Raw genomic sequence first — 55936 nt, 5'->3', positions numbered from 1 at the left:
ATCTCGACGGCGTCACCGGACCCGACGAGTACAGCGCCCTGGTACGGGACAACGTCTTCACCAACCTGATGGCGATGCACAATCTGCGGACCGCCGCTGACGCGTGCGAGCGGCATCCCGATTCCGCTGGCGCGCTGCGGGTCACCACCGAGGAGATGGCCGGGTGGCGGGACGCGGCCAACGCCGCCAACATCCCCTACGACGAGGATCTGGGCGTCCACGAACAGAGCGACGGCTTCACCACCCTTCGGGAATGGAACTTCACCGGCAACACCACATATCCGCTGTTGCTCCACGAGCCCTACGTGCGGCTGTACCCGTCGCAGGTGATCAAGCAGGCCGACCTGGTGTTGGCGATGCACTGGCGCAGCCATGCGTTCACACCGGAGCAGATGGCGCGCAACCTCGACTACTACGAGCGGCGCACCACCCGAGACTCGTCGCTGTCGGCGTGCACCCAGGCGGTGATGTGCGCGGCCGTGGGTCACCTCGAGCTGGCACACGATTACACATACGAAGCCGCCCTGATCGACCTGCGCGACCTTCACAACAACACCGAGGACGGCCTGCACATGGCGTCGCTCGCCGGGGCGTGGACCGCGTTGGTCGCGGGATTCGGCGGCCTGCGCGACGACGAAGGGATCCTGGCACTCGATCCGCAGCTGCCCGGCGGCATCGACCGGTTACGGTTCCGCCTGCGCTGGCGAGACTTCCGGGTCACCGTCGATGCCGGCCACGGCGAGGTCACCTACACCCTTCGCGACGGGCCCCACTCGACGCTGACCATCCGTCACGCGGGTGAGCCTCTCGAGCTGAGCACGGATTCGCCGTCGACGGTGGCTGTCCGGCGCCGCAAGGCGCTGCTGCCCCCGCCGCCCCAGCCCCCTGGTCGCGAACCGGTCCGGCGGTCCGCGGACCGGTGATGTCGCGTCGGGCTCACGGGAGCGCATTGCGATTTGCAGGCACGCACAGCCGTCGGTGGCGATACCGTTGCAAACGGAGTCACCAAGGAGAGGATCCGGCATGACGGTTCGAATCGGGATGTTCGGTGGCCTTGTGGGCGCCACGCTCGCGGCGGGCACGCTGCTGCCGACGTCGATCCTGTTCGCCGCCAACGCATCTGCGGACTGGTGCTACTCGGCTGATTGTGTGCCGAACGTGGCCAGGAACGTCACCGCGGGTACGCCGTGCGTCCCCCAACCGCGCCGCGCCTTCGCATACGGGCTGGAACCCGCCGGGGGGACGGTCGTGTGCAACGCCGCAGGCGCCTGGGTTTCCGCAGGCCCGCTCATCGGGGTTTACAACGTGACGATGCCGTGCCCGGCGCTCAACCTGTCGGCACAGGGCTCAGATGGGATCGCCCTCCAGTGTCTGGACTTGGCGTACGGCTCCCTGCAGTGGGCCCACCGCGCGGACTAGACGCGAAACCCGCCGCCACAGCGTCGGCTGCAGCGGCGGGTTCTGTCGTAACGCGGTGAACTAGCCGGCCATGAACTCGTCGTAGGCCGACTGCAGGTCTGCGGGCAGCACGGTCACATTGCATTGGCGCTGCTTCTCACCGATCGGCGACAGGATGCCCTTCAGGTCGTAGTACTCGCCCGGGTTGGCGGTGAAGTAGTTCCTGAGGTCGGTCGCGGCCTGTCCACGCGGCTGGTTGAAAGCAGCCGTCACGACCTGGTTGGCAGCCGGGTGGTCGTTCAAATAACCACGAGCCGCACCGAGCGTCGAGCTGGTGGTGCCTGCGACATCGGCTGCGCTGCAGCCCTGCGGCGCAGCGGCGGCGGACGGCGCTGCGATGGTGGCTGCGGCGACCCCGCCGAGCAGCGAACCGACGATCGCGCCGGCCATTTTCCGGCGTACAGTTATGCCACTGAAATTCATGATCAATTGTTCCTTCGAATTGCGATTGCTTTTGTATCCCCGCCCAAATACACGGTAGCCGCATTCGAAAGTGGTCAAACCTGAGCTGCGAACCGGCTGATGACGTCACTAAATGCGTTACAGCCCGTGGGCGTGATGTTCGCCTCAATATCGGCGAATAAGCTAGAGTCCCGGGGGCGAATGCCCGTGCTTTCTCAGAATTCGACGCCGATTCTTAAATGATCGTGATCGCGATAGTGACCGAAACGTTATTCACATCGGTCTTTCAGGACGGCATCTCATACCTGTCGAGTAGACGCTCGACGAACTCTTCCGCCTCGGCGTGGCCGCGGGTGACGCCGAGGCTGCGCTCCAGCACCAGGATCCGGGCGAGGCTGGTCACGATCATCGACATCACGACCGGTGGAAACTGGGCCCTATCGACGCCGTGTGCCCGCAGCGCCAAGGTGACCGCGCTCTCCTCCAGGTCACCGAACCGCGTCGCATAGTCGACGATCTCGCTGCGGATCTCCTTGCGATGGTTGGCCAGCGCCATGAACTCCATCAGCAGCCGCGCGCCGTGCGCGTTGTTGAGCTGCCACAACGCATGCAGTGGTTCGTCGGCCGCCAAGGCTTCACGCTGGCGGACAAGGTTGGCCTCGGCGCCTTCCCGCAACACGGCCAGAAACAGGTCGTCCATGCTCGGGAAGTAGTAGTGCACCAGCGCCGGCTTCACCCCCGCCTTCGCCGCGACCCGCCTCGAGGTCGCGGCGGCATAGCCTTCCTCGAGCATGATTTGGGCAGTTGCTCGGATCAACGCCTGCCGGGTCGCAGAGTCACGCCGTGTCGATTTTGCGGCCGTCATCTGGGTCTTGACCAAGCGCTTCGCCGACTGCTAGACATGGCGTCAGCTTAAATGTTGGGCAGTCGCCCAACAAGAGCCGAAGAACTCGAGGTGTCATGGCCGGACGGGTGCACGGCAAGGTCGCATTCATCACCGGGGCCGCGCGCGGCCAGGGTCGCAGCCACGCGGTACGGCTCGCCGAGGAAGGCGCCGACATCATCGCGGTCGACATCTGCCGCGGGTTCGAAGACTCGACCGCACCTGCGGCCACCCCGGAGGACCTCGCCGAGACCGCGGATCTGGTCAAGAACCTGGATCGCCGGATCGTCACGGCCCAAGTCGACGTACGCGACTTCGCGGCGCTGGCGTCCGCCGTCGACTGCGGCGTCGAGCAGCTCGGGCGGCTCGACATCGTCGTCGCCAACGCAGGCATCGGCACCACGGGCGTGAAGCTGCACAAGATGGCTGAGGACATCTTCGACGAGACCATCGACGTCAACCTCGGCGGTGTGTGGAAGACGGTGAAGGCCGCGGTGCCGCACCTGCTGGCGGGCGGTCGCGGCGGCTCGGTCATCATCACCAGCTCGGTCGGCGGTACTAAGGCCTACCCGCAGGTCGGCCACTACATCGCGGCCAAGCACGGTGTCGTCGGGCTGATGCGCACCTTCGCCGTCGAGCTGGGGCACCGTTCGATCCGGGTCAACACCGTTCATCCCACCCACGTCTGTACTCCGCTGCTGATGAACGAGGCGACCTATCGGTTGTTCCGTCCCGACCTAGAGAACCCCGGACCCGACGACCTCGCGCCGATCTGCCAGTCGTTCCACTTCCTTCCGATTCCTTGGGTGGAGCCGGTCGACATCAGCAACGCGGTGTTGTTCCTGGCCTCCGACGAGGCGCGCTACGTCACCGGTGTCACGCTGCCCGTTGACGCGGGCAGCCTGCTGAAATAGAGGGACCACAATGACGATCACCGACGACGCAGTCGTTTACTACGACCCGTACGACCTCGACATCGCCGCGGACCCGTGGCCGACCTTCGCCAGGTTGCGCGAGGAAGCGCCGCTCTACCACAACGAGCGATACCGGTTCTGGGCGATCTCGCGGCACACCGACGTCGAGAAGGCGATCGCGAACTGGCAGACCTTCTCCAACTCTCGCAGCGACATCCTCGAGCTCGTCAACTCCGACTTCGACATGCCCAAGGGCGTGATGATGTTCGAGGATCCGCCGGTGCACACCATGTTGCGGGGGCTGATGAGCCGGGTGTTCACGCCGCGGCGGATGGCCGAGATCGAGGACCAGATCCGGCGGTTCTGCGTCAATTGCCTTGACCCGCATGTCGGTTCGGACGGCTTCGATATCGTCGCCGAACTCGCGTCGATGATGCCGATGCGGGTGATCGGCATGCTGCTCGGGATTCCGGAATCCGACCAGATCGCGGTCCGCGACGCCAACGACGCCAACCTGCGCACCAAGCCCGGCGCCCCGATGAAGGTGGCCAAGGCCGACAGGATCGCCGACGGCAGCATCTACGCCGACTACGTCGAGTGGCGTTCGCGCAACCCGTCAGACGACCTGATGACGGCGCTGCTGACCATGGAGTTCGACGACGAGAACGGCGTCACCCGCAAGCTGGACCGCAAGGAGATCCTGCACTACACGCAGGTCGTCGCTGGCGCGGGCAACGAGACCACCGGCAGGCTCATCGGCTGGCTCGCCAAGGTGCTCGCCGAGCACCCCGACCAGCGCCGCCAGGTGTACCAGGATCGCTCACTGCTGACCCGCACCGTCGATGAGACCCTTCGCTTCGAGCCGACCGGCCCGCACCTGGCCCGGTATGCCGTCAAGGATTTCCAGATGTACGGCACGACCGTGCCCGCGGGCAGCGCGATCCTGCTTCTCGTCGGTGCCGCCAACCGCGACCCGCGGCGCTACACCGATCCGGAGCTCTTCGACATCCACCGCGACAGCATCAGCCATCTCGCGTTCGGCAAGGGTGTGCACTACTGCCTAGGGGCCAACCTCGCCCGACTGGAGGGCCGGGTGGCCCTCGACGAGTTGTTGAACCGGTGGCCGGAGTGGGGGATCGATTACGACAGCGCCGTGCCCGCGCCGACGTCGACCGTAAGGGGCTGGGAACGACTGCGCATCGTGCTGCCGTGACGCGCCGTCAACGGTAGGGAAACACCCGATATCTCGCACACGCCCACCGCGATAGCGTCTGGACACGGCTCAACCATCTCCGAGAGGCGCTGAGCGCTGCATGAAATCGCACCTTAACTCCGCGCGACTCGTCGCCTTCGCCGTCATCTGTATCACCGCCACGGCGTGCGTGGCGTGCGGGTCCCACACAGTGTCGAGCCAAGGCCCGAGTTCGAGTGCACCCGAATCGCAGACCGGCAGTGCAAGCGCGGCCCCCGCGACGGTGGGCGTTGCGTCGGGATCCGATCAGCCATGGACGACCGACGTGTCGGGGGCCGCGAAGTCCGACCGCAGTGATGCGATTCTGGCGGCCCTCACCGACGCGGGCGGCTGGGGCAATGACAACGTCCTGCAGACCGACTTCTCGATCTCGATCTTCAACGCGGACAGCAGCACCCCGCGGATGGATGTGGTCGGTATCGAGGACTACTGCGGCGGCGGTCCGGACTGTGACAGCGTTCCGACGCAGATGCCGGTGCCGTCAGACGCCAATATCGAAGGCTCGCAGGACCTTTCCTGCGACATCTCAGGCAACACCGAGGGGCAGGGCGATTGCCACCTGCTGGTTGCCGATCGCGACGAGCAGAAGCTCTACGAGCTCTACCAGGCCAACCAGTCCGGTGACAGCATCACCACACAGTCGATGTTCATCTGGGACCTGAACAAGTCATACCCGGAAAACCTGCGCGGCGACCAGTGCACCAGTGCCGACGCCGCCGGCTTCCCGATCACCGCCATGACACCGACCGCCGACGAAGTCGCTTCCGGCGCAGTCAATCACGCGCTGCGGTTCATTCTTCCCAACGACCGGATGAAGGCCGACGTGTACGTGCACCCGGCGACCCACGCCGGCGGCCCGGAGAGCACTGAGCCGGACGCACCGCCCTACGGGGTTCGGTTCCGGCTGAAGCCCGACTTCGACGAATCCGGCTACTCCGATTCAGAGAAGGTGATCCTCACAGCGCTCAAGACGCACGGCATGCTGCTGGCCGATGGCGGCGAGATCGCACTCACCTTCGCCGACGACCGCAACAACAAGGCCAAGTGGGCCGACCTCGGCATCGATTCACAGTCGTTCAGTGACATCGGCGTCGATCAGTTCGAGGTCGTCGAGCTGGGCGAGGAGATTCCGCTCACCTACGACTGCGTGCGCAACCCCTGACCGGTGCTACTGGCCGGAATGACCCATGTGCCTTCCGAGTTCGGCGCGTGAGTGGATGTCCAGCTTGCGGTAGATCCTGGCCAGGTTGGACTCCACCGTCTTGGGGCTGATGAACAGTGCGGCGGCGACGTCGCGGTTGGTCATACCCGTGGCGGCGAGTTCGGCCACCCGCTGCTCGGACGGGCTGAGGTTGGACATCCGGCGGGTGCCGACGTCGGCGCGGGCGAGTTCGGCGCGGGCCCGGTCCGCCCACAGCCGGGTGTTGAGATCCTCGAATGTCTTCAGCGCCTCACGCAGAGTCGTTGCGGCTTGGTCCTTTTGGCGTTGCCTGCGCTGAAGCTGGCCGGCCAGCAGCTGGGTGCGTGCCCGTTCGAACGGCATGGGCAACCGTCCGTGCTCGGCGAGCGCCAGTTCGACGGCACGGTTTGCCGCATGGATGTCGCCCTGCGCCGCGAGCAGCATGGCCCGGCACCGTGCGCCGACTGCCTTCATCCACGCCCGGTCAAGCCGCTGCCCGTTGCGTTCGAGCGCCGCGATCAGCGGTTCGGCTTCGGCGAGCCTGCCCAGTTGGATCAGGGCCTCTGCGGCATCGGGGACATAGGACGCGTTGATGATCTCCGTTGAATCCGGCACCGCCTCGAGCATCCCCATCAGCGGTTTGAGCGTTTCGATCGCGGCCTCGTAGTTGCCGAGCGAGACATCGAGGAATCCGAGCATCGTCACCGGCCACTCACCGAGCCTGCGCGATCCGCAGCGCTCGCTTGCCGCCATCGCCTCGGCGACATCGCGACGGACCGACCCCTCGTCTCCCGCATACGCGGCCACGGCGGCACGCACTGTCAGCGCCACAGACAACGGCAGATCGCCGTTGAGTTGAAGCGCCCGCTCCACCGCGTCCTCGGCGATCAGCGTGGCCTCGGCCATGGATCCGCGCCAGAGTTGGATCAACACCGTGTGGAAATCGATGAACGAGAGCTCACCCTCCTCGCCGGTGTCGATGCAGCGGCGCCGGATCGCAAGCAACTCCATGTTGGCTCGGTCGAGCGCGCCGATCCAGGCCAGCACCAAGGCCCGCTGGACGCGTGGACTGAAGGCCGACGAGACGTCGGCGTCGCTGTCTTCGAGCTCGACCGCATGGTGCAGGCTGCGTTCGTCGACGCCTTCGCCGCGCATGAAGTGGAGCATCACCCGCATTCCCAGTGCCTGGCTGAGAGCATGTGGCTCACCGAGCTCAGCGGCTTTGGCGACTGCCTCTTCGATGCGCGCAACGGCGGATTCCATCCGCCCGGCGTTGACGGAGGCAAACGACAGTGACACCAGGATGGCCACGCGCTGGGCAAGCTCGTCGCCGACGTCGTCGAGTGCCGTTTCGAGTAGGTCGGCGGCTTCATCGAAGCTGTCGTTGAGCGACGCGACGAGGGCGAGCAGCGTCAACGCCTCCGCCCGCCTCGGACCGGGCTCGAGCCGTTCGATCGTGTCCTGCAGCAGCGTCCTTGCCTGCGCGGGCTCGCCGGCGTCGAAGTGGTGTGCGGCGGAAAGAATTCGACGTTCAGGAGTGCCGCCGCCCAGCCCGATGGCCAGATCGAGCAGTTCGGCCGCCGCAGCCGGTGCGCCTCGGCTTCGTGCCATGTCGGCGGCGTCGTCAAGGGCGAGCAGCGTCAGCTCGTCACCGTGCGTGGCGGCCATCGCCAGATGTCTGGCCTTCAGCTCGGGTTCGTCGACGATCTCCGCCAGTCGACGATGCATCGATCGACGCCGGGCAGGCGTCACGTCGTTATAGAAACCCCTGGCCAACAAGGGGTGTGCGAACTGCAGGCGATGACCGTCGATTCCGACGAGCCCTTTGCTCTCGATGTCCTCGAGTTGCGCAACCACATCCTCTGCGGGGATCCCGGTCGCCCGGGACACCAGCTCGACGGTCGGCGCGGCGTGACAGGCCATCGCCAGCAGCACGTCGCGGGCCGACTCGTCGAGGCTGCCGATCCGGGCGCGCACCAGCTCGGTGAGCGTCATCGGCATGGCCATGTCGGCGCTTCTGACGCCACCGTCCATCGCCCGAGCCAATTCGAGGGCGTAGAACGGGTTGCCTCCCGAAACCTCTTGTATCCGAACGATTGCCGGCCGCGATAGCGAGCGCCCGAGTCGCTGGGTGATGACGGCGTTCAAGCCACCAAGGCTCAGCGGCCGCATCTGCACCCGCTGCACGCCGTCTGGCTGCGGCAACTGCAGCCAGGATGCCGCACTGCCGTGTTCGTCTGGATCCGTTCGGACAGTGCCGAACACGCCGACCCGGGCCGACAGCCGTCGAGCGGCGAACGCGATCACGTTGCGGCTCGACGGGTCGAGCCATTGCAGGTCGTCGATCGCCATCAGCACGGGAGCCTTCTCCGCGAGCAGCTCGACCACCGATACGAAGCCGGCCCCCACCGCGCGCTGATCAGTGGACAGATCCTCGGCATCCGCGCGCAACAGGACCCGGTCGATCGCGAGCCGCTGCGGGGTGGGCAGGTCCGCCAGCACCGACGAGTCGACGCCCGACAGCAGATCAGCGAGGGAGGCGTACGCGAGCACCGACTCCGCCTCGGCGGGCCGGGCCGACAACACCAGGAACCCGCGTTCTTGCGCGAGATCGATGGCGGAGAGGCAGAGGGTGGTCTTGCCGATGCCCGGCTCCCCTTCGGCGACCAAGGCGGCAGGCCCCGATGCCGCGGCAGCGAGGAATGTCGTAACCGCTCGACCCTCTTCTGGTCGACTGACCACGCGGCTCGGCACCCGGCCAGTATCTCAACACTTTTGCTGTATGCGCATCAGACGCGCATATTTAGCACCGCTATCCAGATAACGAAGCCACCGAGCGATGTTGCCGAGCAGCAGGTTTCATACCCCGCTGATCCGCGTCGCCCGGAGTTGGCCCGCTGCTCACGCTTTGGATACCTGTCCATGGCACCGTAGCCATGTGCGGGTCGAATCGCTGCCGCCGAGCCGAGAAAGCCGAGCGGACCGCTTTCATCGGTTCTGCATCGCGGCCGTCGCGCGTTTACCCCTGCGGCTCAACGCCATTGTCGCCCCGACGTTTCTGGGATTCGCGGTGATCAACGGGTTCACGTTCGGTGTCGACCTGCTGCTGCTTTCGGTTCTGCATGCAGGGCTGGGCCTGCCGATACCGGTCGCCGTCACCGTGGCCTACGCGTGTGCGTTCACCCTGAGCTATGGCCTGAACCGCACCATGAACTTCGTGTCGCATGCGCCCGTCGGGCCCCAGTTCGCGGTCTACGTCGTCGTGGTCCTTGTGAACTATCTGGCGTTCATCCTCGGGGTGTCCAGCGCCTTGACGGCCGTCGGCATCGACTTCCGGCTGGCGCGAATCCTGGCAGGTTGCTGTGAGGCGGCCTTCATGTACAGCGCATTGCGCTGGGTGGTTTTCCGCCGTTAACAAACGCCTCAGCAATCGGCCAGCCAACTTTCAGCACTTGTCCCGCGGCAGGCCAGGCTACTGCCAGACCCGAAATTTACGGTTTGTCCAACCTATGAGGAGGTTGGACGCGATGAGGTTCAAGGCCGTTGCAGCTGGAGTACTCGCCATGGCGGCGTCGTCGACGATGGTGCTGACGCCCGGTATCGCCGCCGCAGACGACTACGCCGGACAGAAGTATTCCGATGTCCAGTCCAAGCTCGGCGATGCCGACCTGACCGGCGTGATCGCGACCCGCGTCGGCGACATCGCCAACGACGACGACTGCGTCGTGGAAAGTTCCCAGAAGGCGCCGTGGATCAAGGGCGACGACTTCGCCCCGGTCACCGACACGGTGCTGCTGAACTTGAACTGCAATTTGCCTGTGGCGACGTCGCAGCTGGCCGGAAACTCGGCGGCCAGCCCCGAGGGCCGGGCTGCGATCGCGGCCGCGGCGCAAAAGGCTCAGCAGGATCAGGAGCAGGCGGCCGCGGACCAGGCCAAGGCCAAGCACTAGGCGGTCAGCCAGGACTGCGCGAGGGAAACGGATCGGCGGCGAAGTCGATCTGCGCCGCCGGATTGGCGACCGCGGTCACCAGCGCCGAGCCAAATGCACCGATGCGGTCGAACATCGTCGCCGTACCGACCGAAATTCCGTCCGCCGCCCAGTGCGAGTCGGCCTGCACGCCCATCCACTCGTCGACCGGCAACCGGGCCAGCGCGACGGTGAGGTCGCCGTTGATGTAACCAACCCCGGCCGAGCCGAGGTTGGTGACCAGGCTGGCGCCTTCGGCCACCATCGCGCCGCGCACGAAGGGTGTGTTGTCGTGGCCCTCGACGACATCGATCATCCGGTTGATGAACCGCTTGCGCGCGGTGTGCTGGTGTTCGGCGATGCCCTTCGTCCAGCCGACACCGTCGCTGCCCATATAGGACATGCCGACTCCGCCCAGCTCCGGCGGCCAGGCGAAGTCGTTGGCCGACGCCCACTGCTCGCCCCGCGGCGCCTCCGAGCGGCGGTAGGCCACCATCGTTGCACGCACCACGGTGACACCGTCCTGCATGATCTCGCACTCGGAGTTGCGCACCCTGCGCCCATCCCTGACCAGCGTGACCTTCGTGGTCGTCGGTACTCCGCGCGCGGCCTTGAAAAGGTCCACGGTGAGCCGAGTCGGCATGAACTCCGGCGACCCGAACTCCGTCTCCAAGGCGCGGGCGGCAAGGCCGACCAGCGCGGGACCGTTGAGGTGATCGGGTCCCCAGTGGCTCTGCGCGTACTTGGTCGGCAGGTAGCGATCGTCGCCCGCCGGGGTGAAATGTGCTGGACGCGCCGTCATCGGGGCATCGTCGCACAGCCCCGAAGACGACCACGAGTGAGGATCGCAGCGAGGTACGAGCGAGGACCGGAGCGAGTGCGAGTCGAGGCAGACAGCACCGGGTGGGCATATCCCACAGGTATCTGACAGACTGAAGGCGAGGGGAGTATTCCTTAGCCGCGGAGTCGTCATCACGTCGCCTGTCATCAGACGACCGGCCCGCGGGCCGAGCGGTTGGCGGAAGAGACCTCGGCCGTTTTGGCGACCGGAGGCACCGTAGATGCAAGTAACCCAACTCGAGTGGATCATCACCCTGGCCGTGACGATCGCTGTCCTGCTGTTCGACGTCGTGGTCATCGGCCGACGGCCGCATGAACCATCGAAGCGCGAACTGGTGACAGCGCTTTCGGTCTACATTGGGCTCGCGATCGCGTTCGGCATCTGGGTGTACTTCTTCCACGGCAGCCAATTCGGCGTCGAGTTCTTCGCCGGCTGGCTCACCGAGTACAGCCTGTCCGTCGACAACCTGTTCATCTTCTTGATCATCATGGCCAGCTTCAACGTGCCCAAGAAGTATCAGCAGCAGGCGCTTCTGGTCGGCATCATCCTGGCGCTGATCTTCCGTGGCATCTTCATCGCGCTCGGCGCCGTCGCGATCAACCAGTTCTCCTGGGTGTTCTACATTTTCGGCGCGTTCTTGCTCTACACGGCGGTCACGCTGGCGCGCGACACCGAACACGACGACGACGCGGACAACTTCGTGGTGCGATTCGCCCGCAGCCACCTGCAGATGACCGACAAGTGGCACGGGCTGAAGCTCTGGATCAAGGAGAACGGCAAGCGGCTGATGACGCCGATGTTCCTCGTCATCGTCGCCCTTGGTACCACCGACCTGATCTTCGCGCTCGACTCCATCCCGGCGATCTACGGGCTGACCCAGGAGCCCTACCTGGTGTTCACCGCCAATGTGTTCGCCTTGATGGGCCTGCGCCAGCTCTACTTCCTGCTCGGCGATCTGCTCAAGAGGCTGGTCTACCTGTCTCAGGGGCTCGCGATCATTCTGGCTTTCATCGGCGTGAAGCTGATCCTGCACGCGCTGCACGAGAACGAGCTGCCGTTCATCAACGGCGGCGAGCACGTCCCGGTGCCGGAGATTCCGACGCTACTGTCCCTTGGCGTCATCATCGTGGTCCTCGTCATCACCACCGCCGCGAGCCTGTACAAGACCCGCGTCAAGGACAAGACGCGGGAACCGGCCGAGGACGAGGCGCAGGACAAGTCGGAGGACGTCGCGCAGTAATCACCTGGCGTAACGCAGAACGCGACTCATGTAGGGGCGGCCGTGACGCATTCCGACCGTGCTGTGCCGCAAAGGAACTCGGCGTGCAGCCGGGACGGCCACAATCACTCCCGCCACCCATACACTTCGGTGCAGGCGACCACGAGACGAAAGGCATACGTTGACGGCGACCATCGACGCCAGATTCGGCGGAGTCCATCATGTGTCGTTGACGGTCACCGACCTCGAGGCCAGCATCGCGTGGTATCAACGGGTGCTGCGCACCGAGCGGATGGGCGTCACGATCCCGCATTACGGGCGCGAGGAAACGGGTTACAGCGTTCTGCTCCTCGAGCCGCGGTCTGGTTTGATCTTCGGGCTGCACAGGAATGCAGGCAATCGCGGCGAACGGTTCGACGAGGCGCGCACCGGTCTGGATCATGTGTCGTTCGGAGTCGCTGGTCGCCAGGCACTCGAGGTCTGGACGGCGTGGCTGGATGCACTGGGGATCAGCCACACCGGCATCGTCGACGAAACCGAACCGATCACGTACTCGACGGTGGTGTTCCGCGACCCGGACAACATTCAGCTCGAGCTCATCGCGGTGGACTGAAAAGATCTTCATTAAGTCAGTCGATTGATTTAGCGTGGTCGGGGTGAGCGGTGCCTCTCCTCTACGTCGGGTCATCAGCGGTGCTTCGATCGGCAACGCCGTCGAGTGGTACGACTTCGCGATCTATGGCTTCCTTGCCACCTTCATCGCGGCGAACTTCTTCCCCGCCGGAAACGACACGGCGGCGCTGCTCAACACATTCGCGATCTTCGCCGCCGCGTTCGTGATGCGGCCACTCGGTGGGCTGGTCTTCGGTCCGCTCGGCGACCGGATCGGCCGACAGCGGGTGCTCGCGATCGTCATCCTGCTGATGGCAGGCTCGACGCTGGCGATGGGTCTGCTGCCGACATATGACGCCATCGGAGTCGGGGCCCCGCTGCTGCTGCTGTTTCTGCGTTGCCTGCAAGGCTTTTCCGCTGGCGGGGAGTACGGCGGCGGGGCGTGCTATCTCGCCGAGTTCGCATCCGATGCGCGACGGGGTCTGACGGTCACCTTCATCGCGTGGTCCGGTGTCGTCGGCTTCCTGCTGGGGTCGGTGACGGTGACGCTGCTGCAGACGCTGCTGGGCGATGCGGCCATGGACTCCTACGGTTGGCGCATCCCGTTCCTGATCGCCGGACCGTTGGGCCTCGTCGGCCTGTACATCCGGCTGAAGCTGACCGACACCCCGGCATTCGAGCAGTTGGCCGCCTCGGACGACGTCGCCGCATCACCGCTGCGTGAGGCGGTGAGGACCGCATGGCGGGCGATCCTTGCGGTGATCGGGATCATGATCATGTTCAATGTTGGCTACTACGTCGTCTTCACCTATCTGCCAACGTATTTCATCAAGACGCTGCACTTCTCCAAGACCACCGCCTTCGTCTCCATCACCGTGGCGTGCGTGGTGGCGATCGTGGCTATCCTGCCTCTTGCGGCGCTTTCGGACCGGATCGGCCGCAGGCCGCTGCTCATCGCGGGCACATTGGCTTTCGCGGTGCTGGCGTATCCACTGTTCCTGCTGCTGAACTCGGGTTCGGTCGCTGCGGCGATCACCGCGCACGCGTTGCTGGCCGCGATCGAATCGACCTACATCTCCGTCGCCGTTGCCACCGGTGTCGAGCTGTTCGCCACCAGGGTGCGATACAGCGGCTTCTCGATCGGCTACAACGTCTGCGTCGCGCTGTTCGGTGGCACCACCCCGTACATGGTCGCCTGGCTCACCGCTAGCACCGGCAACAACCTGGCACCTGCGTTCTATGTCATTGCCGCGGCGGTGGTTTCGCTGGTGACCGTGCTCACGCTGCGGGAGACCGCTCGCCGCCCGCTTCCTGGCACCGCGAGAGCTGAGGTGGCGGCCCGCTGACGCACCGCGAGTTCACGGCTTACGGCCCGTCGCACTGGGCCGTGCTCGCGGTGTTCGCGATCGGTGCGGTGCTGCTGGTCTGGATCGGACGCAGGCAGACCGAGGCTGCGGCCCGCACGCTCGGCCGGATCCTCGGGGCGCTGACCGGACTGATCTATGCGGCCGTGCTGATCTACTCGCTCATCCCGCCCTCGATAACGTGGTCGGTGCCGCTGCAGCTGACCGACCTCGCCACGGCCGCGGGTGCCTATGCGTTGTGGTCGCAACGGCATTGGGCCGTTACGCTGACCTATTACTGGGGGTTGACGCTCAGCGTGCAGGCGTTGATCTCACCTGTGCTGCGCGGGCCGGACTTCCCGAACTATCGATTCCTGGCCTTCTGGGCTATTCACCTGCTCGTGGTTTGGGCCGCGATCTACCTGACCTGGGGCCGGGGCTATCGACCGACGTGGCGCGACTACCGCTTCGCCATCTGCGTCACGCTGGCGTGGGCGGTGACCGCCTTGACGTTCAACAGCATTGCCGGCTCCAACTACGGATTCCTCAACAGGAAGCCGAGCACTCCGTCGCTGCTCGACCTGTTCGGGCCGTGGCCGTCATATGTATTCGTGGCGGCCGTGCTGATCCTGATCGTGTGGGCGCTGATTACGTGGCCGTGGCAACGGATTTCCAGGCGGATACCCTCGTGATGTGGTCTCCCGCCCCCTTAAGACCTACCGGAGTGAACGCAACGATGCCCATTGGACTCAGTTTTCAGGACACGATAGCCGTGCTGCATCTCGGCGACGACGAAAACCGGTTCTCGCCAGAGTTTCTCGATGAATTCGATGCCCAGCTCGACGATGCGACATCTCTTGGCGCGCACGCGCTGGTCACGGTGGCGACCGGGAAGTTCTACTCAAACGGTCTTGATCTCGACTGGCTTGCCGCCCACGGCGACCAGACCCAGTGGTACGTCGGGCGTGTACAGGCGCTACTGGCCCGCATGCTGACGCTGCCGATGCCCACGGCGGCAGCGATCGGCGGTCACAGCTTCGGTGCGGCCGCAATGCTGGCCCTGGCCCACGACTTTCGGGTGATGCGGGTCGACCGCGGCTATTTCTGCTTCCCGGAAGTCGATATCCGCATCCCGTTCACGCCAGGTATGGCGGCTTTGATTCAGGCGAAGTTGACGCCTCAGGCGGCCGTTGCCGCCATGACCACCGGCCGCCGATTCGGCGGGCCGCAGGCCGCCGCGATCGGGATTGTCGATGCGACCGCCGAGGAGGACGCCGTTACGGGCACGGCCCTCAACATTCTTGCGCCACTTGGCGCCAAGGACCCAGGCACGATCGGCGCGATCAAGAACACCATGTTCGCGACCGCGGCGGCCGCGCTGAAGGCCGTCTCCTAGGCTCCGCGCACCTAAGGAGCAATCATGCTCCGGCCTTCACCTTGGCGGCCGCTGACTCCGGCATGGGTTCGTAGCGGGCGAAGGTGCGGGTGAATGAGCCCGCGCCGTGCGAGAGCGAGCGCAGGTCGATGGCGTAGCGAGTCAACTCCGCCTGGGGCACTTCGGCTTTCACCTGTGTGCGGTCTTCGCCGACGTTCTCGGTGCCGAGAACCCTCGCGCGACGGCTGGACAGGTCGCCCATCACCGTGCCGACCAGGTCGTCGGGTATCAGCACCGACACCTCGTCGACCGGTTCGAGCAGAGTGACCCTCGCCGCACCCGCCGCCTCGCGGAGCGCGAGCCCGCCCGCCATCTGGAATGCGAAGTCGGACGAGTCGACGCTGTGTGCCTTGCCGTCGTAAAGCGTGACGCGGATGTCGACCATCGGATAACCCGCGCCGACGCCCTTCTCCATCTGTGCCCGCACGCCCTTTTCCACGCTCGGGATGAACTGCCGCGGCACTGAACCGCCGACCACCTTGTCGACGAACTCGAAGCCCGACCCTTCCGGCAACGGCTCCACCTCGATGTCGCAGACGGCGAACTGGCCGTGCCCGCCGGACTGTTTGACGTGTCTGCCGTGTCCCTTCGCCGAACCGCCGAAGGTCTCGCGCAGCGGCACGCGCAGGTCGATCTTGTCGACGCTGACCCCGAACCGGTTGGCCAACCCGTCCAGCACAACGCCTGCGTGCGCCTCGCCCATGCACCACAGCACGATCTGGTGGGTCTCGGGGTTCTGGTCGACGCGCAGTGTCGGGTCTTCGGCCGCCAATCGCTGCAGGCCGACGGACAGCTTGTCGTCGTCGGTCTTGGCGTGCGGCTGCACCGCGATCGGCAGCAGTGGCTCGGGCATGTCCCACGGTTTGAGCACGAGTGGTTCGGCCTTGTCGGACAACGTGTCGCCGGTTTCGGCTTTGGACAGCCGCCCGATCGCACAGATGTCGCCCGCCACCACCGTGCCCGCCGGTCGCTGCTGCTTGCCGAGCGGGAATGACAGCGTGCCGATCCGTTCGTCCTCGTCGTGGTCCTCGTGGCCGACCGAACTCCCGTTGGTTGCCGAGGAACCGAAGAAGGACGAAAAATGGCCCGACACGTGAACCGTCGCGTCGGGCCTTATGGTGCCGGAGAAGACCCGGACCAGGCTGACCCTGCCGACATATGGGTCCGACGTCGTCTTGACCACCTCGGCGAGAAGCGGTCCCTGTGGATCGCAGCGCAGGCCGGCGTGGTCCTTGCCCTGCGGGGTGAACACGTCGGGTAGCGGGTGCTCGAGAGGAGACGGGAACCCGCTCGTGGCGATCTCGAGCAGTTCGAGCGTTCCGACTCCGGTGCTGCTGCACACGGGAATCACCGGGAAGAAGGAGCCGCGGGCGACCGCCTTCTCCAGATCCTCGATCAGCACTTTCTCGTCGATCTCTTCACCGCCGAGGTAACGCTCCATCAGCGTCTCGTCCTCGGACTCCTCGATGATCCCCTCGATCAGCGTGCCGCGCTGTTCGGAGAGCCGGTCGGCGTAGGACGAGTCGGGCTCTTTGGTGGTCCGCTTGCCGCCGCTGTACTCGTAGTGCGTCTGAGACAGCAAGCCGATCAGGCCCGTGCACGGGGAGTTGGCGGGCAGGTACAGCGGAAGCACCTTGTCGCCGAACGCCGTCTGCGCAGCGAGCAGCGCGTTGTCGTAGTTCGCCCTGGCGTGGTCGAGCTTGGTGACGACGACGGCGCGTGGCATCCCGACCTGCTGGCACTCCAACCACAGCGACTTGGTGAGTTCGTCGACACCTTCGTTGGCGGCGATCACGAACAGCGCGCAGTCCGCGGCCCTCAAGCCGGCCCGAAGTTCGCCGACGAAGTCGGCGTAGCCGGGGGTGTCGATCAGGTTCACCTTGACGCCGTTGTGCGAAAGCGGCGCAAGAGCCAACCCCACCGATCGCTGCTGGGCGATCTCGGCTTCGTCAAAATCGCACACGGTCGAGCCGTCCACGACGGATCCGGATCGCGACAGCACCCCGGTGGCGGTCAACAGCGCCTCGACGAGTGTGGTCTTGCCGCCACCCGATGGGCCTATGAGCACCACATTTCGGATGGCGGCCGGACTGTCCGCGGTTGGGGCGGCTCCGGCGCCCGCAGAAGTATTCGCCTTGTCCGCCATGACGGCCCCTTCCGGCCCGGGTCGCTTCGTCGGGCCCGGGTGTCAATCCAACAATTCCGCTTATCCCGACGGTGTGCAAGACCCGTTCCGACGTGGAGTTACGGCTTGTCGGCGGCCCCGCACAGTTTGGGTCACTAGAATGGACTTTGCTGGTCGGGAAGTCAGTGAAGGGATAGAAGCGTTGCGCAGAGCTGTTCGGTACGTACTCGTCGTGGTTGGGGCTACGGCTGTCGCCATGGTGGGTCCGGCCCCCGCAGGCTTGGCCGCGGTGCCGGGACCCAGGTCGGACCTCGCCGTCACCGCCATCACGCCTGCGTCAGGAGACGTGGTCGGTGTCGCCGCACCGGTGGAGGTGACCTTCGCCGAGCCGGTCACCAACCTCGCTCGCGCCGAGCAGTCGATCCACATCGCCTCGGACAAGACGCCGACCGGGCAGTTCACCTGGCTGAGCAATCAAGTCGTGCAATGGGTTCCGGATCAGTTCTGGCCCGCCCACTCGCCGATCTCGGTGACTGCGGGCGGCTTCAGTACGAGCTTCGAGACCGGGTCGGCCGTCGTCGGTGTCGCTGATATCGATGCCCACACCTTCACCGTGAGCATCGATGACCAGGTGATCCGGCAGATGCCCGCGTCGATGGGTAAGTCCAAGTTCCCGACGCCGGTCGGCAAGTTCACCGCGCTGGAGAAGCAGCAGGTGGTGGTCATGGATTCCCGCACCATCGGCATCCCGCTGAGCGACCCGGAGGGCTACAAGCTCACCGTCAACGACGCCGTTCGGGTCACCTGGGGCGGCGTCTATGTGCACGGCGCGCCGTGGTCGGTCGGTTCTCAGGGCAACTCGAATGTCAGCCACGGCTGCATCAACCTCAGCCCTGACAATGCCGACTGGTACTACAACACCGTCCGGATCGGTGACCCGATCATCGTCCAGGCGTAGCCTGCGCTAGCCCGAAAGTTCTTGCAGCCGTTGCCGGGTGGCGTCGTCGGCCGGGAAGAATGACTCGACGGTCAGCTCAGAGAGGGTGACGTCGTGCGGGCTGCCGAAGCTCGTCAGGGTGCTGTGCAGCCGGAGGTCACCTGCGGGGTGGGTCAGCTGCAACGTCAGCAACAAGTCTGATGTTGCCGGCTCACCGAAGTCGTCGAGTGCGTCGGCGACACCCGGATAGCTGCGGATCTCGGTGAGAAGCTCCGCAAGCCGCGGGTCACCGGTGAGCCGCGCCAGCCGGGCCAGCCGGTGGCCGAGATGGGCGGTCCACTCGGCCCTGTTGCGGATACGCGAAGCCATTCCTTTCGGGTGCAGGCTGAGCCGGTAGGCGTTGATCGGGGGGGTCAGCAGTTCGGCGTCGGCGCCCTCCAGCAGCGGACCCACCGCGCGGTTGGTCAGCACGACGTCGCCCCACCGATCGAGTACCACCGCGGGGTAGGGCTCATGGCCTGCCAGCAGACGCTCGAGCGCGTCGCGCGCCTCCTGACTCTCCGCACCGTTGAGATCCGACTCGGCGTAGGTCGGCGCGTATCCCGCTGCGAGCATCAGCGCATTGCGTTCACGCAGGGGCACGTCGAGCTGTTCGGCGAGCGCGAGAAGCAGCCCACGGCTAGGCCGGGACCGTCCGGTTTCGACGAAGCTGAGGTGGCGGGCGGAGATACCGGTGTCCAGTGCGAGGTCCAACTGGCTGCGCCTGCGCCGCTGGCGCCATTGCCGCAGCAGCTCACCGCCGCCCACGCCGTTATGCACAATTGCGACGTTAGACCCGCACCGTCGACGCGACCACTACCTGACAGGTAATCGAGGCGCCTACGTCGACAGCACCTTGCGGAGCGCATCGGGTATCTGTCGCTTGGTCCAGTCCTCTGTGGACACGACGACGTAGACGTTGCGCCCATGCACCGCGAGCGACTCCTCGGACCCGTCGCGCCTGCGAAGGACGGAGAAGGCGAGCGTGAAACTCGTCGTGCCCACCCGTTCGCACACCACCGCTACGCGCACGCTGTCGCGCCACCGAACCGGTGCGGCGTAGTCGATTTCGGTGTGCACCACCTGCATATCGAGGTCGGCCGACATCAGGTCCGGATAGCTCGCGCCGAGGTGGTCGAAGAATCCGGTGACTGCCTCGTCGAACCAGGTGAGGTAGTGGCCGTTGAACACCACGGCCTGCTGGTCTATCTCCGCGTAGCGCGGCACGATCGGCAGCGAGTACTCCGTCACGCGGTACATGATGGGCCCACGCAGAAGGGGCACCCCCGATGGGGTGCCCCTTGAATGCTTACGAGCCGATTACTTGACGTCGACGTAGACGGTCTTGCTGGTGACCGTGGTGGCCAGGCTATCGCCCGGATTTCCCGAGTCAGTCCGCGAGAACGTCTGACCGGGTCGCACGGCGACGACGGTCGCCTGCTCGAGTGGCGTTCCGCCGACGCGGTTCACGATGACGTTGTAACCATCGGCCTTGAGGTCGTTGATGGTGTCCTGGGCGTTGCCAGGGCCGGTCGGTGCGGCGATGGCGGGCGCGGCCAGTCCCAGGGTCGCCGCGGTCAGTCCGCCTGCGACGATGGTGGCTAATCCGATCTTCTTCATCTTTGGTGCCTTCTTCTCTTCTGTTGTATGCGGTTCGACCCATGGACCTGGCCGCGATTGGCGCCGGGCTACAAAGCTTTTCAATCCGGCTGAACGAATAAACCGACAGGTCAGCCCATTAATTCCGATGGCAGTAATTGACTGCCGGTTGGCAGGATCGCCAGTGGTTCGCCGGTACCAAAACCGACGGGAAGATGGCCAGAAAGCTCGCTCGCTAAACGCCGGACAGCAAAGATCTATTCCCGACCGGTCGACATCGACGCCGGCAAAAATGCACTGCGGTGGTCAGGCCTGCCACCCTGACCAGCGCGACACGGTGACGGCGATTACCGGCCCGTCGAGCGCTATGCGTTCATATTGGACGTACTTGCGCCGCAGCTCGAAATAGCCGGTGGCCATTTGCTCGCCGCTGTAATGGATTTCGGCGGTCCCATCGGCACGCACCCACCACAGCTGCGACCAGTCTTCGTCGTAGTGGTCGACGAGGAGGCTGACCGTGGGGTTGGCTTCGATGTTGGCCAACCTGCGCAGCCTCTGCGTGGACTTTCGCTTGGCGTCCACCGCGGTATAGATGACGTCATGGCTGACCGCGAACACCACCGGGACAAGGTGGGGGACGCTGTCGGCATCCGCCGTCGCAAGCTGCGCGACGGGCGAAGAGGCGAACCTCTCTCTCGCGTCGAACTCAGCCATGGCGCCCTTCTCGAGTTGCGGTACCGCCGGAATAGTCAATAGTAAAGATTGTGAACGTCTCGTTCATTATCGAGGAAGGCTCGGCGAATGACGGGTAGTCGCGTTTTCGAGGCGCGGCCGCGCCCCCGGCCTGGGCGCCCCCGCAGCGAGGAGTCCAGGACCGCGGTGTTGCGTGCCACCTCGGAGCTGCTGCGCGAGGTCGGCCTGCGGGCGATGACCACCGAGGAGATCGCCAATCGCAGCGGCGCGAGCAAGGCGACGATCTACAAGTGGTGGCCCAATAAATACGCGGTGGCCATCGACGCGTTCCTGTCCGAGATGATGGCGGAGTCGCGCGATCCAGACACCGGTTCGGCTCGTGACGATCTGACCGCGGTCATGCGCGGGCTGATGCGCTTCTATACCGGGCCAAGCGGCCGCGTATTCGCGCAGCTCGTCGGCGAGGCTCAGGCCGATCCGTCGGTCCAGCAGGAGCTCCGCACGAATTTGGTCGACTCACGCCGCGAATTGTTTCGGACGATCTGGGACCGCGGTGTCGAGCGGGGCGAGCTGCGCCCCGACGTGGATCCGGATGCGGCGCTCGACCTGGTGATCGGGCCTGCGCTGTATCGCCTGATGATCGGCCACGCACCCTTGAGTGACGAGGCGGCCGACCTGATCGTCGACGCCGCCATCCGCGGCCTCGCCCTCAGTGACTGACGTCACCCCCCGTCGACGGCATGGGTGAGGCACAATCATCGTTGAAACTGAACGTACAGTTTCGAAAATGCTATTGACAGGGGTTCACAATGAAGCTGCTTCACATCTCCGCACTGGTCGCCGCGGGCGCCGCATCGGCCGCCATTGGGCTCGCATCGCCGGCAGCTGCCGCACAAACGGGACAGACCTGCACCTACGTGGGTGCACAGACCACCCAGTGTCAGTCCCCCGGCAATGTCCAGATCAACAGCGACCAGCCGGTCACGTATCCGTACCAGTTCCCGTACCTCTACGGCAACGCCCTGCTGTTCCATCACGGCGGACACCACCGCTGATCCGCAGGCGGCCTACCTGGGTCCCCGCTGCTGCGGCGCAACGCTTATCGGCAGCCTGGTTGCCGGCGTGCGCGTCACCCCGATCTCGGGCTGCTTCGTGGGCCTCGGCCGCACCGTCGGCCTGACCACCGCCGGCGCCTCGTTCATCGTGGACGCCGGCGGTGGCGGCGGCGGCGGCGCTGGTGGTGGCGGCGGGGGCTGTTTACTCGTCGCCGTTGCCAGCGGCGTGGTTGTCGGTGGTGTGCTCTCCGACGGCGCCCGCTCCTCGGGCGCGGGGGAGCCCCGCAACACCAGCAGAACCACCGACACCACGATCGCGGCCAGTGCCACCGCGCTCGCGATCATCAAGCTGCGCGCCTGGGAGGACCGGTGCCACGTCGTCGTCGACACCGGGGTGAAGTCCTCGTCCCACGTGTTCTCGTCGAACGCGTCGAACCCGTCGTTGGCCTTCGGGTCCGCGTCGGCCAACAGGTAATCGAGGTCGGCCTCGGACGCGCGGGAATTTCCCTCGTCAACGACGTCGACGCCGTCGCTCCCGTCGGTTTCTTCCCGCAGGTAGTCGAAGTCGCCCGAGGCCCCCTTCTCCGCCACCATCTGATGCTAGCGCCACTACCAGGGGAAACGCTCGTCCACCGTCGATAAAGATCGACTCGCCGCAACCGCATGCCAAGGACGCGCAGCCACGATAGGGTTCCAACGCCGCGGTGAACCATTCATCGCGACGACCCGGCGTCGTCATCGCCGCGCCACCACTGGTCTGCCTGCCCGTCGGAAGGTTCGCCCATGAAGAAAACACGCCTACTCGGCATCACCGCCGCCGCCCTCCTCGTCGCCGGAATCGCGGCCTGTGCTCCGCCCGAGAAGAAAAGCGATGGCGAACAGACCGAGTCGGGCGTGAAGGCCTCGGAGGCGACTTCCGCCGAGGACTTCGGTGGCATGGATGCACTCGTCGAGGCGGCAAAGAACGAGGGCCAGCTCAATGTGATCGCCCTGCCGCCGGACTGGGCCAACTACGGAGCGATCATCAAGGCGTTCTCCGACAAGTACGGCATCAAGGTGAACTCCGCACAGCCCGATGCGGCCAGCCAGGACGAGATCAATGCCGCGACCCAACAGAAGGGCAAGAGCACCGCGCCCGACGTCTTCGACCTCGGGCAGTCCGTCGCGCTTGCCAACACCGCGATGTTCGCGCCGTACAAGGTCGCGACGTTCGATGACATCCCTGCGGCGTACAAGGACGCCGACGGCACGTGGGTCAACGACTACGGCGGCTATATGTCGATCGGCTTCGACTCCGCCAAGGTGCCGCCAGTTGCCGACGTCAACGATCTGCTCAAGGGTGAGTACAACGGCAAGGTGGCGCTCAACGGCGACCCGACCCAGGCCGGCGCGGCGTTCTCCGGCGTCCTGATGGTCGCGCTGTCCCAAGGCGGCTCGGTCGACGACATCGCGCCCGGCGTCGAGTTCTTCCGAAAGCTGAAGGCCGCGGGCAACTTCCTGCCCGTCGACCCGACGCCCGCGACCATCGAGTCCGGCCAGACACCGGTCGTCATCGACTGGAACTACCTCAACGCTGCCGAAACCGCCAAGCTGCCCACCTGGCAGGTCTTCGTGCCGTCGAACGCGGTGGTGGCCGGCTACTACTACCAGGCGATCAACAAAGACGCGCCGCACCCGGCCGCCGCGCGGCTGTGGCAGGAGTTCCTCTACAGCGACGCGGGGCAGAATCTCTACGCCGCCGGTGGGGTGCGTCCGGTGCGGGCCGACAAGATGATGCAGACAGGTTCCATCGACAAGGGCGCGGTCGACAAGATCCCGGTGATCGACGGGCCCGTCACGGTACCGACGCCCGACCAGACCGAGAAGGCGACCAAGTACCTCGCGGACAACTGGGCCAAGGCCATCGGCTGACGTGTCACAAGGGATCCCGCGCACGCGAGGAGCGAAACGGGTAAGAGAGTCGCTGCCGCTGCTGCCGTTCTTCGCGCTGCTCACGATCTTCCTTATCGTCCCGACCGCGACGGTGATCGTCAGCGCGTTCTTCGTCGACGGCGCCTTTTCCTTTGCCCGCATCGCGGCATTGTTCTCCGACACCGCGCTGTCGGCGCTGTGGAAGAGCGTGCTGCTTTCGGCGAGCACGGCGATCATCGGCGCGGTGCTCGGCGCGGTGCTGGCCTGGCTGATCGTGAGCAGCCCGCCCACCTCGGTGCTCCGTAGAGCTGTCATCTCGCTGTGCAGCGTGCTGGCCCAGTTCGGCGGCGTCGCACTGGCTTTCGCGTTTCTCGCGACAATCGGGCTGAACGGAGTGCTTACGCTCTGGGTCCAGGAACACTTCGGCTGGAATCTTGCGGGCTCGGGCTGGCTGTACAGCCTGACGGGTTTGATCCTGGTCTACACGTACTTCCAGATCCCGCTGATGGTGATCGTGTTCGTGCCCGCACTGGAGGGACTTCGTGAGCAATGGCGTGAGGCCGCCGTAAGCCTCGGCGCGTCGACGTTTCAGTACTGGCGTCAGGTGGCGGTGCCACTGCTGACTCCGGCATTCCTCGGTTCGTTTCTGCTGCTGTTCGCCAACGCCTTTGCCGCCTACGCCACCGCCGCGGCACTGGTCAGTCAGGGCAGCCCGATTCTGCCGCTGCTGATCCGCGCGGCGTTGACGAGCGAGGTGGTGCTTGGCCAGTCCGGGTTCGCTTATGCGCTGGCGTTGGAGATGATCGTCATCGTTGCGGTGGTGATGATCGCCTACAACGCGCTCGTGCGACGTACCGCGAGGTGGCTGCAATGAGAAGAACTACATTGGGCGGCAAGATCTTTCGCGGTGTACTGTTCATCGCGTTCGGGTTGTTCTTCCTGTTTCCGCTGTATGCGATGGCAGACTTCTCCACCCGCAACCTGATCGCCGGTGGTCGCACCATGGCCGCGTGGAAGAACTTGGTCGCCGACGACGCGCTGTATTCGGCCATCGTGATCTCGTTGCTTCTCGCCGTTTTCACCGTGCTGCTGATGCTGGTGATTCTGGTGCCGACAATGATCTGGGTCCGGCTGCGGGCGCCGTGGGCCAAGGGCATCGTCGAATTCCTCTGCCTGCTGCCGCTGACGATCCCGGCCCTTGTCATCGTGGTCGGGTTGCGCAACGTCTACCTGTGGGTGACCTACTTCCTCGGCGAGTCGGCGCTGACGCTGACATTCGTGTACGTGGTGCTTGTGCTGCCGTTCGCGTATCGCGCGATCGACGCCGCGCTGTCGGCCATCGACCTGAAAACCCTTTCGGAGGCGGCGCGCTCGCTGGGTGCTGGCTGGCTCACCACGATCGCTCGCGTCGTGGTGCCCAACATCTGGTCCGGAATCCTGTCGGCGGCGTTCATCTCGATCGCAGTCGTGCTGGGGGAGTACACGATCGCCTCCCTTTCCGGATTTCAGACGCTGCAGGTTCAGATCGTGCAGATCGGCAAGACCGACGGCCCGACGTCGGTGGCCGCATCGCTGGCGGTGCTGGTGTTCGGCTTCGTGCTGCTGCTCATTCTCGCGCTGATAACCCGTGGCCGACGCCGTACCGCGGCGGATCCGGCCGTCGCCGCCCCGACGCCCGCCGGATCTTCTTCGCTCCTCACGCCCGCGACCAAACCTGGAGTTCCGACATGACGAATGGTGTTTCCGTTGAGCTCAACGACCTGACCCGGGTCTACGGGTCGGTCAAGGCACTCGACGGGCTTACCCTGCATATCGAGCCCGGCGAGTTGGTCGCGCTGCTCGGCCCGTCCGGATGCGGAAAGACAACGGCGCTGCGCATTCTTGCCGGATTGGACGAGGCGACATCGGGAAGCGTGTCGGTGGACGGTCGCGACCTGACCAATGTGCCCGCGAACAAGCGTGACATGGGCATGGTGTTCCAGGCCTACAGCCTGTTCCCGCATCTGACCGTCGTCGACAACGTTGCATTCGGGCTCAAGATGCGCGGAAAAGACAAGGGGCAGAGGGTGTCCCGCGCCGACGAGATGCTCGAGCTGGTCGGGCTGACGGCACACCGGAACAAGTACGCCAGCGAGCTGTCCGGTGGCCAGCAGCAGCGGGTCGCGCTTGCGCGGGCGTTGGCGATTCGGCCGCGGGTGCTGCTGCTCGACGAGCCGTTGTCGGCGCTCGACGCCAAGGTGCGGGTGCAATTGCGCGACGAGATCCGCCGGGTCCAGCTGGAAGTCGGAACGACAACGCTTTTCGTCACCCACGACCAGGAGGAGGCGCTCGCCGTCGCGGACCGGGTCGGGGTGATGAGCCAGGGCAAGCTCGAACAGCTCGCCGCGCCCGCCGAGCTCTATGCCAACCCGGCGACTCCGTTCGTCGCGGAATTCGTCGGCCTGAACAACAAGGTGCGCGCAGAGGTTTCGGACGGACAGGTCAAGCTGCTCGGCGCATCCGTTCCCGCGTTGCCGGGTTCGGTGACCGCCGGTGCCGGGCTGGCGATGGTGCGACCGGAGTCGGTGACGGTCAGCGCGGACCCGGCGGGGACCGCGTCGGTGACGTCGGTCGCGTTTCTCGGACCGATCTCCCGGGTGTACTGCACGCTGGCCGACGGAACGGTCGTCAGCGCACAGATGGCCAGCTCTGCGGCGCGGGTGTTCGGGCCGGGTGAGCGCGTGACGGTCGGCGTCGAACCGACGGGCGTGCTCGTCGTCGCGGCGGCGTAGTCAGACCGGCTTGATCGGTTCGATGCCGAGGTCTCGATAGGTGACCAGGGCGACGAACGGCACGTCGCGATCCGCGAACAGCTTGGCGGCCACGTCGCCGCGGTCGACCATCGGGATCACGCCGGTGACAACGACGCCGAGCGGGGCGATCCGGTCCAGCGCCAGTGCCGTCGAGCCACCGGTGCTGATGACGTCGTCGACAAGGAGCACGCGGGTGCCCTCCTGCAGCCGGGTGCCTTCGACCCATTGCTCGCGGCCGCGCTGCTTCTGTTCCTTGCGAACGGAAAACCAGGCCTTGCCGGTGACCATCGCGACGCCGTGCGCCAACGGGTCGGCACCCATGGTGAGCCCGCCAACCGCGTCGAACTCGATGTCGTTGGCGGCCGCCAGCTCAGCGACCGCGCGGCTGACGATGGCCAACCGCTCGCCGGTGTCGACCGCGTACTTGCCGTCGATGTAATCGTGGCTGAGCTGGCCACTCGCCAACTTGAACGGTTCGTCGCGGCGCTCGTGGCCTCGGGAGCGGATCAGCTCGAAAGCGGCTTGCCAAAGCTCGGAGCGTTCGGTCACGAGCTGATCCTAAGCCGGGGCCGCGGCCGCGTAGGCCTCGCCTGTCGCGACGTCCATCCGGCCGTAACCGCCGTACCAGCGCACCCGCCCCACCCGCAGTACCCACACCGCGAAGTCGCCGAAGTCGATGTAGTTCTTCGCATCGGGAACCGCGGCCAGGTGCGCGTCCCTCGCGGCGACGAGTTCGTCGCCGACGGGTCGTTCGACCACACCGGCAAGCGTCACCCGGCCCCACGACTGCGGGTCGGGGTCGCGGGTGGGTGACACGATCGCGATGCTGGCCCTTGGGTCGGCGGCCAGGTTGCGGCCGTGCTCGGCGAGGGTCGAGACGCACAGCACGGGCGCGCCACCGAGCAGTCCGTAGGTGACGAACGAGGCCCACGGGTCGCCGGTCGCGCTCAGAGTCGCCAACGTGCCGGTGTTGGTCGACGCCACGATCGCGCGTGCTTCCTCGGCGGCTGACGGGCGGACGGGCTCCACGTCGGCACGATACGTCACCGCCGCCGATCGCGTTAGAGCGTCTCCTCAGCAAGCAAGGATTCCATCGGCCGATGGCAGGAAGTGTGCGACAATTCCCTCACGATAAACGCCTGGTCAGCAACTTTATCGGAGATGGGGAGTCGATGGAGGTGCCGGGTCTGCGCGTCGCCGCGTGTGCAGGCGTGCTCGTTGGCGGCCTCATATTGGGCGGCAGCACGGCCGGGATCGCGGTTGCCGAACCGAGCGGTGCCCCCGGCGACGAGCAATCCAGCAAAGACATCGAAAACGAGCACCCGAGCCTCTCGCATCTAATTCAGCGGATCTTCAGTGAACATCGAAAGCGGCCAGCCAGTGCGGCGCGGAGCGCACCGCGGGCGAAGATCGGCTCAGCACCTGACAGCGGTTTCATACCCAGCGAATCGAGCATGGCGACGGCATTCGCCGACGTCGCGGAGGTGACCGACCCTCCCGACCCGGTACCGGCTCCCGACGACGACCGCGAGGCAGACCCCGACGGAACACCCTCGGGCACGAACGAAGGTACCGACCCTGGCGGCGGTGCCGAACCGCTCAACGACGCGGCCGCCGTGGGCGGCGGGAGTGACTACACCGACGAAACCGTCGTCACCGACAACGCCGTTGTCGTGTCCGACCCCGCGCCGGTGGCGCAGCAGGTCGACGTCGTCGAGTATCCGTTCCTCTACTACGTCCTCGAGGTACGCCGCGGCGGCAGCGGCTGGTGGAACGCCACCGTGATCATTTCGCGGCGCCAGCAAGAGGCCGGTGAGCCGACGCCCGAACCCGAGCCCCAGGTGGTGGCTGGACCGGCGTTCCGCGGCCCCGCACCCGAGGCCCCCGCGCCCGATCCGGTTCTCGATGCGTCCGGCGGTGTCGCGGGCGGAAGCGACTATCAGGCCACCGGTTTCGGCGGCGCACCCGTGCTGTCGGCACCCATCGTCGCGGCGCCGGTACTGCCGCCGGCTGCGGTCCGGTTCCCGGCGTTGGCGCCCGCGGCGACATTCCCCCCTGGTCTCGGCTCGGCAGCGCCGCGCGGCGCGAACGGCGCCGAATGGTCAACCCAGGGAGGCGGCAGGCAGGCAGGTCCGCTGGAACAGGCGCCGCCGGGCTCCGTCAAGGCGATGTCGGGCCAGCCGCCGCGACAGGGACATGCCGACTACCTGCGCAGCCCCGGCCTTCCTCAGTTGGCCGGAGCCGCGCTGCCGGGCGTCGCGGTCATCCTGCTGATGACCCTCGGCGGCGGCGTCGTCGGCTACCGCCAGGCCAACGCGGGCCGGATGATCCGGGCCAGCGGCGCCGCGCGCTATCTGCCTTAGGGCGTCAGCCGCCGAGGGCGGCGATCAGATCCTTGATCCTCGACGCCTCGTCCTCGAGTACCGGCTCTTCGGCTTCGACGGCCTCGATCAAGTCTTTGCGCAGACCCACACCGTTGGCCGCTTCCTTGGTGGACAGCTTCGCCCGACCGCGCGCGATGTAGAGGCGCTGACCCAACGTGGCGCCCGGCCCGTTGGCCGCGGTGGCCATCAGATCGTCGTAGCGACTACGCACCCCGCTGAGCGCGACGATGACCGAAGGGGTCACCCGGCTGCGGCTGGCGGCGTCGGCCAGCGAGTCCTGAAGTTTGCGCAACCCGGAAAGGATCACGCCTGCGCGGTCCGGGAATTCGGGGTCGCTCGGATCGGGAAGGGCGTCAATCGCCGCGGCATACATGTGCATGGCCGCATCGGACAAACCAACGATTACAGGAGCTTCACCATCATTAGGCTCAACCACGGCCACTCGATTCGTCGAAGAATTGATTTAGGGCCTTTGCCCACCGGTGATGGGAACAAAGGTCGCGCAAACGGTATCCCGGTTCGGCGCGGGTTTCAACCGCTCCTTTACACCATCGGAGCCCGCTCTTTGCTCACTGCCGTCGCGACACGCGCAGCAGATTCAAATCCGTCGCGGGTGGGTAGGTTTGAAGTTCATATGGATGCTCCCCTAGATGCGCGAAACCGAGTCGACGAATTGATCGACCACGACCCGACAGAGGGCAGCCACGTCGAAGGCGGCGTGGTGGAACACCCAACCGCCGACGACTTCGACCATGCGGCCGTGCTTCCCGAAGACCGCACCTGGTTCAAGCGTGCAGTGTTCTACGAGGTGCTTGTGCGGGCGTTCTACGACGGCAGCGCCGACGGCTCTGGCGACCTGCGCGGTTTGATCGAGAAACTCGACTATCTGAAATGGCTTGGCGTCGACTGCCTCTGGCTGCCGCCGTTCTACGACTCGCCGTTGCGTGACGGTGGCTACGACATCCGCGACTTCTACAAGGTGCTGCCGGAGTTCGGTACCGTCGACGATTTCGTGGCGCTGCTCGACGCCGCCCACCGCCGCGGCATCCGGGTCATCACCGACCTCGTGATGAACCACACGTCGGATTCCCACGAGTGGTTCCAGGAGTCGCGTCGCAACCCCGACGGCCCCTACGGCGACTACTTCGTGTGGAGCGACACCAGCCAGAAGTATGCCGACGCCAGGATCATCTTCGTCGACACCGAGGAGTCGAACTGGACCTTCGATCCGGTGCGAAAGCAGTTCTACTGGCACCGGTTCTTCTCCCACCAACCCGACCTCAACTACGACAACCCGGCCGTCCAGGAAGCGATGATCGACGTGCTGCGGTTCTGGCTCGATCTCGGTATCGACGGGTTCCGGCTGGACGCCGTGCCGTATCTGTTCGAACGTGAGGGCACCAACTGCGAGAACCTTCCTGAGACGCACGCCTTCCTCAAGCACTGTCGCAAGGTGATCGACGACGAGTTCCCCGGCAGGGTGCTGCTTGCAGAGGCGAATCAGTGGCCCGCCGACGTCGTCGAGTACTTCGGCGACCCCGACACCGGCGGCGACGAATGCCACATGGCGTTCCACTTCCCGCTGATGCCGCGCATATTCATGGCGGTGCGACGGGAGTCGCGTTTCCCGATCTCGGAGATCCTGGCGCAGACGCCGCCGATCCCGGATATGGCGCACTGGGGAATCTTCCTGCGCAACCACGACGAATTGACATTGGAGATGGTCACCGACGACGAGCGTGACTACATGTACGCCGAATACGCCAAGGATCCGCGAATGAAGGCGAATGTCGGCATTCGGCGTCGGCTCGCTCCGTTGCTGGAGAATGACAGAAATCAAATAGAGCTGTTCACCGCCCTTTTACTTTCGCTGCCCGGTTCGCCAGTTTTGTATTACGGTGACGAGATCGGCATGGGCGACATCATCTGGCTTGGCGACCGAGACGGTGTGCGCACCCCGATGCAGTGGACCCCGGACCGCAACGCCGGCTTCTCGAAGGCCAACCCGGGACAGCTTTACCTGCCGCCGAACCAGGACCCGATCTACGGCTACCAGTCGGTGAATGTCGAGGCGCAGGTGGACAGCTCGTCGTCGCTGCTCAATTGGACCCGCACCATGCTGGCGGTGCGCCGCCGCCATGAGGCGTTCGCTACCGGGTCGTTTCGCGAACTCGGCGGGTCCAACCCCTCGGTCCTGACCTACGTGCGCGAACTCGAAGAGGACGGCGAGAAAGACACCGTCTTGTGCGTGAACAACCTGTCCCGCTTTCCGCAGCCGATCGAGCTGAACCTGCAGCACTGGACCGGTTACACGCCGGTCGAGATGACCGGGCACGTCGAGTTCCCCTCGATCGGCCAGTTGCCGTATCTGCTGACCCTGCCCGGCCACGGTTTCTACTGGTTCGAGCTGCGGCCATCGGAGGAGCGACGATGAGCGGCGCTGCGAAACTGCCGTGGTCGGCGTGGCTGCCGGAGCAGCGCTGGTATGCCGGCCGCACGCGCGAAATGGCCTCCGCCGAGCCCGCGCAGGTTGTCACGCTCCGCCAAGACCTCGACTTGGTGCTGCTCGACGTCGCCTATAGCGACGGATCGACTGAGCGGTATCAGGTGATCGTGCGGTGGGACTCCGGAGCCGCCGAGACGGCGACATCAAGCTCGGGACCCATCGACGAATATCTTGACCTGGCGACTATCGGGGCGGCCGGTGAGCGCACCGCCTACGATGCGCTCTACAACCCGGCCGACGCGAAATACCTTCTGTCGCTGGCCGATTCGGAAGCAACCATCGGTGATTTGCGGTTCGGCAAAGAGCCGGACGTCACCTTGCCTCTCGACGCGGCGCCCAGGGTGGCGAGCGCCGAGCAGAGCAACACCAGCGTGGTGTTCGAGGAAAGTGCCGTCTTCAAGGTCTTCCGCCGAATCACGCCGGGCATCAACCCCGACATCGAACTGAACCGGGTGTTGGCGCGGGCGGGCAACCCGCATGTGGCACGGCTGCTCGGCTCGTATGAAACGACGCTCGACGAAGAGCCGTACGCGCTGGGAATGGTCACCGAATTCGCCGCCAACTCCGCCGAGGGCTGGGACATGGCCACCGCGAGCACGCGCGACCTGTTCGCCGAGGGCGACCTGTACGCCGACGAGGTGGGCGGAGACTTCGCGGGTGAGTCATACCGGCTCGGTGAGGCGGTCGCCTCGGTACACGCCACCCTCGCCGAGGAACTCGGCACCGCGATGACCCAGTTCCCGACCGACGCCGTGCTGGAGCGGTTGGCGACAGCGGCCGCGGCGGTACCCGATCTGGCCGAGTACGTACCGCTCATCGAGGAGCGCTATCGCAAGCTGAGCGAGGACACCATCACCGTCCAGCGTGTGCACGGCGACCTACACCTGGGGCAGGTGTTGCGCACCCCGGAGCGGTGGCTGCTGATCGACTTCGAGGGCGAGCCGGGGCAGCCGCTCGACGACCGCAGACGGCCCGATTCGACGGCAAGGGACGTGGCGGGCGTGCTGCGCTCGCTCGAGTACGCCGCCTATCAACGGCTGATGGAACAGTCCTCCGACGACGACCGCACCCGGCAGTTGGCCGCACGGGCCCGCGAGTGGGTGAAACGCAACAGCGCTGCGTTCTGCGACGGCTACGCCGCGCAGGCCGGCGCCGATCCGCGGGACTCCGCCGCCCTGCTGGCCGCCTACGAACTGGACAAGGCGGTGTACGAGGCCGCCTACGAGGCGCGGCACCGGCCGACGTGGCTGCCGATCCCGTTGCGTTCCATCGCCCGCATCGTCGGTTGATTCTGAAGACAACCACGTAAAAATTTGCCAAACGGCTCCGCCCTGCTCTCCCCGGGTGGACCATCCGATCATGGCTGACGTGGACTTTTGTGTAGTAGGGGCGGGTTTTGCCGGCCTCACCGCCGCGTTGCGGCTGAAGCAGGCGGGGCGGTCGGTGGTGGTGCTGGAAGCCCGCGACAGGGTCGGCGGGCGCACGTTCACCGAACTGCGTGCCGACGGGACGTGGATCGATCGCGGCGGCGCGTGGGTGGGGCCGGGACAGGACCGCATCTATGCGTTGATGGCCGAGTTCGACGTGCCGAGCTACAAGCAGTACGGGCGCGGCGAGTCGATGATGGTCATTGGCGGCAAGCAGTTCCGCTACACGGGCACTGTGCCAAGGACGCTGAACCCGTTCGCGACCGTCAATCTCGGCACGGCGATGCTCGAGCTGGCCCAGATGTGCAAGACGATTCCGCTCGAGGAGCCGTGGAACGCCAAGAAGGCCGACAAATGGGACACCATCTCCGTCGCCCAGTGGCTGGACCACCATGTCCGGTCGCTGGCGGCGCGCGATCTGCTCGAGACCGCCATCGGCGGCACCTACACCAGTGACACGTCAGAGGTCTCGTTGTTGTTCGCGTTGCATCAGATGGCGTCGGGCGGCGGACCTCAATTCGTGTTCGGCGTCGAGGGCGGCTCTCAGGATTCGCGCATCGTCGGCGGGATGGGTGCGGTGTACGGCCCGATGGCCGCGGAGATGGGCGATGCGTTGCACCTGTCTGCGCCGGTGCGCCGCATCGAGCAGGGCGACGACCAGGTGACCGTGCGCTGCGACGACATGACGGTGACGACGCGGCGGGTGATCGTCGCGGTGCCGATCGCCATCGCCAGCCAAATCCTTTATGAGCCAGGGCTTCCCGTGGACAGGTCGTTGCTGCACCAGCGCATGCCCAGCGGTGCCGTCTACAAGATCAACATCGTCTACGACGAGCCGTTCTGGCGATCCGACGGCCTGACCGGCCAGTCGGCGGCGCCGGGGACGCCTGCGCCGGTGACCATCGATGCGTGCACCGACGCCGGCACACCGGGCGTGCTGTGCGTGATCGTCGAAGGGCCGACCGCACGCGACATGTGCGCACTCGACGACGAGACGCGCCGCGGGCTGATCCTTGCCGAGCTGGCCAACCGCTTCGGCCCCAAGGCTGGTTCGCCGATCGACTTCATCGAGCAGAACTGGACGACGGAACGCTATTCGGGCGGCGGGATGATCAGCCACGCGCCGCCGGGCGTGCTCACCGAGTTCGGGCCTGCGCTGCGTGAACCGTGTGGGCGCATCCACTGGGCGGGCACCGAGAGTTCGGCCGTCATGTGCGGCTGGGTGGACGGGGCGGTGCGCTCAGGGGAACGGGCGGCGGCCGAGGTGATGGCGGCCGAGCGGGTAGCGGTGGCATAACGGGTAACCGGTTAGGCATGGCGTCCTACGCGGTGAACAAGTCAGCGGTGGCCAAGGCGCGCAAGCTGATCGATGCGAAGCAGTACGTCCTCGACAGCGACTGGGGAGAAGTGCAGCCCACCGCGGACGCGCAGAACGCTTTCCTGGAGAACCACACCTGGGATGAGTACGCGCAGTGGCACCTCGGGCTCACCGAAGGGGCCAACGACCACACCAAGGCCCGCTATGCGTTTGTCTACGGCGACCTGCGGCGGGTTCACCGCACGGGCCTGATCGCATGCGTGTACCGCGCCTCGGAGTGGCGTCACAAGGACGTCGAACTGGCCGCCCACGATCTGCTGCAGTACCTCGATGCCAAGGTTGGCCTGAAGCCGTCCGGCTAGGCCCGAAACATGAAGTCCAGAAAGCGTTCCTGCATTTCGACCGGTGCGTCTTCGGGAGTCGCGCCGTGCAGCACCCCCATCCCCGCCCCGAAGAAGACGGCGGCTCGGACACCGGCATCCTCGGGGTCGAAGCCGGCTTCGACGAAGGCCTGATAGACCGCCCGAAACACACGCCCGTCGCTTCTCCGCACGTTGGCGGCCACGTCGGCGTCGGTCAAAGCCCATACGCGCATGGCCCGCTCGAGCGCCCACTGCGCAGGCCCGGCGACGGCACTCATCATGTATCTCAAGCGTTGGCGGGGCTCGACGGCTGCCGAGTCCTCGAACCGCTGGCGGTCCTGGTCCTTCAGGCTTCCCCAGGCATCGAGGAGTGCGGTGCGGTAGGCGTGCAGATCGGCGAAGTGCCAATAGAAACTTCCTTTGGTGACACCGAGCCGCTCGCAGAGCCGGTCGACGCGCAGCGCATGCGGGCCCCCTTCGGCGACCAAGGCGAAACCGGCCTGGATCCAGTCGTCGATAGAAAGCCGGCGTCCGGTGCCGCGCGGCGGGGTCATGCACGGCAGCTTACGTCTACCAGCATCTTGACAGCCGGGAAAGATTAGCGGCGGTAATGAATTCCGCCGAGAGGTGCTGTTGCAACCGTGGCCGCCGGTAGTCACCGCCGCTCTTCGGCTTCTACTTCCAGCCCGCCCGGCCGGCGGCACCCCTCGGTGCCGAATTCGCGGCCACGGCTGCTACAGCTGCCAAACGTTACCATACTGCCTGGTATGGGAGGGGCCTTCGGCTGATTCCGGTCAGTGAGAAGCGGGCCGCCGTTTAGCCGCGGCACGGGTCGGGCACCATGGGACCCATGGCACGCGACGTTTCCGATGATAATCCGCTGACACCCGAAGAAGCGCTCGACTCCGACGAGGTGCGCAACGACGACGGCGACGAGGTCGTCGACCCGCCGGAGCGGTGGATCGAAGCTCGCGAGGACGAGTCGCTGGACGAACGTCTCGCGGACGAGACGCCGGACGTGTCGCCCGACGACATTGACCTGCGCGATGCCGACGACCCTGGAAGCAGGGAGACCGTCACCGAATCAGACGACGCACTGGACCGCCTTGACCCAGGGCGCCACGGCCGTGAACAGGGCCAGATCGACGGGACGCCGGAGGACGGCGACTCGTTCTACGACGTCATCGACTAGCTGTACGCCTGCAGCACCATCACCGAGCGCGCGTCCACGGTGACCGTCGTGTCGGCGTCGTGGGGCTTGTATTCCTCGACCACTTCGTCGGCGGTGTAGATCACCGGAACCCACGAGACGCCGAACTCCTCGTGCGGCAGCGTGAAGTCGATCGGTTCGTGGTTGGCGTTGAAGAACAACACGAACGAATCGTCGGTCACCCGCTGGCCCCGCACGTCGGGGTCGGGGATCCCGTAACCGTTGAGGTAGACGCCCAGCGATTTGGCGAGCCCGGATGCCCAGTCTTCGTCGGTCATCTCGGCACCGTCGGGCGCGAACCAGGCGATGTCGGGGAGTCCGGTGTCGTCCTGTCGCACCGGCCTGCCACTGAAGAAGCGTCGCCTGCGAAACACCGGATGTGCCGCGCGCAGCGCCGACACGGTGCGGGTGAACTCGATCAGTTGCTCGTCGGCTTCTTCCCAGTCGATCCAGGACAGCTCGTTGTCCTGGCAGTAGACGTTGTTGTTGCCCTGCTGTGTGCGACCAAGTTCGTCACCGTGCGCGATCATCGGCACGCCCTGGGACAGCAGCAGGGTGGTCAGGAAGTTGCGTTGCTGGCGCCCCCGCAGCGCGTTGATCTCGGGATCATCGGTTGGGCCTTCGACGCCGCAGTTCCATGACCGGTTGTGCCTCTCGCCGTCGTTGTTGTTTTCGCCGTTGGCATCGTTGTGTTTCTCGTTGTAGGACACCAGATCCCGCAGGGTGAAGCCATCGTGGGCGATGACGAAGTTGATGGATGCCACCGGCCTGCGAGCGGTGCCCTCGTAGAGATCGGCTGACCCGGTCAGCCTGGAAGCGAACTCGTCGAGGGTGGCGGGCTCGCCGCGCCAGAAGTCCCTGACGGTGTCGCGGTACTTGCCGTTCCATTCCGTCCACTGCGGCGGGAAGTTGCCGACCTGGTATCCGCCGGGCCCGACGTCCCATGGTTCGGCGATCAACTTGACCTGGCTGACTGTCGGATCCTGTTGCACGAGTTCGAAGAACGTCGACAGCTTGTCCACGTCGTAGAACTCGCGGGCCAGCGTCGAGGCCAGGTCGAAGCGGAAGCCGTCGACGTGCATTTCGGTCACCCAGTACCGCAGCGAGTCCATGATCAGCTGCAGTGAGTGCGGGTGTCCGACGTTGAGGCTGTTGCCGGTGCCGGTGTAGTCCATGTAGTAGCGCTTGTCGTCGTCGACGAGCCGGTAGTACGCGGCGTTGTCGATGCCGCGCATCGAGACCGTCGGGCCGAGGTGGTTGCCCTCGGCGGTGTGGTTGTAGACCACGTCGAGGATCACCTCGATACCCGCCTCGTGCAGGGTGCGCACCATCGCCTTGAACTCCTGCACCTGGCCGCCGGGGGTGCCACTGCTGCTGTACTTCGGGTCAGGAGCAAAGAACCCGATGGTGTTGTAGCCCCAGTAGTTCGACAACCCCTTGTCGATCAGCGTCGAGTCGTTGGCGAAGTGGTGCACCGGCATCAGCTCGATCGCCGTCACCCCAAGCGACTTGAGGTGTTCGATGATCGCGGGATGCCCGACGGCGGCATAGGTGCCGCGCATCTGTTCGGGGATATCGGGATGAGTCTCGGTGAGGCCCTTGATGTGCGCCTCGTAGATGACGGTGTCTGCGTACTCGAGGTTGGGCGGCCGATCGGTGCCCCAGTCGAAGAAGGGGTTGATCACCACCGACTTCGGCATGCTCGCCGCCGAGTCGTCGTCGTTTCGGCTGTGCTCATCACCGAAGTTGTAGCCGAACAGCGACTGATTCCAGTCGAAGATGCCGTCGATCGCCTTGGCGTAGGGGTCCAGCAGCAGCTTGTTCGGGTTGCAGCGGTGGCCGCTCTCGGGGTCGTAGGGCCCGTGCACGCGGTAGCCGTAACGCTGGCCCGGCTCGATATTGGGTAGGAAGCCGTGCCAGACGAACGCGTCCACCTCCGGCAGGGTGATCCTGGTCTCGGTGTCATCTGCGTCGAACAGGCACAGCTCCACGTGCTCGGCGACCTCGCTGAACAGCGCGAAGTTCGTGCCGGAGCCGTCGTAGGAGGCGCCAAGCGGATAGGCCTTTCCCCGCCAGACCTCCTGGGGAACGGCGTTGGGACTCGAGACTTGGGTCAAGGGGCACCCTTCTGGCTGGCTGAAACCGAACAACGCGACGATACGGTGCACCCGGGTGCGCGAGCATGGCGGGCAAGACGTTCACGAGGAGGTATATCCGGTGGTTGGCCCCGTTGAACTGCCCGTTTATCGAACACTGCAAACAGCCGTCGACCGCGGTGTGGCAACCATCACGCTGAACCGGCCGCACCGGCGCAACGCCGTCGGCGACGGTATGCGCGAGGAACTGGCCGATGCGTATCTGTGGTGTGACCGGGCCGACGCGGTCCGCGTCGTCGTGTTGACCGGTGCCCCGCCCGCCTTCTGCGCGGGTGCCGATCTCTCGGCGGGTGAGCTGACCTTCACCGACCCGGGGCCGACGTTCTCGGCCGCCGGCATCGACGTGGCGGCGTGGACGGTGAGCAAGCCGGTGATCGCCGCGGTGAACGGCCACGCGATCGGGCTGGGTCTGACGCTGGCCCTGCAGTGCGATATCCGGTACTTCGCCGCCGACGCGCAGTACGGGGTCGTGCAGGTGCGCCGCGGGATGGTCGGGGACGCCTATTCGCACTGGGTTCTTCCGCGACTGGTCGGGCTGTCCAACGCCGCCGAGATCCTGCTCGGCGGCGTCACGTTCGACGGCCACCGGGCGGTGGCGCTCGGGTTGGGCAGCCGGGTGCTCGACGCCGACGAGGTGCTTGCGGCCGCCCACGAGCTGGCACACGACATCGCGGACAACGCCGCCCCCGCCTCGGTGGCCGCCAGCAAGAGGCTGCTGTGGGATTCCTTTGACCTCGGCCGCGCCGCGGTCGGTGCCCGTGAGACCGAGATTCATCTCGCCCTGATGCGACACGACGACGCCAGGGAGGGGGTGCGCGCGTTCATGGAGCGCCGGCGGCCGAGGTGGACCGGCAAATAGCTTCAGGCCGCCGAGCCGACGACGTCGACGCCTGCGGCGCGCATGTTCTCCACAGCCTTGGCGCTGGACTCCGGCGCCACGCCTGCGGTCAGGTCGAGCAGCACGCGGGTGGTGAAGCCCTTCTCAACGGCGTCGGTGGCGGTTGCCCGCACGCAGTAGTCGGTGGCGATGCCCACGATGTCGACCTCGTCGACCCCGCGTTCGCGAAGCCAGTCGGCCAGCGTGGTGCCGGATTCGTCGGTGCCTTCGAAGCCGCTGTACGCCGCCGCATACCGGCCCTTGGTGAAGACGGCCTCCACTGCGGAGTGATCGAACTCTGGATGGAAGTCAGCGCCCGCCGTTCCGACCACACAGTGCCGCGGCCACGACGCCGCGAAGTCGGGTTCGTCTGAGAAGTGGTCACCGGGATCGATGTGGAAATCCTTGGTCGCCACGATGTGGTCGTAACCGTGAGGGGTGGAAAGGAATTCGCTGATCGCATGCGCCACCAACTGGCCGCCGACCACTTCCAGGGAGCCGCCTTCGCAGAAGTCGTTCTGCACGTCGACGATCAAGAGCGCCCGCATGCGACCAACCTTACGATGCGGTCTTGGCCTCCGCCTGCGTCGCGCCGATCCGCAGGTGGGCGGTCAGCAGAACGTGATCGAACGTGGCCCGCGGCGGCAGGACTTCCTCGTAGGTCAGCTGGCCGAAGTCGAACAGCACCTGATCGGCCAGCACGCGAAGCTTGACGTTGGTCTCCTGGGACCGCCACTTCAGCAGCTCGAAAGCCGACTCGTCGCTGATCCGGTAGATCAGCATCAGCATTCCCTTGGCCTGCTCGATCGTCGCGCGGTTCTCGGCGATCTCGGCGACCGCCGCGTTGACCAAGTCCTCACGCGAACGACCGTCGTCCGTCACGTCGACGTAGAACCCGTGCGTGCCGATCACGTCGCCGTTGTCGTCGTAGAGCCGGTCACCGATCACGATCACGTCGTGCATCATCTGATGTTTGTCGATGATGCGGTGCCGGGTGCTGAATGTCCGGTGGGTGCACCGGATTTCGTCCAGTGTGGCAGCGACCTGAACATAGTCGTCGGGGTGCTTGTGGGACAGCACCAACTGCGTCGTTGGCACGACACTGCCCACCTCGTAGCCATGCAGCTGCTGAACCTGGTCCGACCATTCCCACCGTTCGTCGGCGAAATAGAAGCGGAACCACCCCACCCGTTGCGGCGAACCCCCGGCTAACGCCTGCTCGATAGTGTCGTCGCCCGGCACCCCGTCAATGTAATTGACACCGCGAAAATTGTGCGGAGATTAAGAGATTCTTCATCCACCGAAAAGTAGATAGAGCCCGGTGAAGGTGTAACCCACCATCACCAACATCATCGCGAGCTGGCCGGTCAGCTGATATCCGGTCGGCAGCACCTTCAGCGCGCGGTCGTGTGCGGCGACCACCCCGGCAACGTGTCCGCCGACGACGCAGCAGACCTTGATGGTGGCCAATACCGAAGGATGAAGTGACAGAACGTAGTTCACTTCGACGTTGCCGAGGCCCAGCAGATTCCAGCCGCGGCCGAGCGGATCGGCCAGGTCGATTACGGTCTGCTGACCGCGTTCGATCAGATAGGACAGATAGTGCGCGAACATGTACCCGAGAACGATCGGGATCAGCGAGTGCGCCATCACCCCCGGTAGCTCGCGTCGGGTGCGTCCGTCGACGCCACCGGTCGCGCGGGCAGCGAACCAGAACGTCACGACCACGACGGCGATGAAGACTCCTAGTCCCGCCGTGCGCAGCATCGTTGCGGCGGTGGCGGATTCGGTTTGCCGGTCGACGAAGTTGCGCCACCCGGGCATCGCCGAGAAGCTGTCGAACGCGGTGGAGCCCAGCAACACCGCGAGCAGCGTCACAGTGCCCGGCCGGATCGGCAATGACGGCAAGTGGTCGAATGGATTCCCGATCTCGATGCGCCCGCTGTGTGGGTTTCGGCGCAACGGCGAGAAGCGGGATGCGACGACGCTGTACACCTCGAACGGATCGGCGCGGCCGAACCACTTGACGCCGCAGACGATCGCGCCCGTCAGGGTCACGACGATGTAGACCCACAGCCACAGCTTGATCGCGCCCAACGATCCGGGGTCGGGGCTGGCCAGCTCCAGCCACACGAAGGCGAACAGGCCGAAGGCCGCGGGCCAGTAGCCCAAGGATCGGGGATAGCCGCGGCCTGCGGGCAGGCGCGCCAACCGAAGCAGCCGGTAGGCCGTGCGTACCGGCGAAACCGCGCGCCATATCGGTCCGATCGCCAATGAGGCCGCCACAAGGCCGACCCACATCAGCACGTAGAAGACGCCGGGCAGCGGGTTGCCGTCCGACGTGCCGAACAGCGCGGCCATCGCCACCCAAGCGGCGAACAGCAGACCCGCCCCGGCCAGCACCCACCGGGTGGCGGGCGCATCCACGACCGTCGTCACCCAGGGCGGCAGCGCGCGTCCGGCTTTGTCCGGATCGAATCGCGGCCGCCGCCATGCGAAGGCCACCACGGCGAAGGTGAAGGTGAGAGCCCAGGCCGCCCCGATGAGGGCGTACGTGTAGGGGATCGGTAGATCCGACGACCCGCCGAGGCCATGCGCCAGCACCACGACGGATCCGTCGGTCACGGCTGCACTTGCACCGTTGCGACCGTCTTTGCGAGCTGGTGCAGTTCGATGTCGACCTTGCCGGGCACGCCGACGGTGAACTGGAACTGCTGCCCCGGCTTGGCCTCGATCTTGAAGGTGTGGTCGGGCGTGGAGTGCACGTGGAGCTCATCGGCCACATCGCTGTCGACCTTCACAACGATCGGCTCGTTCGTCTTGGCCTCGAGTTGCGCGTTGAGCGGGTTGATCTCACCGCCCTTGATGGTGACGTCGATGAGCAGACGGTCGGGAGGCGCCTGCTCGTTCTGCATGTCCGACGGGTTGATGGTCGTCACCGACGGCGGGCCCGACGAGCTCGGCGCGCTCTCGGAGCCACCGCCGCCGCCACCGCAGCCGGCGATCAGCAATCCACCGGCGGCGAGCAATACGAGGAGTCGTCTATCGCGATGAGTTGGAGTCACGGTCAATCATCTTGGTCGGTGGAGGCGGGCTCTTCACTGTGAGGCCCGTCTCTGTTTCGCCGGTCCTTCAACGCGATGTAGGCGACGACGCCTGCCACCACGAACGCAGGGACGAAGGCTGGGATGGCCAGCAGCAGCGAGTGGTCGGCAAGGACGACTACGTCGGCCCCGGCCGTCATGCCTGCGCCGACGGCTGCAGCTCCGCCTTCGTGTCGGTGGGCTCTCTGCGGTTGATGCGGCCCGCGCCCCAGGTGAGGCCGCCGATCATGATCAGCGTGCAGGTGAGCACCACCAGGCCGCCGACGGTCCACAGCTCCATGGGCGTGTCCGGTTTGCGCTCGCGCTGCAGGATGGTGATCTCGGCGACGAACGGCCGCGTCATCGACGGCTGGGCGGGCACCTCGGGCGCCCCGATACCCGGGTCACCCGCCAGGAAGATCGGCACAGCGGTCAAGATTCGGCCGTCGTGCACGCGCAGCAGCGTCTTCCACTTTCCGTAGACGGGCAGCGGCTGCGTCGAGCGGTAGTGCCCGGGCCCGAGCCGTTCCAGACGATCGACGAAGATGCCGCGGTCGTTGGCCAGGCCGCCCTGCCAGCCGAGGACCGACACCCAGTTCGGGGCCGCGCTGATGAGGTCGGGCGGGTTGATCCGAACGTCGGCGGTGACCATGCGCTTGTCGGCGGAGCCGGGCACCTCGGTCAAGCTCACCGTTGCGGTGGCGTTCTGCGGCACCTCGTAGCGCAGTCCGTTGGCGGTCGCGCCGCCGATGGCGATAACGGTCAACGCCACCAGTCCGATGCCGATGGCCCGGTTCGGCAGCCGCTGAGCGGTGAGCACCATGCCGAGCATCGCGCCGCATGCGCCGGTGAGAACCGTGACGGGCACGGCCATCATCAGCGCCTCGGGCCAGATGCTCGACGGCCACGGATAGTGGTAGACGGCATCTATCCAGAAGGACTCCAGCCACAGTCCGACGGTGCTGACCAATAGACCACCGACGAGGCCGAAAAGGATGGGCCGCTTGAACACCGGCGTCAGCGCGAGGAGTTCGATCACGATCGCAGCGCCGAGGTACGACGCGAACCAGTTGATCGGCGCACCGAGTACCGGGCCGACGATCAGCGCGACGAGGCCGCGCAGCGCGATCGCGAACAACGCGGCAAGTATCGCGCCGAAGCGACCGAGCATGATCCGCGCCGCGACGAGCCCGAATGCCCCCGCCGCCGCGATCAGCATCGGTTCGAACACCTGCCGGAACTGGGGAACGCCGAAGTCGAACTCGATCTGGAACACCGAAAGGCCGATGATGATGCCGCCGAAGCCGAGATACTTCACGCCCTTGAGGAAGAAGCCGTCCTTGGGCTTGTCGTCGCCCATCGCCCGTTCGCCCTCGTAGTCGAGCAGCAGCGCAGAGATCGTTGCGAACCCGGCGCCGCCGATCATCATCAGGTGGGTCGGCCCCCACAGCGTGACGTCCTGGCCGAAGATGCGGTGCCAGACGTCGTCGAGCGGGAAGCCGGTCAGCGCATAGAGGCCACAGCCTGCCATCAGGAAACCGCCGACCGGCGCGTACCAGTCCTTGGTGATGCGAACCGCGAACGGGCCGGGCTTCTCGTAGGGCAGCACGATCGCCGCGCAGCCGGCGACGAACAGCAGGAACAAGCCGACCAGGATGAAGTAGTGCGCCGGGTTGGCCAGCGGACCGGGGTCGCGGCCCTTGCCGATGTGCAGGCTGACGTCCCAGATGAACCCGAACAGTGCGCAGATCAGTGTCCCGATGAACAGCGTCATCGGCACCGCCACCCACGGCGGCCGCTTGAATTTGCGGCCTGCGTATTCGGCGACGCTGTTGACCCAGGTGATCTTGCGGGCCCGATGCAGGTAACCGAGCCAGCACAGCAACGCCCCGATGATCAGCGCGACCACCGTCATGCCGATCACTTGGCTAATCTCGGCGCCGCCGCCCTCGTCCGCCGCAGCGATGAACGAAATCTCCGTCGAACCCGTCATCTGCCCCACCTGGTGCGTATCGGAGGAAACTTCTTACCGGTCGGTAATGTTGCCAGATTTCGCGTAGACGAAACCAGGGGTACCGGTAACTTTGTTACTTTCTTGGCGGCTGCAGCACCTTCATGGCAAGCGACATGATCGGCTGCGGGATGCGATCCTTCATGCCGAGGGCGGAGTTCGCCACCTGGGTGCGGGCCGGGGTGCCACGGCCGAACCAGCGGTTCAGCGGCCCACCGGACGGTTCGAGGTTGACGTGCAGGGGCGGTTTGCCGTCGGCTGCACCCAGTGCATTGGAGATGACGACCCGCTGGATCTCGCTGGTGCCCTCGAAAATCGTGTACAGCTTGGCGTCGCGGTACCACTTCTCGACCGGGTGGTCCTTGATGTAACCCCAGCCGCCCATCGTCTGGATGGCGCGTTCGGTGGTCCGCACCGCGACCTCGCTGGCGGCCAGCTTCGACATCGAGCCCTCGCCGCGCTCCATCGGCACGCCGGTCGCCGCCATCCAGGAGGCCCGCCAGGTCAGAAGCCGTGCTGCGTCGATCCCGGTGGCGAGGTCGGCCAGCGGGAAGGCCACGCCCTGGTTGTCAATGATCGGCGCACCGAAGGCTTCGCGACGGTTGGCGTACTCGGTAGCGTATTCCATTGCGGCCCTGGCGATGCCGAGCGCCTGAGCGGCCACCATCGGCCTGGTCTGCTCGAACGTGCCCAGGGTCGCTGACCCGGAGTGCTTGGCGCCCTCGACGGCCTCGCGGGCGCGGGCCAGCTTGTGCTCCAGCTTCTCGTGCCCGCCGAGCAGGTTGGCGCCGGGCACCCGAACCGCGTTGAACTTCAGCTCGGCGGTGTGCGATGCGCGGCAGCCGAGCTTGTCCAGCTTGCGCACCATTTCAAGGCCGGGCGTGCCGCCGGGAACGATGAACATGGCCTGACCGCGATGACCGAGTTCCTCGTCGACGACGGCGTTCACCACGTGCACGTTGGCGATGCCGCCGTTGCCGATCCACATCTTGTGGCCGTCGATGATCCAGTCGTCTCCGTCGCGCTTGGCGCGGGTACGCAGGTTGCGCACGTCGCTGCCGCCTTCGGGTTCGGAGATCGCCAAGGCGGCGAGCTTCAGATCACCAGGGGTGCCGAAGCACTCAGGGGCCCACTCCAGCATCTGCTCCGGGGATGCCGCCTGCCCGATGGCCGACAACGCCAGCGCAGGCATCACGATCGCCAGGCCGATGCCTGCGCAGCCCCAGAACAGCTCCTCCATGAACATCGGCAGCGACAGCCCGGTGGGGTCACCGATCAGGTCGCGGTAGAACAGCGGGCTGTAGAACCCGCGCTCGGCGGCTTCTTCCAGCACCGGCCAGGGAAACTCCTGGCGGGCGTCGTAGTCGCCGGCCACCGGACGGATCACCGTTTCAGCGAACTCGTGGGTGCGTCGCGCCAGATCGTGCTGCGCTCCGGTCGGGGTCAGATCGAAGCTCATGAATGGTCCCCCGCTGAGTCCAGGATTGACATTCCCCACCCCCGCCTTCCTCGTCCGAATTACGGTGACGGGTACCCCGCGAAGGCAGAAAATCCACGATCGAGACTGCGCACGCGTGGAGCGGACACAGAGGAGCCGTCGCATGTTGTCCCACGACGTAGGTGCCACCAGCCCCCCGTTGCTCGACGAGACGATCGGCGACAACCTCGCCAGAACCACCGAGGCATTCGGTGATCGGGAGGCGCTGGTCGAGTGCGCGACGGGTCGGCGCTGGACCTACCGCGAATTCCACGAAGCGACCCGCCGGATCGCCACCGCGCTGATCGAGCGCGGCACCAAGCCGGGCGACCGGATCGGCATCTGGTCGCCGAACAGCGCGGAGTGGACGATGATCCAGTACGCCACCGCGCAGGTCGGCGCGATTCTGGTCAACATCAACCCCGCTTACCGGGTCGACGAGCTCGAGTACGCGCTGAACAAGGCCTCGATGTGCACGGTGTTCGCAGCGCCTGAGTTCAAGAGCTCCGACTACGTGGCGATGCTCGGCAATGTGCGCGGGCGGTGCCCCGCGCTGTCCGACGTGATCATCATCGGATGGGAGCCGTGGCAGGAGATCGCCGACACCGCAGTCGATTCAGACGCCCTGGCGCGGGTGCAGGCCGAGCTGAAACCCGGCGATCCGATCAACATCCAGTACACGTCCGGCACGACCGGATTCCCCAAGGGCGCCACGCTGACTCACACCAACATCCTCAACAACGGCTACTTCGTCGGCGAGCTTTTGGAGTACACCGAGCAGGACAGGGTCTGCATTCCGGTGCCCTTCTACCACTGTTTCGGCATGGTGATGGGAAACCTGGCCTGCACGACGCACGGCGCGGCGATGGTGATCCCCGCTCCCGGCTTTGATCCGGAGGCGAGCCTGAAAGCGGTTGCGGCGCAGCGCTGTACATCGCTTTACGGCGTCCCGACGATGTTCATCGCCGAGCTCGGGCTGCCCGACTTCGACAGCTTCGATCTGAGCACGCTGCGGACCGGGATCATGGCCGGGTCGACCTGCCCGGAGCAGGTGATGCGCAACGTCATCGACCGGATGCACATGAGCGGGGTGGCGATCTGTTACGGCATGACCGAGACGTCGCCGGTGTCGACCCAGACGTTGCCGTCGGACAGCCTGACCCGAAGGGTGACGACGGTGGGCCGGGTCGGGCCGCACCTGGAAGTGCAGGTCGTCGATGAGAACGGGGCGCAGGTCGAGCGCGGTACGCCGGGCGAGCTTTGCACCCGCGGATACAGCGTGATGCTCGGCTACTGGGATGACCCCGACAAGACCGACGAGGCGATCGACGCCGACGGCTGGATGCACACGGGCGACATCGGTGTGATGGACGACGACGGCTACCTCGCGATCACCGGCAGGATCAAGGACATGGTGATCCGCGGCGGCGAGAACATCTATCCCCGCGAGATCGAGGAGTTCCTGTACAGCCATCCCGACATCGTCGACGCGCAGGTGGTCGGGGTGACCGACGAGAAGTACGGCGAGGAGCTGATGGTCTGGCTGCGGGTCAAGGAGGGCGCCGAAGTGCCGACCCCCGAAAGCCTGCGCGCGTTCTGTGCAGGACGGATCGCGCACAACAAGATTCCGCGCTACGTCCAGGTCATCGACGAGTTCCCGATGACCGTGACGGGCAAGGTCAGAAAGGTGGAGCTGCGCGAGCGTGGTGAGGAGCTGCTCGGGGATTCATGAAGCTCTCGGACCTTCGGCTGCGGCAACGCGACTCCACCACATGCGGCCCGAGCGTCGCGGTGGTGGCCGGCGCGCTGGTGAACCCCGCTTATCGGTCGGCGTTGACCGACTCTCCCCGAACCTGGTTCGACGACGAGCAGCTGCGGGTTCACACCGAGGTGAACCGGGTGTGGCCGCGGATGCTCGGCACCACCCCGATGGGCATCGCCCGCGCCGTCACCACGCGAACGCAGGTGCGCGGTGTCCGATACCGGTGGCGGCGGTTCCGCGGTCGGCGCGATCGGCTGACCGATGTGCTGCACTACGCGCAGGCAGGTTGGCCCGTCGCGATGCTCGTCGGCCGGTTCATACCGAGGCACTGGGTGTTGATCGTCGGTGTCAACGGGCAGACGCTGCGGTGTTACGAGCCGTCGTCGGGCGAGGTGCGGTTGGTCGATGTGGACGCGGTTCGGCGCTCCCGGTTGACGGGGCTGGGCTATCCGCGGCCGTTCGCTTTCGTGTTGCCGTCGTCGACGGCGGCGACGCGGTCGGCGACGAGCTGATCACGCGGCGCGTCGGACTGGCGCAGCCCGGCGATGACGCCGGCCCGGTTTCGGTCGGGTTGGTTCTGCGACATCTTCGATTTGCCTTCGACTTTGGCGATGACCACTTCCACGCCGACGATGCCGCGTAGCTGCGACTGCGTGTAGGACTCCGGTGCGTCGGTCACCTGCCACGGCTCGGATCGGCCCGCCTCGTGGCGGTCGGTCAGCCTGGTGACCAGGTCGAGGACCCAGTCGGGGTCGTCGTGGACGACGAGGCGGCCGTAGGCATTGAGGACTTCGTAGTTCCACGTGGGCACGACCTTGCCCGTCTCGGCCTTGGTGGCGTAGAAGTTGGGCGAGATGTAGGTGTCGGGGCCGGTGAAGATCGCAACCGACTCAGCGCCGTCGGCGTGCCAGTGCGGGTTGGCCCGGGACACGTGGCCGACGAGGGTGTGGCTGGGCTCGTCGTAGATCAGCGGCAGCGGTGTCACCAGCAGACCGGATGGGTGGTGGCTGACCAGTTGCGCGAAGTCCGCCGCCGCGAGCGCCGCTGCGGTCTGCTCGTCGGTCAGCGCGAACTTGCGTGGTATGTACATCGGGCTCCAGGATAATCCGTTCGAACGTATGATCGAACGGTGGGCGAGCTGCAGTCCATCGGCTACAACGGTCAACCCGTGCAACAAGCCTTTCGGCCCGTCGAACCGCCGATGGCTGTTCTTGTCGATCTCGCTGCGCTTTTTCCGCGCGAGCCGCACAGCCCCGGCGGCTACAACCCGGCCGGTTTACAGATGCATGCGGTCGTTGACGGCCGGCTGACGTGTTGGGGCATCTGCGAGCAGGGGCACTGGTGGGGCCTGGTCACCTACGCCATCGCCTACGGCCCCAAGCGGCGATCGGTCACGCACTGGATCCCCGCGTGGATGCTGAAGCGCAAGCCGGAGCGGCGGTGACCAGCGCTTGTGCCGCTAAGCCGACGGGCGGTTCACGTCCGGCGAGAAGCTCGCCGCGGCGACACGGCGTTCCGCTTCGGCCCGCGATATCCGCAACCGTCGCGACAAGACCTCGGCCCATGACGCACCGCCGAACTGCGGAGGTGGGGCTTGGGTGATGAGCCGACCGATCAGCCTGCGGTCGAAATCCACCAACTCCTTGCCCAGCTCATCGATCTGCTGGAGCAGCGACATCCGCTCCGACCACGTCAAGGTGTACAGCGGCAGCCGCAGCAGCTTGCCCTGGCCCGCCTTGATGGTGTCGAGTGCGGCGCTGATTTCATCCTTCGAACTCATGAGTCGCACACTAGTTCGACCCACCGACAAATTTTACGGGTCGCCGATCCGCCAGGTTTGTTCGCTGCTGATCGCGGGTCGCGTGACGACGGTGAAATCCCCGCCAAGGGTGGCCTCCAGAAACCGGCCGCTGCTGACCTGCTCGATCGAGATGAACCCGCCACCGAAGTCCTGGATCCGCCAGCGCTGTGTGTCGCTGTCCTGCCGCGGGCGGGTGACCACCCGGAAGTCCAGGTCGCCGATCTCGTGCGCATCGAGGAAGCGGCCGCTGCTGACCTGCTGGATGGTGCTCACGCCGCCGCCAAGCTCGGTGACCCGCCAGTGCTGGCTGGCGTCGGAGCCCTGGAATGCGCGGGTGAAGACCTGGCAGTCTTTCTGCGCTGTCTGGTGAGCGTCGAGGAAACGTAAACCACCTCCCTGCAGCCGGACCACGCGGGTGGCAACCGCTTCTTCGTTCGTCGTGATGGACATCGGTGGTCCCTTCGGGCAAGCGCGATATCTGTCACGGGTGACGCTAAGAACGCCGTGGCCTGATGCCACGAGTGGCGAACTACCTGTTCTTGACGCCGTCGGTACTCACCCGGCGGTTAGGAAACTCTTCCCTGCGGGGGCGCAAACCTCACTTCCCGGCCATTACGCGCGAACGGCCTGGTCACGACCATGGATGTCGTCCCTGACGAAAACCGATACGACATAGGAACCCCTCATGCTTGCCACAGATCACACAGTGCGGATGCGTCCCGTCGCCGGCATCGACGCCGAGACGGTGCGCGTGCGCCCTGTAGAGCTGCGATCGAACCCCGCTGTGCCGGTGAAGCCCGCCAAGTCGTTGCCGCCTGCCATCAGTGCCATGGACGCGAAGACGGTGCGGCACCGGATCATCGACGTGGCGGTCAAGCCGCTGCCGAGCGCAATCGCCGACCGGATACCCCGCACCGTTGCGCACCGGCCGAGCAAGTGGCTCGCGGCGCGAGTGATGCTGGTGCTGGTGCTGGCGTCGATGCCGATCCTCGGGATCTCGGTCGACGTCTTCGGGCTGGTCTCACAGAGCACCACGTCGATCGTGGTCATCGCCCTGTGCGCGGTGTTGGGGGCGATCATCACGTTCGCGCCGCACCGCATCGACATGATCGTCGGGCGCGGTCTGATCGCAGGCATGGTCGCCTGCATCGTCTATGACGGAGCCCGCCTGTTCGCCGTACACGTGCTGGGACTGATGGGCGATTTCATCCCCGTGATGGGATCGTGGGTCACCGGCGAGCCGGACACCGCCGGCAGTGCGGCCGTCGGCTACGTGTGGCGCTACATCGGCGACGGTGGCGGCCTGGGTGTCGCGTTCTTCGTCGTCGCATTCGCGCTTGGCATCGACCGGTGGTCGAACACGCGGGCTGTGCTGGCCGCCGTGACCTTCGCCGTCTTCCCGACGTGGGCCGGGCTGATCGCAACGGTCGCGCTGGCTCCTCACGGTCAGGAGATGATGTTCCCCCTCAACACGGCCACGATCTCGATCACCTTGATCGGCCACCTGATCTTCGGCCTTGTACTCGGGCTCGCGTTCCTGAAGGCGCCGCGCGGAGGGGCCCATCGCGAATGGCCCTGGCCGCCGCTCCTCGAATCAGTCTCGGTCAAGCGTGTGCGGGGCAAGAGCTCGTGACGTATCTCGCGTCACGAATCCAATATCACCACCCCTGAAAGGAACCACCATGTCAATCAAGATCACACTCAAGAGAATGCTGGTCGCTGCTACGGCGCTAGCCGCCATGGCACTCACGTTGCCGGCCAGCGCCCATGCCGATACCCAAATCGTCCGACTTCAAGGCGGCGGCATCCGTTTCCTGGACGCACACGAGATCGCGGAGAAGGACTTCCAGGTCGTCACCCGACCGTTCCAGGGTTTCGACACCACCCAGCAGTGGAGGATCAACAATCTGGGCGGCGGCATCGCCACCATCCAGCAGGTCAGCAGTGGCCGTTTCCTCGATGCGCATGAGATCCCGGAACTCGACTTCCGCGTCGTCACGCGTCCGCAGCAGGACAACGACACACAGCGCTGGCGGATCCAGGACTTCGGCGGCGGCTTCCTCACCATTCAGCAGGTCAGCAGCGGCTTGTTCCTCGAGGCCACGCTGGACGGTGACTTCAACGTCGTCAACCGTCAGCCGGGCAGCGACCAACAGACGTGGCGAGTCGGCGACCCGTAAACATCGACGACGTGTTCGATACCGCGGACCTCCTATCTAAGTCAGAATTGGCTGGATAGGAGGTCACGTGTCTTCCCACCTGGAAGTCTGGAAACCGTCAGGACGAGAACTCGTCGCTCTGAGCGGGCCGCGGGTGACCCTCGGAAAGGCCCCCACCAACGCGGTATCACTCGAGCACGACCCGACCGTCTCTCGCCTGCACGCCATCCTGGAAAATCACGGCTCCGCCTGGTCGATTCGTGACGTGGGAAGCCGCAACGGGACATACATCAACGGCGAGAAGATCGACGCCGAACGGGTTCTGCGTTCCGGAGACGAGTTGCGACTTGGCAAGTGTCGACTGGTCTTTCAGCAGGCAAGGCAATCTGACGAATCGCTCGAAGAGGCGACGATCGTTCCCGACGCCGCCCAACTCCCGCCTCGGCTGACCCGTCGCGAAGTCGACGTGCTGATGGTGTTGTGCCGTCCGTTGGTGTCCGACGATCCTTTTCCCGAGCCCGCGTCCGTTCGCCGGATGGCAGGCGAGTTGTACGTGACCGAGGCCGCCGTCAAACAGCATCTACAGAACCTGTACGACAAGTTCTCGATCCCCACCGAGGGGGACCGTCGGGTCCGTCTGGCCAATGAGGCTCTCCGGCGCGGCGCCGTCACCATCGCGCAGCTGCGCGAAAGCGGAAGCTAGGCCGGCCGTCCGACTAGGTGAAGTCGAGGGCTTCCACGGTCGCGACCGCACTTTCATGTGTCGGCCGGTCCGCGCCGCCGATGCAGTAGATGGTCTCGCCCACCGCGGTCACCACCTGGCCGTGCACCGGAGTGTTGAGCGGCGCCAGCGTGGACCATTTGCGATTGCCGATGTCGTACATCTCGACGGTGGCCAGCACCCGCGTCGGTTCCTCGCCTCCGACGACGACGATCCGGCCGTCGACGACGGCGGCGCCGTAGCTCCCGCGCGGGGTCGGCATGTCCGGCAGGTTCTCCCAGTTGCCCGATACCGGGTCGAACCGCTGGAAGGCCGCCGAGTTCTCGTCGGCGGACAAATTTCGGCCGCCCACGGTGTAGACGTAGACCCCGTCGGACACCGCGGCAAGGTGTTCACGCGGCGTCGGCAGGTCGGCGGCCTGAGTCCAGGACTCGCCGTCGAAGATCTCGGTCGCTGCGACGAGCTTCTTGTCGTCCTGCCCGCCGACGACAACGAGCTTGTCGCCTACGACCGCTGACGCCGGTGCGGCCCGCGCGTGCAAAAGCGGCGGCAGCTCTTCCCATTTGCCTCCGCGGAAGGCGAACACCTTGTTCGACGCGTCCGCGAGGTTGTCGGTGGTGCCACCGATCACCACCATTTCGCCCCGATAGGCTGTCGCCGTCGCGTGGTGCAGCGGCTCCGGCAGCGGAGGCCGTTCCTGCCACGCTCCGGACCGGGTGTTGTAGCTCTGCACCGTTGGAAGCGTCTCGCCGTGGCGCATCCCGCCTGCGATCCAGATCTCGTCGCCGAGCACCGCCCACGCCATCATCAACCTCTCGGACGGCGCGTCCGGCAGGTTCCGCCATTCGGCTGCCGGCTGCGGTTTTCGCGCCCCCAGCTTCAACGATTCGGCGGCCGACGTGACCTGCCCATCGCCTGCACCGGTCGACCCGCCGATCGCATAGACGGTCCTTCCGACCCCGGCCACCGCCATGCCGTGGCGCGCAGTAGCCATGTCCGGCAAGCCATTCCACGACTGTGTCATCAGATCGAGAACGACCACGCTCTTGAGGACCTGGCCCGCCGACATGCCGCCCAACACCACCAGCCGTCCGTCGGCGTATGCCACGCCGAGGTCACTGCGTCGCCCTGGAAGTTCGGGCAGGCTGGTCCACGCGTCCGTCGCGGGGTCGTACGTCTCGACCGTCGCGACGTCCGATGTCCCTGTGCTTCCGCCGAGCACATAGACCAGCTTTCCGTCAGAGGCCGCGCCCAACATCTGCCGCGGGGTGGGGATGGGTGCGCCGAGTTTCCATGCGCCGCCGTCGAAGATCTCGGTGGTGTTCACCAGTTCGCCGCCCGAGCCCACCCCGCCGGTGACGATGATGCGGTCGCCCACCACGGCCGCCGCCGCTGCCGCTCGTGGCTGTAGCAGCGGAGGCAGCGCGGCCCAGCGACTGTTGACCACCCGCCACACCGCGTCCGTCGCGACCTGCGTGTTGGTTCCCTCGGTGCGCCAACCGCCGAGCACGACGGGGGTGTCCTGCCACGTCACCGACATCGCGTGCTGCACGGGCACGGGTAGGTCTTCACCGCTCTTCCAGCTGTCGATGGCGGGGTCGTAGCCCTCATGCCGCCCGCTGACCCGGCCATCGGCCGCCATCCCGCCGAACACCCAGATGGTGCCGTCGGCCTGGGTGGCCGCCACCCCGTCGCGGGCGACGCGCGCATCGGCGATCGGCTCCCAGGTGGTCTGCGCTTCGGCGGTCGGCTGAGTCGACGTCGGGGCCTGGCCACCACCGGTGTCGCGCGACGAGACGATGAAGACACCGCCCGCCACCAGCAGCAACGCCGCCGCTGCGGCGCCAACAGCGATCAGGATCTTCTTGGAACTTGTCTGCGTCCCGGGTTTGACGGTGGTCGTCCGGGGATCCGGCGAATCGGCAGGTGCCACCGGCTGCCATTTGAGGCTGGACTGGCTGACCGACGCGGTGTGGGCGAACATGTCCGGGGTCGGCGGCGGCAGCGGCGGCGGCAAGGAACCCGTCGATCCGCCCGCAGCGATCGAACCCTCCTCCAGCAGACCGGTCTGGCTGGACGGTTCCGACGGCGGCGGTGCTTGGCTGCCACCCGCATGCTCGGGCTGACCGGCGGGCTCGCTGAGCGCCATCTGATCCGGTGTCAGGCCGTTGTGCCGCTGCACGAACTGCAGTTCGCGGCCGAATTCCGCCGCCGATGCGTACCGGTCGACCGGCTCACGCGACAACGCCTTCTCGATCGCGGCACACACGTCGGCAGGGATTCCCTGCGGGCGCAGGTCGGGCACCGGGGTCGAGGTGATCCGCATGTAGTGCGCGATCAGATCCTCGTCTGCTTTGCGCTCATGCGGAGGACTCCCGGCGATCAGCGCGTACAGCGTGGCGCCGAGGGAATAGACGTCGGCCGCAACGGTCGGCGAACTCCCGGCGAGCACCTCGGGCGCCGTGTAGGAGAGGGTGCCCGTGAAGAAACCGGTCACAGTCTTGTACCCGCCCGCGATGCGCGCGGTGCCGAAGTCGCTCAGTTGCGGTTCGCCGTAATCGTTCACGAGCACATTCGCGGGCTTGATATCCCGGTGTAGCGTGCCCGTTCGATGCGCGGTCTCCAGTGCCCCGCACAACTTCACCCCGAAGCGCAGTGCGTCGGGCCACGAGATACGCCCCTCCCTTCGCATCCGGTCTGCGAGGGAACCCATTGTGCTCAACGGCATTACGATGAACGGCCGACTACTCTCGGTCAGGCCGACCTGCAGGATGTTGGCGATGTTGGGATGCCCCGAAAGCGCTCCCATCGCGTAGCCCTCACGCAGAAAGCGCTCGCGGTCGTCGTCGTCGAGATCAGAGGCAAGCACCTTGATGGCGACACTTCGCCCGAGCGATTTCTGGTAGCACCGAAACACGACGCCTCCGCCGCCACGGCCGACTTCGACCGCGTCGGTGAACCCGGCGCCCGCCAACTCGGCGGCTATTCCGCCCGATCGCGATGCTGGGGCGCCCCCTTGGGGTCCTTCCGCCATGGTGTCGATCGTCCTCCGATGGGATGGGAGATGATTCGTAATGAGTAAAGGTACCGAGCAAATACCCGCATGGCGTTGCATTGGCCGTCGTCGGCGGGGTAAATCCACGGCGCTGGCTAGGCTTGCCGGGTGGCAAGAAAATACGCCACCGCCGATGCGGTTGGTCTACCCGAACTGCTCGCTTTCGTCCGGCCGCGACATCGGATGGTGCTCACCACCTTCAGGGCTGACGGGACGCTGCAGAGCTCGCCGGTGACCGCAGGCGTCGACGACGACGGCCGAATAGTCATCGCCAGCTACCCGAAGCGGGCCAAGTCCGCCAATATCCGCCGCACCCCGCGCGCCAGCGTGACCGTGCTGTCGGACGAATTCAACGGGCCCTACGTCCAGGTCGACGGTGACGCCGAAGTCGTCGATCTGCCCGACGCCGTCGATCCGCTCGTCGACTACTTCCGGGCGATATCGGGCGAGCATCCCGACTGGGATGAGTACCGGCAGGCGATGGTCGACCAGGGTAAGTGCCTGATCCGGATCACCCCGCGGCGCTGGGGTCCGGTCGCCACGGGCGGCTTCCCGCCTCCCTAGCCGATCGGGCTGGACGCGCCCGTTGGCTCTTACTGTGGTAGTCAGACAGGGTGGCCGCGTTGCGTCAGATAGACTGTCAAACTATAGTCTGGACACATGTCCAGTGGCCTGTCTCGGTTTCGGACCGCAGGTCAAGAGGGTAATCAGGCAGTGTTCGTCGACTCCCGCGCAAGCGCTCGTCGGCCCTGAAGTCCGGAGAGAACTGAGTATGCGCGTTGCCCTGCTGTCCTACCGAAGCAAGACGCACTGCGGTGGGCAAGGCGTCTACATCCGCCACCTGAGCCGCGGTCTGGTCGAGCTCGGCCACGACGTCGAGGTGTTCTCCGGCCAGCCGTACCCCGACGGGCTGGACCCCCGGGTGACCCTGACCAAGGTGCCCAGCCTCGACCTGTACCGCGAGCCCGA

60 protein-coding genes and 1 pseudogene (2 of these 61 cut by a window edge) are annotated in these 55936 nt (G+C 65.9%); 34 read left to right on the top strand and 27 right to left on the bottom strand.

The window, feature by feature from the left end; translation table 11 throughout:
• Positions 1–923: the end of a glycoside hydrolase family 65 protein gene (locus tag D6M19_RS09565; RefSeq protein ID WP_123024954.1), read on the top strand. Its footprint begins 1435 nt before the window's first position; 923 of the gene's 2358 nt are visible here — the last part of the coding sequence; its start codon lies beyond the left edge, outside the window; it ends in the stop codon at positions 921–923.
• Positions 924–1023: 100 nt separating this feature from the next.
• A complete protein-coding gene (locus tag D6M19_RS09560; protein ID WP_234834788.1) occupies positions 1024–1419 on the top strand; it encodes a hypothetical protein in 396 nt (131 codons plus the stop codon).
• Between the two features lie 60 nt (positions 1420–1479).
• Here D6M19_RS09560 and D6M19_RS09555 read toward each other — a convergent pair whose 3' ends face one another.
• Complete coding sequence (locus tag D6M19_RS09555) at positions 1480–1881, bottom strand: heme-binding protein (protein ID WP_123024953.1); 402 nt, start codon at positions 1879–1881, stop codon at positions 1480–1482.
• 265 nt (positions 1882–2146) lie between these two features.
• Positions 2147–2725 (bottom strand): TetR/AcrR family transcriptional regulator, encoded by a 579-nt coding sequence (locus D6M19_RS09550; RefSeq protein ID WP_123024952.1) that lies wholly within the window; start codon positions 2723–2725, stop codon positions 2147–2149.
• A 95-nt stretch (positions 2726–2820) separates the two neighbouring features.
• Here D6M19_RS09550 and D6M19_RS09545 point away from each other — a divergent pair, with 95 nt between their 5' ends.
• The 3 genes from D6M19_RS09545 to D6M19_RS09535 all read left to right on the top strand — a co-directional run bounded on the left by D6M19_RS09545 (position 2821) and on the right by D6M19_RS09535 (position 6071).
• Positions 2821–3657 carry a mycofactocin-coupled SDR family oxidoreductase gene (locus tag D6M19_RS09545; protein ID WP_123024951.1) on the top strand — a complete coding sequence of 279 codons (837 nt, stop codon included), beginning with the start codon at positions 2821–2823 and terminating at the stop codon, positions 3655–3657.
• Positions 3658–3667: 10 nt separating this feature from the next.
• On the top strand, positions 3668–4870 hold the full coding sequence (locus tag D6M19_RS09540; protein WP_123024950.1) for a cytochrome P450: 1203 nt from the start codon (positions 3668–3670) through the stop codon (positions 4868–4870).
• A gap of 100 nt (positions 4871–4970) precedes the next feature.
• Positions 4971–6071 carry a hypothetical protein gene (locus D6M19_RS09535; RefSeq protein ID WP_206428488.1) on the top strand — a complete coding sequence of 367 codons (1101 nt, stop codon included), beginning with the start codon at positions 4971–4973 and terminating at the stop codon, positions 6069–6071.
• Positions 6072–6077: 6 nt separating this feature from the next.
• Here the strand turns inward: D6M19_RS09535 and D6M19_RS09530 are convergent, their stop codons facing one another.
• The gene (locus D6M19_RS09530) at positions 6078–8843 is read right to left on the bottom strand and encodes a helix-turn-helix transcriptional regulator (RefSeq protein WP_123024949.1); all 2766 of its coding nucleotides are present in this window, start codon (positions 8841–8843) and stop codon (positions 6078–6080) included.
• Positions 8844–9027: 184 nt separating this feature from the next.
• On the opposite strand from D6M19_RS09530, the gene D6M19_RS09525 reads away from it, so the two are divergent.
• Together D6M19_RS09525 and D6M19_RS09520 are read left to right on the top strand one after the other, a co-directional pair.
• The gene (locus tag D6M19_RS09525) at positions 9028–9504 is read left to right on the top strand and encodes a GtrA family protein (protein ID WP_234834786.1); all 477 of its coding nucleotides are present in this window, start codon (positions 9028–9030) and stop codon (positions 9502–9504) included.
• A 112-nt stretch (positions 9505–9616) separates the two neighbouring features.
• Positions 9617–10039 (top strand): hypothetical protein, encoded by a 423-nt coding sequence (locus D6M19_RS09520; protein WP_123024947.1) that lies wholly within the window; start codon positions 9617–9619, stop codon positions 10037–10039.
• Between the two features lie 4 nt (positions 10040–10043).
• Here D6M19_RS09520 and D6M19_RS09515 read toward each other — a convergent pair whose 3' ends face one another.
• A complete protein-coding gene (locus D6M19_RS09515; RefSeq protein WP_123024946.1) occupies positions 10044–10859 on the bottom strand; it encodes an acyl-CoA thioesterase domain-containing protein in 816 nt (271 codons plus the stop codon).
• Between the two features lie 259 nt (positions 10860–11118).
• On the opposite strand from D6M19_RS09515, the gene D6M19_RS09510 reads away from it, so the two are divergent.
• From D6M19_RS09510 to D6M19_RS09490, 5 genes are all read left to right on the top strand, one after another.
• Positions 11119–12138 carry a TerC family protein gene (locus tag D6M19_RS09510; RefSeq protein WP_123024945.1) on the top strand — a complete coding sequence of 340 codons (1020 nt, stop codon included), beginning with the start codon at positions 11119–11121 and terminating at the stop codon, positions 12136–12138.
• Between the two features lie 160 nt (positions 12139–12298).
• A complete protein-coding gene (locus D6M19_RS09505; RefSeq protein ID WP_123024944.1) occupies positions 12299–12730 on the top strand; it encodes a VOC family protein in 432 nt (143 codons plus the stop codon).
• A gap of 43 nt (positions 12731–12773) precedes the next feature.
• The gene (locus D6M19_RS09500) at positions 12774–14075 is read left to right on the top strand and encodes an MFS transporter (protein ID WP_164478407.1); all 1302 of its coding nucleotides are present in this window, start codon (positions 12774–12776) and stop codon (positions 14073–14075) included.
• On the top strand, positions 14072–14764 hold the full coding sequence (locus tag D6M19_RS09495; protein WP_123024942.1) for a YwaF family protein: 693 nt from the start codon (positions 14072–14074) through the stop codon (positions 14762–14764). Before D6M19_RS09500 ends, D6M19_RS09495 begins: the two co-directional genes overlap by 4 nt.
• A 44-nt stretch (positions 14765–14808) precedes the next feature.
• Positions 14809–15468, top strand: coding sequence for an enoyl-CoA hydratase-related protein (locus D6M19_RS09490; protein WP_123025050.1), 660 nt, complete (start codon positions 14809–14811; stop codon positions 15466–15468).
• Between the two features lie 22 nt (positions 15469–15490).
• Here D6M19_RS09490 and D6M19_RS09485 read toward each other — a convergent pair whose 3' ends face one another.
• Complete coding sequence (locus D6M19_RS09485; protein ID WP_123024941.1) at positions 15491–17653, bottom strand: elongation factor G-like protein EF-G2; 2163 nt, start codon at positions 17651–17653, stop codon at positions 15491–15493.
• 235 nt (positions 17654–17888) lie between these two features.
• Between D6M19_RS09485 and D6M19_RS09480 the strand changes: the two genes are divergently transcribed.
• Positions 17889–18590: a L,D-transpeptidase gene (locus D6M19_RS09480; RefSeq protein WP_123024940.1), complete on the top strand. Its 702-nt coding sequence runs from the start codon at positions 17889–17891 to the stop codon at positions 18588–18590.
• A 6-nt stretch (positions 18591–18596) separates the two neighbouring features.
• On the opposite strand, the gene D6M19_RS09475 is transcribed toward D6M19_RS09480, so the two are convergent.
• The 4 genes from D6M19_RS09475 to D6M19_RS09460 all read right to left on the bottom strand — a co-directional run bounded on the left by D6M19_RS09475 (position 18597) and on the right by D6M19_RS09460 (position 20921).
• Positions 18597–19388, bottom strand: a complete 792-nt coding sequence (locus D6M19_RS09475) for an MmyB family transcriptional regulator (protein ID WP_234834785.1) — start codon at positions 19386–19388, stop codon at positions 18597–18599.
• Between the two features lie 60 nt (positions 19389–19448).
• Positions 19449–19868 (bottom strand): acyl-CoA thioesterase, encoded by a 420-nt coding sequence (locus tag D6M19_RS09470; RefSeq protein WP_123025048.1) that lies wholly within the window; start codon positions 19866–19868, stop codon positions 19449–19451.
• Between the two features lie 60 nt (positions 19869–19928).
• Positions 19929–20228, bottom strand: a complete 300-nt coding sequence (locus tag D6M19_RS09465) for a hypothetical protein (RefSeq protein ID WP_123024939.1) — start codon at positions 20226–20228, stop codon at positions 19929–19931.
• A 285-nt stretch (positions 20229–20513) separates the two neighbouring features.
• The gene (locus tag D6M19_RS09460; protein ID WP_123024938.1) at positions 20514–20921 is read right to left on the bottom strand and encodes a TIGR03668 family PPOX class F420-dependent oxidoreductase; all 408 of its coding nucleotides are present in this window, start codon (positions 20919–20921) and stop codon (positions 20514–20516) included.
• Between the two features lie 87 nt (positions 20922–21008).
• Here D6M19_RS09460 and D6M19_RS09455 point away from each other — a divergent pair, with 87 nt between their 5' ends.
• On the top strand, positions 21009–21620 hold the full coding sequence (locus D6M19_RS09455) for a TetR/AcrR family transcriptional regulator (RefSeq protein WP_123024937.1): 612 nt from the start codon (positions 21009–21011) through the stop codon (positions 21618–21620).
• Positions 21621–21709: 89 nt separating this feature from the next.
• Positions 21710–21955: a hypothetical protein gene (locus tag D6M19_RS09450; protein WP_123024936.1), complete on the top strand. Its 246-nt coding sequence runs from the start codon at positions 21710–21712 to the stop codon at positions 21953–21955.
• Between the two features lie 12 nt (positions 21956–21967).
• Here D6M19_RS09450 and D6M19_RS34195 read toward each other — a convergent pair whose 3' ends face one another.
• Complete coding sequence (locus tag D6M19_RS34195; RefSeq protein WP_164478405.1) at positions 21968–22546, bottom strand: hypothetical protein; 579 nt, start codon at positions 22544–22546, stop codon at positions 21968–21970.
• Between the two features lie 192 nt (positions 22547–22738).
• Here D6M19_RS34195 and D6M19_RS09440 point away from each other — a divergent pair, with 192 nt between their 5' ends.
• From D6M19_RS09440 to D6M19_RS09425, 4 genes are read left to right on the top strand one after another with little or no spacing between them, the layout of a single operon-like run.
• The gene (locus tag D6M19_RS09440) at positions 22739–23866 is read left to right on the top strand and encodes an ABC transporter substrate-binding protein (RefSeq protein WP_123024935.1); all 1128 of its coding nucleotides are present in this window, start codon (positions 22739–22741) and stop codon (positions 23864–23866) included.
• A 1-nt stretch (position 23867) separates the two neighbouring features.
• Entirely contained in the window at positions 23868–24740 is an 873-nt protein-coding gene (locus tag D6M19_RS09435; protein WP_234834784.1) for an ABC transporter permease, read from the top strand.
• Positions 24737–25597: an ABC transporter permease gene (locus tag D6M19_RS09430; protein ID WP_234834783.1), complete on the top strand. Its 861-nt coding sequence runs from the start codon at positions 24737–24739 to the stop codon at positions 25595–25597. The genes D6M19_RS09435 and D6M19_RS09430 overlap by 4 nt, the downstream gene beginning before the upstream one ends.
• Positions 25594–26637 (top strand): ABC transporter ATP-binding protein, encoded by a 1044-nt coding sequence (locus D6M19_RS09425; RefSeq protein WP_123024934.1) that lies wholly within the window; start codon positions 25594–25596, stop codon positions 26635–26637. Before D6M19_RS09430 ends, D6M19_RS09425 begins: the two co-directional genes overlap by 4 nt.
• Here D6M19_RS09425 and D6M19_RS09420 read toward each other — a convergent pair whose 3' ends face one another.
• The 3 genes and pseudogenes from D6M19_RS09420 to D6M19_RS34190 form a co-directional block, all read right to left on the bottom strand.
• Complete coding sequence (locus D6M19_RS09420) at positions 26638–27207, bottom strand: orotate phosphoribosyltransferase (protein ID WP_123024933.1); 570 nt, start codon at positions 27205–27207, stop codon at positions 26638–26640.
• A gap of 15 nt (positions 27208–27222) precedes the next feature.
• Positions 27223–27705, bottom strand: a pseudogene (locus tag D6M19_RS09415) (HugZ family pyridoxamine 5'-phosphate oxidase); the annotation flags it as partial.
• A gap of 14 nt (positions 27706–27719) precedes the next feature.
• Positions 27720–27980, bottom strand: a complete 261-nt coding sequence (locus D6M19_RS34190; RefSeq protein ID WP_164478404.1) for a hypothetical protein — start codon at positions 27978–27980, stop codon at positions 27720–27722.
• A gap of 132 nt (positions 27981–28112) precedes the next feature.
• Here D6M19_RS34190 and D6M19_RS09410 point away from each other — a divergent pair, with 132 nt between their 5' ends.
• Entirely contained in the window at positions 28113–29021 is a 909-nt protein-coding gene (locus tag D6M19_RS09410) for a hypothetical protein (protein WP_164478403.1), read from the top strand.
• Positions 29022–29025: 4 nt separating this feature from the next.
• On the opposite strand, the gene D6M19_RS09405 is transcribed toward D6M19_RS09410, so the two are convergent.
• A complete protein-coding gene (locus D6M19_RS09405) occupies positions 29026–29415 on the bottom strand; it encodes a hypothetical protein (protein WP_123025046.1) in 390 nt (129 codons plus the stop codon).
• Positions 29416–29676: 261 nt separating this feature from the next.
• On the opposite strand from D6M19_RS09405, the gene treS reads away from it, so the two are divergent.
• The 4 genes from treS to D6M19_RS09385 all read left to right on the top strand — a co-directional run bounded on the left by treS (position 29677) and on the right by D6M19_RS09385 (position 34655).
• A complete protein-coding gene (treS, locus tag D6M19_RS09400; RefSeq protein WP_123024930.1) occupies positions 29677–31476 on the top strand; it encodes a maltose alpha-D-glucosyltransferase in 1800 nt (599 codons plus the stop codon).
• Positions 31473–32837: a maltokinase N-terminal cap-like domain-containing protein gene (locus tag D6M19_RS09395; protein ID WP_123024929.1), complete on the top strand. Its 1365-nt coding sequence runs from the start codon at positions 31473–31475 to the stop codon at positions 32835–32837. The genes treS and D6M19_RS09395 overlap by 4 nt, the downstream gene beginning before the upstream one ends.
• A gap of 70 nt (positions 32838–32907) precedes the next feature.
• Entirely contained in the window at positions 32908–34272 is a 1365-nt protein-coding gene (locus tag D6M19_RS09390; protein ID WP_123025045.1) for a flavin monoamine oxidase family protein, read from the top strand.
• 17 nt (positions 34273–34289) lie between these two features.
• A complete protein-coding gene (locus tag D6M19_RS09385) occupies positions 34290–34655 on the top strand; it encodes a hypothetical protein (RefSeq protein ID WP_123024928.1) in 366 nt (121 codons plus the stop codon).
• Here D6M19_RS09385 and D6M19_RS09380 read toward each other — a convergent pair.
• The gene (locus D6M19_RS09380) at positions 34652–35209 is read right to left on the bottom strand and encodes a TetR/AcrR family transcriptional regulator (protein ID WP_123024927.1); all 558 of its coding nucleotides are present in this window, start codon (positions 35207–35209) and stop codon (positions 34652–34654) included. The genes D6M19_RS09385 and D6M19_RS09380 overlap by 4 nt on opposite strands.
• Before the next feature lie 287 nt (positions 35210–35496).
• Here D6M19_RS09380 and D6M19_RS09375 point away from each other — a divergent pair, with 287 nt between their 5' ends.
• Positions 35497–35847 (top strand): hypothetical protein, encoded by a 351-nt coding sequence (locus tag D6M19_RS09375; protein WP_206428487.1) that lies wholly within the window; start codon positions 35497–35499, stop codon positions 35845–35847.
• Here the strand turns inward: D6M19_RS09375 and glgX are convergent.
• Entirely contained in the window at positions 35844–37982 is a 2139-nt protein-coding gene (gene glgX / locus D6M19_RS09370; protein ID WP_123025044.1) for a glycogen debranching protein GlgX, read from the bottom strand. The two genes, D6M19_RS09375 and glgX, sit on opposite strands and share 4 nt — an antisense overlap.
• 100 nt (positions 37983–38082) lie before the next feature.
• Between glgX and D6M19_RS09365 the strand changes: the two genes are divergently transcribed.
• Positions 38083–38880: an enoyl-CoA hydratase/isomerase family protein gene (locus D6M19_RS09365; protein ID WP_206428495.1), complete on the top strand. Its 798-nt coding sequence runs from the start codon at positions 38083–38085 to the stop codon at positions 38878–38880.
• Positions 38881–38882: 2 nt separating this feature from the next.
• Here the strand turns inward: D6M19_RS09365 and D6M19_RS09360 are convergent, their stop codons facing one another.
• The 7 genes from D6M19_RS09360 to D6M19_RS09335 form a co-directional block, all read right to left on the bottom strand.
• On the bottom strand, positions 38883–39446 hold the full coding sequence (locus D6M19_RS09360) for a nicotinamidase (RefSeq protein WP_123024925.1): 564 nt from the start codon (positions 39444–39446) through the stop codon (positions 38883–38885).
• A 10-nt stretch (positions 39447–39456) separates the two neighbouring features.
• Positions 39457–40140 carry a PAS and ANTAR domain-containing protein gene (locus tag D6M19_RS09355; RefSeq protein ID WP_123024924.1) on the bottom strand — a complete coding sequence of 228 codons (684 nt, stop codon included), beginning with the start codon at positions 40138–40140 and terminating at the stop codon, positions 39457–39459.
• Between the two features lie 51 nt (positions 40141–40191).
• On the bottom strand, positions 40192–41523 hold the full coding sequence (locus D6M19_RS09350) for a hypothetical protein (RefSeq protein WP_123024923.1): 1332 nt from the start codon (positions 41521–41523) through the stop codon (positions 40192–40194).
• Complete coding sequence (locus tag D6M19_RS09345; RefSeq protein WP_123024922.1) at positions 41520–41963, bottom strand: hypothetical protein; 444 nt, start codon at positions 41961–41963, stop codon at positions 41520–41522. The genes D6M19_RS09350 and D6M19_RS09345 overlap by 4 nt, the downstream gene beginning before the upstream one ends.
• A 2-nt stretch (positions 41964–41965) precedes the next feature.
• Positions 41966–42142: a hypothetical protein gene (locus D6M19_RS34185; RefSeq protein WP_164478402.1), complete on the bottom strand. Its 177-nt coding sequence runs from the start codon at positions 42140–42142 to the stop codon at positions 41966–41968.
• On the bottom strand, positions 42139–43974 hold the full coding sequence (locus D6M19_RS09340; protein WP_123025042.1) for a hypothetical protein: 1836 nt from the start codon (positions 43972–43974) through the stop codon (positions 42139–42141). The genes D6M19_RS34185 and D6M19_RS09340 overlap by 4 nt, the downstream gene beginning before the upstream one ends.
• 94 nt (positions 43975–44068) lie before the next feature.
• Entirely contained in the window at positions 44069–45451 is a 1383-nt protein-coding gene (locus tag D6M19_RS09335) for an acyl-CoA dehydrogenase family protein (protein WP_123024921.1), read from the bottom strand.
• Positions 45452–45593: 142 nt separating this feature from the next.
• On the opposite strand from D6M19_RS09335, the gene D6M19_RS09330 reads away from it, so the two are divergent.
• Together D6M19_RS09330 and D6M19_RS09325 are read left to right on the top strand one after the other, a co-directional pair.
• The gene (locus tag D6M19_RS09330; RefSeq protein WP_123024920.1) at positions 45594–47201 is read left to right on the top strand and encodes an AMP-binding protein; all 1608 of its coding nucleotides are present in this window, start codon (positions 45594–45596) and stop codon (positions 47199–47201) included.
• Complete coding sequence (locus tag D6M19_RS09325) at positions 47198–47743, top strand: hypothetical protein (RefSeq protein WP_123024919.1); 546 nt, start codon at positions 47198–47200, stop codon at positions 47741–47743. Before D6M19_RS09330 ends, D6M19_RS09325 begins: the two co-directional genes overlap by 4 nt.
• Here the strand turns inward: D6M19_RS09325 and D6M19_RS09320 are convergent.
• Positions 47677–48321, bottom strand: coding sequence for an FMN-binding negative transcriptional regulator (locus tag D6M19_RS09320; RefSeq protein ID WP_123024918.1), 645 nt, complete (start codon positions 48319–48321; stop codon positions 47677–47679). The genes D6M19_RS09325 and D6M19_RS09320 overlap by 67 nt on opposite strands.
• Positions 48322–48360: 39 nt before the next feature.
• On the opposite strand from D6M19_RS09320, the gene D6M19_RS09315 reads away from it, so the two are divergent.
• Positions 48361–48675 carry a hypothetical protein gene (locus D6M19_RS09315; protein ID WP_123024917.1) on the top strand — a complete coding sequence of 105 codons (315 nt, stop codon included), beginning with the start codon at positions 48361–48363 and terminating at the stop codon, positions 48673–48675.
• Between the two features lie 15 nt (positions 48676–48690).
• Here the strand turns inward: D6M19_RS09315 and D6M19_RS09310 are convergent, their stop codons facing one another.
• A complete protein-coding gene (locus tag D6M19_RS09310) occupies positions 48691–49011 on the bottom strand; it encodes a hypothetical protein (RefSeq protein WP_123024916.1) in 321 nt (106 codons plus the stop codon).
• A 33-nt stretch (positions 49012–49044) separates the two neighbouring features.
• Entirely contained in the window at positions 49045–49482 is a 438-nt protein-coding gene (locus D6M19_RS09305; RefSeq protein WP_123024915.1) for an RICIN domain-containing protein, read from the bottom strand.
• A 235-nt stretch (positions 49483–49717) separates the two neighbouring features.
• Between D6M19_RS09305 and D6M19_RS09300 the strand changes: the two genes are divergently transcribed.
• From D6M19_RS09300 to D6M19_RS09290, 3 genes are all read left to right on the top strand, one after another.
• The gene (locus D6M19_RS09300) at positions 49718–50665 is read left to right on the top strand and encodes a hypothetical protein (protein WP_123024914.1); all 948 of its coding nucleotides are present in this window, start codon (positions 49718–49720) and stop codon (positions 50663–50665) included.
• A gap of 49 nt (positions 50666–50714) precedes the next feature.
• Positions 50715–51212 (top strand): RICIN domain-containing protein, encoded by a 498-nt coding sequence (locus D6M19_RS09295; RefSeq protein ID WP_123024913.1) that lies wholly within the window; start codon positions 50715–50717, stop codon positions 51210–51212.
• Between the two features lie 67 nt (positions 51213–51279).
• On the top strand, positions 51280–51894 hold the full coding sequence (locus D6M19_RS09290) for an FHA domain-containing protein (protein WP_123024912.1): 615 nt from the start codon (positions 51280–51282) through the stop codon (positions 51892–51894).
• Between the two features lie 13 nt (positions 51895–51907).
• Here D6M19_RS09290 and D6M19_RS09285 read toward each other — a convergent pair whose 3' ends face one another.
• Complete coding sequence (locus tag D6M19_RS09285) at positions 51908–54946, bottom strand: serine/threonine-protein kinase (protein WP_123024911.1); 3039 nt, start codon at positions 54944–54946, stop codon at positions 51908–51910.
• A 129-nt stretch (positions 54947–55075) separates the two neighbouring features.
• Here D6M19_RS09285 and D6M19_RS09280 point away from each other — a divergent pair, with 129 nt between their 5' ends.
• Together D6M19_RS09280 and D6M19_RS09275 are read left to right on the top strand one after the other, a co-directional pair.
• A complete protein-coding gene (locus D6M19_RS09280; RefSeq protein ID WP_123024910.1) occupies positions 55076–55531 on the top strand; it encodes a PPOX class F420-dependent oxidoreductase in 456 nt (151 codons plus the stop codon).
• A 208-nt stretch (positions 55532–55739) separates the two neighbouring features.
• Positions 55740–55936, top strand: partial view of an MMP alpha-(1->4)-mannosyltransferase gene (locus tag D6M19_RS09275; RefSeq protein WP_123024909.1) — the 5' end (the start) only. It continues 1039 nt past the right edge of the window; 197 of the gene's 1236 nt are visible here — the first part of the coding sequence; it begins with the start codon at positions 55740–55742; its stop codon lies beyond the right edge, outside the window.

This window comes from Mycolicibacterium stellerae, assembly GCF_003719305.1.
GTDB lineage: Bacteria > Actinomycetota > Actinomycetes > Mycobacteriales > Mycobacteriaceae > Mycobacterium > Mycobacterium stellerae.
This window is presented reverse-complemented; position numbering and strand designations above follow the sequence as displayed.

Coding starts and splice junctions, on each gene's coding strand:
- D6M19_RS09560 (WP_234834788.1), top strand. CDS start 1,024: ATGACGGTTCGAATCGGGATGTTCGGTGGCCTTGTGGGCGCCACGCTC.
- D6M19_RS09555 (WP_123024953.1), bottom strand. CDS start 1,881: ATGAATTTCAGTGGCATAACTGTACGCCGGAAAATGGCCGGCGCGATC.
- D6M19_RS09550 (WP_123024952.1), bottom strand. CDS start 2,725: ATGACGGCCGCAAAATCGACACGGCGTGACTCTGCGACCCGGCAGGCG.
- D6M19_RS09545 (WP_123024951.1), top strand. CDS start 2,821: ATGGCCGGACGGGTGCACGGCAAGGTCGCATTCATCACCGGGGCCGCG.
- D6M19_RS09540 (WP_123024950.1), top strand. CDS start 3,668: ATGACGATCACCGACGACGCAGTCGTTTACTACGACCCGTACGACCTC.
- D6M19_RS09535 (WP_206428488.1), top strand. CDS start 4,971: ATGAAATCGCACCTTAACTCCGCGCGACTCGTCGCCTTCGCCGTCATC.
- D6M19_RS09520 (WP_123024947.1), top strand. CDS start 9,617: ATGAGGTTCAAGGCCGTTGCAGCTGGAGTACTCGCCATGGCGGCGTCG.
- D6M19_RS09515 (WP_123024946.1), bottom strand. CDS start 10,859: ATGACGGCGCGTCCAGCACATTTCACCCCGGCGGGCGACGATCGCTAC.
- D6M19_RS09510 (WP_123024945.1), top strand. CDS start 11,119: ATGCAAGTAACCCAACTCGAGTGGATCATCACCCTGGCCGTGACGATC.
- D6M19_RS09490 (WP_123025050.1), top strand. CDS start 14,809: ATGCCCATTGGACTCAGTTTTCAGGACACGATAGCCGTGCTGCATCTC.
- D6M19_RS09485 (WP_123024941.1), bottom strand. CDS start 17,653: ATGGCGGACAAGGCGAATACTTCTGCGGGCGCCGGAGCCGCCCCAACC.
- D6M19_RS09480 (WP_123024940.1), top strand. CDS start 17,889: ATGGTGGGTCCGGCCCCCGCAGGCTTGGCCGCGGTGCCGGGACCCAGG.
- D6M19_RS09470 (WP_123025048.1), bottom strand. CDS start 19,868: ATGTACCGCGTGACGGAGTACTCGCTGCCGATCGTGCCGCGCTACGCG.
- D6M19_RS09465 (WP_123024939.1), bottom strand. CDS start 20,228: ATGAAGAAGATCGGATTAGCCACCATCGTCGCAGGCGGACTGACCGCG.
- D6M19_RS09460 (WP_123024938.1), bottom strand. CDS start 20,921: ATGGCTGAGTTCGACGCGAGAGAGAGGTTCGCCTCTTCGCCCGTCGCG.
- D6M19_RS09455 (WP_123024937.1), top strand. CDS start 21,009: ATGACGGGTAGTCGCGTTTTCGAGGCGCGGCCGCGCCCCCGGCCTGGG.
- D6M19_RS09450 (WP_123024936.1), top strand. CDS start 21,710: ATGAAGCTGCTTCACATCTCCGCACTGGTCGCCGCGGGCGCCGCATCG.
- D6M19_RS09440 (WP_123024935.1), top strand. CDS start 22,739: ATGAAGAAAACACGCCTACTCGGCATCACCGCCGCCGCCCTCCTCGTC.
- D6M19_RS09430 (WP_234834783.1), top strand. CDS start 24,737: ATGAGAAGAACTACATTGGGCGGCAAGATCTTTCGCGGTGTACTGTTC.
- D6M19_RS09425 (WP_123024934.1), top strand. CDS start 25,594: ATGACGAATGGTGTTTCCGTTGAGCTCAACGACCTGACCCGGGTCTAC.
- D6M19_RS09410 (WP_164478403.1), top strand. CDS start 28,113: ATGGCGACGGCATTCGCCGACGTCGCGGAGGTGACCGACCCTCCCGAC.
- D6M19_RS09405 (WP_123025046.1), bottom strand. CDS start 29,415: ATGTATGCCGCGGCGATTGACGCCCTTCCCGATCCGAGCGACCCCGAA.
- treS (WP_123024930.1), top strand. CDS start 29,677: ATGGATGCTCCCCTAGATGCGCGAAACCGAGTCGACGAATTGATCGAC.
- D6M19_RS09395 (WP_123024929.1), top strand. CDS start 31,473: ATGAGCGGCGCTGCGAAACTGCCGTGGTCGGCGTGGCTGCCGGAGCAG.
- D6M19_RS09390 (WP_123025045.1), top strand. CDS start 32,908: ATGGCTGACGTGGACTTTTGTGTAGTAGGGGCGGGTTTTGCCGGCCTC.
- D6M19_RS09385 (WP_123024928.1), top strand. CDS start 34,290: ATGGCGTCCTACGCGGTGAACAAGTCAGCGGTGGCCAAGGCGCGCAAG.
- D6M19_RS09380 (WP_123024927.1), bottom strand. CDS start 35,209: ATGACCCCGCCGCGCGGCACCGGACGCCGGCTTTCTATCGACGACTGG.
- D6M19_RS09375 (WP_206428487.1), top strand. CDS start 35,497: ATGGGACCCATGGCACGCGACGTTTCCGATGATAATCCGCTGACACCC.
- D6M19_RS09360 (WP_123024925.1), bottom strand. CDS start 39,446: ATGCGGGCGCTCTTGATCGTCGACGTGCAGAACGACTTCTGCGAAGGC.
- D6M19_RS34185 (WP_164478402.1), bottom strand. CDS start 42,142: ATGACGGCCGGGGCCGACGTAGTCGTCCTTGCCGACCACTCGCTGCTG.
- D6M19_RS09340 (WP_123025042.1), bottom strand. CDS start 43,974: ATGACGGGTTCGACGGAGATTTCGTTCATCGCTGCGGCGGACGAGGGC.
- D6M19_RS09335 (WP_123024921.1), bottom strand. CDS start 45,451: ATGAGCTTCGATCTGACCCCGACCGGAGCGCAGCACGATCTGGCGCGA.
- D6M19_RS09330 (WP_123024920.1), top strand. CDS start 45,594: ATGTTGTCCCACGACGTAGGTGCCACCAGCCCCCCGTTGCTCGACGAG.
- D6M19_RS09325 (WP_123024919.1), top strand. CDS start 47,198: ATGAAGCTCTCGGACCTTCGGCTGCGGCAACGCGACTCCACCACATGC.
- D6M19_RS09320 (WP_123024918.1), bottom strand. CDS start 48,321: ATGTACATACCACGCAAGTTCGCGCTGACCGACGAGCAGACCGCAGCG.
- D6M19_RS09310 (WP_123024916.1), bottom strand. CDS start 49,011: ATGAGTTCGAAGGATGAAATCAGCGCCGCACTCGACACCATCAAGGCG.
- D6M19_RS09305 (WP_123024915.1), bottom strand. CDS start 49,482: ATGTCCATCACGACGAACGAAGAAGCGGTTGCCACCCGCGTGGTCCGG.
- D6M19_RS09300 (WP_123024914.1), top strand. CDS start 49,718: ATGCTTGCCACAGATCACACAGTGCGGATGCGTCCCGTCGCCGGCATC.
- D6M19_RS09295 (WP_123024913.1), top strand. CDS start 50,715: ATGTCAATCAAGATCACACTCAAGAGAATGCTGGTCGCTGCTACGGCG.
- D6M19_RS09285 (WP_123024911.1), bottom strand. CDS start 54,946: ATGGCGGAAGGACCCCAAGGGGGCGCCCCAGCATCGCGATCGGGCGGA.